This is a genomic window from Peterkaempfera griseoplana (assembly GCF_001418575.1).
Lineage (GTDB): Bacteria > Actinomycetota > Actinomycetes > Streptomycetales > Streptomycetaceae > Peterkaempfera > Peterkaempfera griseoplana.
Genome location: NZ_LIQR01000090.1, coordinates 1 through 47,967, shown reverse-complemented (window position 1 = coordinate 47,967; position 47,967 = coordinate 1). Strand labels below are relative to the sequence as shown.

Sequence of the window (47,967 nt, the reverse complement as noted above, 5' to 3'; positions counted from 1 at the left end):
CCCCCGTGCCCCCGTGCCCCGGCGGTCCGTGCGGTCCGGCGCACCGTCCGGCCCCGCTGAAGTCGGCCGGCCGTCAGCCGGCTGCGCGGGGTGGCCCTGCGCTGCCTGCCGGGTGAGGCGGCGCATGATGGGGAGCGCAGCCGGTTTTGGGAGCGGACGAGGAGACCTCGATGAACGACCCCGGATCCGTCGCCGCCGACTCGCCGCAGGGCACACCCACCCTGGAGTTCGACGGGACGACCCCGTACGAGGACTATGTGCACGCCGACGTCCTCACCCACCTCCAGCAGCCGCTCTCGGACGACCCCGGGGAGATGGCGTTCCTGGTCACCACCCAGGTGATGGAGCTCTGGTTCGCCCTGCTCGTCCACGAGTGGCGTACCGCCCGCGACGCCCTCGGCCGGGGCGACGTCGACGACGCCATGGACGCACTGCACCGCAGCATCGCCGCCCACCGGGCGCTCAACGAGTCCTGGCAGCCGATCGCCGCCCTCACCCCGGTGCAGTTCAACGCCTACCGCGGTGCACTCGGTGAGGCCTCCGGCTTCCAGTCCGCGGTCTACCGGCGGATGGAGTTCCTGCTCGGGGACAAGTCACCGTCGCTGCTGCAGCCGCACCGCGGCCACCCCCGGGTGCACGCCGAACTGGAGGCCGCCCTGGCCGAGCCCTGCCTGTACGACGCGGTGCTGGGGCATCTGTGGCGGGAGGGACTGCCCGTGCCGCAGGAGGTGCTGCAGCGGGACGTCAGGGAGCTCTACACGGCCCACCCGGGGGTGGAGGAGGTCTGGCGGCAGATCTACGCCGGGCCGCAGCACAGCCCTCTGGTGGCGTTGGGCGAGGCGCTCACCGACATCGGCGAGCTGGTGTGGCGGTGGCGGAGCGACCATCTGCTGGCCACCCGCCGGGCCATGGGGTCCAGGGCCGGCAGCGGGGGGTCACCGGGGGTGGCCTGGCTGGAGAAGCGTGCGGCACGCGCGGTCTTCCCCGAGCTGTGGACGGCGCGCAGCCATGTCTGACCCGGCGCGGCGAGCGCACCGCACCCCGGCCGAGCTGGGCTTCGACCCCTGGTCACCCGCGTTTGTGGCGCACCCCTACGACGTCTACGCCCGGCTGCGCGACCATGCGCCGGTGGCCTGGTACGAACCAAGCAACCAGTGGCTGGTCTCCCGGCACGCGGACGTCGGCGCGCTGCTGCGCGACCGCCGGCTGGGCCGCAGTTATCTGCACCGCTTCAGCCACGAGGAGTTCGGCCGCACCCCGCCGCCGCCCGAGCACGAGCCCTTCCACACCCTCAACGGCCATGGCCTGCTCGACCTGGAGGCCCCCGACCACACCCGGATCCGCCGGCTGGTGTCCAAGGCCTTCACCCCGCGGATGGTGGAGTCGCTGCGCCCGGCGGTCCGCAGGATCGCCACCGGGCTGGTCGGCGGGCTGGTCGCGGACGGCGGCGGCGATCTGGTGGCGGGGGTGGCCGAGCCGCTGCCGGTGGCTGTGATCGCGGAGATGCTGGGCATCCCCGAGGGCGACCGGCCGCTGCTGAGGCCCTGGTCGGCCGCCATCGTGGGGATGTTCGAGCTCAATCCCACGCCGGAGGCGGCGGACCGGGCGGTCCGCGCCAGCATCGAGTTCTCCGGCTATCTGCGTGCGCTGATCGCGGAGCGCCGCAGGGCACCGGGTGACGACCTGGTCTCCGCGCTGATCGCAGCCCATGACGAGGGCGACCGGCTCAGTGAGCAGGAGATGGTCTCCACCTGTGTGCTGCTGCTCAACGCCGGCCATGAGGCCACGGTGAACACCACGGCCAACGGCTGGTGGGCACTGCTGCGCAACCCGGACCAGCTGGCGGCGCTGCGGGCCGATCCCGAGGCGCTGCTGCCGACGGCGGTGGAGGAACTGCTGCGCTACGACACCCCGTTGCAGATGTTCGAGCGCTGGGTGCTGGACGACATCGAGATCGCCGGGGTGACCGTGCCGCGGGGCGCGGAGGTGGCTCTGCTGTTCGGCTCCGCCAACCGGGATCCGGCCCGTTTCGCCGAGCCGGACCGGTTGGACCTGGCCCGTACCGACAACCCGCACATCACCTTCGGCGCGGGCATCCACTTCTGTCTGGGTGCGCCGTTGGCCCGGCTGGAGCTGGCGGAGTCGTTCGGTGCGGTGCTGCGGGCCGCGCCGGGGCTGCGGTTGGTGGCGGAGCCCGGGTGGCAGCCGGGCTATGTGATCCGGGGTCTGTCGGAGCTGCTGGTCGAGGTGTGACCCCGGCCGGCGCAGCGGTCCGGCCGGGGCAGGGCCGGTCGGGTCATGGGCCGCGCCGGGTCAGGGCCGCGCCGGGACGGTGAGGCGCCAGGCGGCGGGCCGGACGGTCCAGGTGCGGGTGCGGACCGGCCCGGCGAGCTCGCTGTCGGCCTCGTAGCTGAAGCCGCGGCCGGCCACGGTGAGGGTGTGCGCCCTCACCCGCAGGGTGTCGCCGTCCGCCGACGGGGGGCGGACCAGGACCTCCACGGCACCCTCGGCGGCGTCCTCGGCCGCACCGGTGCCGGCGCCCGTGCCGTCGAGGGTGGTGAGCCGGGCCGCCACCAGCCAGACGGGGTGGTCGATGTCGGCCAGCAGGGTGCCGTCGACCTCCACCCTGAGCCGCTGGCCGGAGGCGTCGGCCAGGCCGGAGGCGCCGGGTCGGACGGCCCGGGCCAGGATGCGGGCGGTACGGCCGAGGCCGGCCGGGGTCAGCAGTGACCACCATGGGCCGGCTGGGTAGCCCGAGCCGGGATGGGTCCCCTGCTCGGATGCAGGGGATTTCGCTGAGGGCGAACACGGCGTCGTATCGGCGCCCGCGGCGGGTCCGTGCGCTGCGGTGGCGGCGGGCGCGCCCCCGTTCGGGCCGTGTGCTTCCGTACGCGCGCCGGCGCCCGGGGCGGTGGTCTGCGCGGAGCCGTGGTGCGGGTCGAGGCGGGCCGGTGCGCGCCCCGGAATGCACAGCCCGCCGAGCACCACTCCGCCGCTGTCGTCCACCAGCAGATCCATGCTCCGCTCATGTCCGCCGAGCACCGCGCGGGCTGCCGCCACAGGCTCGGTGGGAATGCCCAAAGCCCTGGCCAGGGCCACTGTGGCGGTCCCGCCGACAGGTATCAGGCCCACCGGGTCGGCGGCCAGTTCACGCTGCCGGTGCAGGGTCTGCACCACCCGCTGCAGAGCCCGGTCGTCACCGATCACCACCGGTCGTTTCCGGCCTCTGTGGGACAGCACCCGGTCGAGTTCCGCGGTGTTCTCCGGCACCGCCACCTTGACCGCGGCGCCACCGCACAGCACGTCCTTGGCGATCCGTACGGACTCCCCGTCCACCCGTCGGGCCGTGGGGGCGATGACAACCAGCAGCGGCTGTCCCGCCGTGCGCTCGGACGACACCAGCGGTCCTTCCTCAGGTAATCTCTCGGTGCAAGAGCCCCTTGCGCTGTTGCGCCAGGGGCTTCGTCTATCTCGGGGCCGAATCCGGCGGCCTTCCGCCGCCAGGATGCCCCGCCCGGAAGGGGTGTACGCCTGTGCCCGCACTCGTGCTCGTCGGCGCTCAGTGGGGTGACGAGGGCAAGGGAAAGGCCACCGACCTCCTCGGCGGTTCGGTCGACTACGTGGTCCGCTACCAGGGTGGCAACAACGCCGGTCACACAGTGGTCGTCGGTGATCAGAAGTATGCGCTTCACCTGCTCCCTTCCGGCATCCTCAGCCCCAACTGCACCCCGGTCATCGGCAACGGTGTGGTCATCGACCCCGGGGTGCTGCTCTCCGAGCTGTCGGGCCTGCAGGAGCGGGGCATCGACACCTCCAAGCTGCTGATCTCGGGCAACGCCCATCTGATCACGCCGTACCACCGGACCCTCGACAAGGTCTCGGAGCGGTTCCTCGGCAAGCGACGGATCGGCACCACCGGCCGCGGTATCGGCCCGGCCTACGCCGACAAGATCAACCGGGTGGGTATCCGGGTCCAGGACCTCTTCGACGAGTCCATCCTCCGGCAGAAGGTGGAGGCGGCCCTCGACGACAAGAACCAGATCCTGGTCAAGCTCTACAACCGCCGCGCCATGCCGGCCGACCTGGTGGTGCAGGAGTACCTCGGCTACGCCGAGAAGATCCGGCCCTTCCTCGCCGACACCACCCTGGTCCTCAACCAGGCGCTGGACGCCGGCAAGGTGGTGCTGCTGGAGGGCGGCCAGGGCACCCTGCTGGACGTGGACCACGGCACGTACCCCTTCGTCACCTCGTCCAACCCGACCTCCGGTGGCGCCTGCACCGGCTCGGGCATCGGCCCCACCCGCATTGACCGGGTGATCGGCATCCTCAAGGCCTACACCACCCGCGTGGGCTCCGGTCCGTTCCCGACCGAGCTGTTCGACGCGGACGGCGAGGCGCTGCGCCGGATCGGCGGCGAGCGCGGTGTCACCACGGGCCGGGACCGCCGCTGCGGCTGGTTCGACGCGGTGATCGCGCGCTATGCGACCCGGGTCAACGGCCTCACCGACTTCTTCCTCACCAAGCTGGACGTGCTCACCGGCTGGGAGCAGATCCCGGTCTGCGTGGCCTATGAGATCGACGGGCGCCGCGTCGAGGAACTGCCCTACAACCAGTCGGACTTCCACCACGCCAAGCCGGTCTACGAGATGCTGCCGGGCTGGTCGGAGGACATCACCAAGGCGAAGACCTTCTCGGACCTGCCGAAGAACGCGCAGGCCTATGTGAAGGCGCTGGAGGAGATGTCCGGAGCCCCGATCTCCGCCGTGGGCGTGGGTCCGGGCCGCACCGAGACCATCGAGATCAACTCCTTCCTCTGAGCAGGACACCGCCGGGGACCCTGGCCTCTTTGAACTAGAACATAACTCTGTTGCCTCTAGTTCAAAGCAGGGCTAGGGTCCCTCGGTATGCCCGCCACGACACCGGTGCCCACCGTCCTGCACGGCCGGTACGTCCGCCTGGAGCCGCTCACCCTGGACCATGTCCCCGACCTCTTCGCCGCCGGCGGAGCGGACGACGAGGTGTGGCGCTGGATCTCCGTGGAGACCCCCAGGACCCAGTCCGACCTGCGGGATCTCGCCCGCAAGGTGCTCGACGACGGCTCCCATGTCGCCTTCGTGGTGATCGGCCTCGCCGACGGGCGCGCGATCGGCTGGACCACCTACCTCGACATCAGCGAGCAGGACGAGCGGCTGGAGATCGGCTGGACCTGGTACGGCCGCACCCACTGGGGCACCGCCGTCAACACCGAGTGCAAACTGCTGCTGCTCACCCATGCCTTCGAGGACCTCGGTTTCGGACGGGTGCAGTGGAAGACCCACCACCGCAATGAGCGCTCCCAGCGGGCCATCGCCCGCCTGGGCGCCGTCCGCGAGGGCGTGCTCCGCCGGCACCGCCGCCACAACGACGGCAGCTGGCGGGACAGCGTCTACTACTCGATGCTCGCCGACGAGTGGCCCGCCGCCAGGACCCGCCTCGCCGAGCGGCTGGCCGTGACCGGCTGACAGGGTGTCGTCCTGGGGGCCCAGTCGCAGACAGGGTGCAGCTGCCGCCGGGCCCCCGCGCTTCCTAGGGTGAGCAGCATGAGCATCGCTGCCGATCCCACCGCCGGGCAGGCCGTCAAGGCCGCGGACCGCGCACACGTCTTCCACTCGTGGTCCGCGCAGGGCCTGATCGACCCCCTCGCCGTGGCCGGTGCGGAGGGCTCGTACTTCTGGGACTACGACGGGCGGAGGTACCTGGACTTCTCCTCCCAGCTGGTCAACACCAACATCGGCCACCAGCACCCCAAGGTCGTCGCCGCCATCCAGCAGCAGGCGGCGAGGCTCTGCACCTTCGCCCCCGCCTTCGCCATCGACGTGCGCAGCGAGGCGGCCCGGCTGATCGCCGAGCTGACCCCGGGGGACCTGGACAAGATCTTCTTCACCAACGGCGGCGCCGAGGCCAACGAGAACGCGGTCCGGATGGCCCGGCTGCACACCGGACGGCAGAAGGTCCTCGCCACCTACCGCTCCTACCACGGCGCCACCGCCAACGCGATCGCCCTCACCGGAGACCCCCGGCGCTGGCCCAACGAGACCGGCACCTCCGGCGTGGTGCACTTCTGGGGCCCCTACGCCTACCGCTCCAGCTTCCACGCGGACAGTGAGGCCCAGGAGTGCGAGCGGGCGCTGGCCCACCTGGAGCAGGTGATCGCCTTCGAGGGTCCGCAGACGGTGGCCGCGATCGTCCTGGAGACGGTGGTGGGCACCGCGGGCATCCTGGTCCCGCCGGCCGGGTACCTGGCCGGGGTCCGGGAGATCTGCGACCGCCACGGCATCGTCTTCGTCCTGGACGAGGTGATGGCGGGGTTCGGCCGCACCGGCAAGTGGTTCGCGGCCGACCACTGGGACGTCACCCCCGACCTGCTCACCTTCGCCAAGGGCGTCAACTCCGGCTATGTGCCGCTGGGTGGCGTCGCCATCTCCGAGCGGATCGCCGCGACCTTCGCCGAGCGCCCCTACCCGGGCGGCCTCACCTACTCCGGCCACCCGCTGGCCTGCGCCTCCGCCGTCGCCACCATCAACGCCATGCGGGAGGAGGGGATCGTGGAGCACGCCCGCGAGATCGGCGAGCGGGTGCTGGGCCCCGGCCTGCGGGAACTGGCCGAGCGCCACCCGGTCATCGGCGAGGTCCGCGGGATGGGCGTCTTCTGGGCCCTGGAACTGGTCCGCGACCGGGAGACCAGGGAGCCGCTGGTCCCGTACAACGCCGCCGGTCCGGCCAACCAGCCGATGGCGGAACTCGCCGCCGCCTGCAAGCAGCGCGGCCTCTGGCCCTTCGTCAACATGAACCGGCTGCACGTGGTGCCGCCGTGCACCGTCTCCGAGGCCGAGGCCAAGGAGGGTCTCGCGATCCTGGACGAGGCGCTCAACGTCGCGGACGCGCACACCGGCTGACCCGGCCGTCCTCCTCGAAACCCCACGGCACCCTGTCCTGCCCGTCGCGTACGGTGTAGGGCAGGCAGGCCGTCGAGGAGGAGTGCCCACATGCCCGCACCGAGCGGACACACCGCAGTGCGGCGCAGCAGCCTCCGGGAGCAGGTCGCCAACGCCCTGCGTGAGGAGATGATGGCCGGCCGGCTCCAGGCCGGCACGCACTTCACGGTCAAGGAGATCGCCGACCTCTACGGAGTCTCGGCGACCCCCGCACGTGAGGCACTGGTCGATCTCACCGCGCAGGGCCTGCTGCGGATGGAGCACCACCGGGGATTCACCGTCCCCACCCTGACCTGGCAGGACTTCATCGACATCGTCGAGGCCCGCACCCTGCTGATGGACAACGTCTTCCGGCACCTCGGTCGCCGTCCCAACGGCGTCGACTGGGCGCGGCTGCCGACGGTGCAGCGCCGTGCCGAGGCGGCGAGCCGGGCGGCGCGGGCCGGACAGCTGGACGTTCTGGTCGGCTGCGACCGCCGCTTCTGGAACGAGGCCTGCGGGCTGCTGGGCAATCCGCGGATCGCCGACTACCTGGACTGGCTGCGGGTGCAGTCCTGGATGTTCGTGGCGCCCCATCTGCGCGGCCGCTCCGACCTGTCCGGCCTGTGCTGGGACGGCCACCTCGACCTGGTCGAACGGATCGCCCGGCGGGACCGCACGGGGGCCCACCGGGCGGTGCTGGACTACAACCGGTCGCTGGTGGCGATGATGGCCCGGGTGAGCGGCAACCGGCTCGACGAGGCGGCCCGGCTGCTGATGCTGCTCGGCGAGCCGATGCCCGGCGACGACGCCGCGCCCGGCCGGTAGGGTGAGCGTTCCGTGCCGGGACGCGCTACGGAGCGCCACCCGCACGCGACCGCGCCCACCCCCCGACCCCCGCGCCAGCAAGCGCACAGGAGTGCCCGTGGCCTGCGACATCTGGCTCGTTCCGCTCGTGGATGTGCTCTGCCATGCTCCGGAGAACCCCTTCCGGGACGATCTCGACGTCTACAACGCCGCACTGCTCTCGCACGGACTGCCCGAGGTCCCGGTCTACCGCTACATGCCGGGGCTGAGCGGGGACGTGGAGCCGGTGGCCGCCTTCGACTACGACTCGCTGCACTTTCTGCGCCGCGCCTATCTGCTGCAGCTCACCGGGTTCGATGTGACGCCGGTGGACGCGCTGGGCAGTGACTACGAGCAGCTGCTGGAGATGTTCGAGTCCACCGCGGAGCAGTCGCACCTGGTGTGGCACTTCGACCACGCCGGGGCCTATGTGCCGGTGGACTTCCAGACACCGCTGGTGGACGATGCGCTGCTGGACGCTGGCGGCCCGCTGGGGTCGGCGCACGGCCTGCTGCGCGAACTGGAGGCGGTGGCACCGGTGCTGGGCATCGACCCGGCCGCCCCACCCCGGCCCACCAAGCCGCTGGGCCCCACCGAGCTGGAGCAGCCGTTCAGCCCGCCCCTGGACGACCTCGGCCCGTACGCCAGGGAGCGCCACGCCTGGGCGGGGCTGCATGCGGCGGCGATCCGCAGCCTGGGTCAGGGCTCGATGATCGTCTTCGCCTGACCGGTACAGCCGTGCGGCGGGTCCGCCGCCGTCCTCCGAGGACGCGTACCCGCCGGCGCCCGCAAAGGGACCGCCGGGCCCCGTACACGCGTCGGTGGCCGGGGAGCGGCCACCGCCGCTCCCCGGCCCCCGGCCCCTCGCGGACTCAGCGCAGCGGCCCCTCCGGCGGGCGCTGGCGGGGCATGGTGGGCCGGCTGCCCGGCGACGGCAGCACCCTGACCTGGGCACCGGCGCCGCCCTCGCTGCGGCCGCCCCAGACGCCGGGCGCCTGGGTGGGCAGCTGGGTCATGGTCGCGCGGAACTCCATCATCCATTCGGCGGTCTCACTGCGGACCAGGTCCGAGAGGTCCTCGCAGAACCGCCGCAGCACGCCCAGGCAGCGCTCCGCGGCCTCCCCGGCGGTGCCCTCCGTGGGGCCGAGCACCTCCCGTACGCACTCCGACGCCCAGTCGAACTGGAACGCCTCCAGCCGGCGCTGCATCGCCTGCGCGGTGCTGATGTCGCGCATCCAGCCGGAGGTGAGGCCGAAGACCCGGTCGGCGGCGAGGGAGGCGCCGGCCAGGACCAGCAGCAGATAGCCCCAGCGGGAGGCGCCGGTCCAGCTCCCGGTCAGGTCGACCAGGGGCAGGACCCCGCCGCCCACCGTCAGCAGCGCGGCGAGGATCCGCAGCGCACGGGCGGAGCGGCGCTTCCAGGCCCGGTCGCGCAGATACCAGTCGATGGCCTCGACGGCGCGCTCCTCGGACCAGCGGTACAGCTCCTCCAGCCGCTCCGCCGGCTCGCCCCAGTCCCCCAGAGGGAACTGACGCGCGCTCAGATCGGTGCGGCGGGGTTGCGCCATGTCCGCGGCGGTGGTCGCCATGGACTGGTCCTCCTCGCCTGGTTCCTTGCCCCAGGGGTTCTCCTCGGGCTGCATTTCCGGCTGGCTCACCTGTGGGACTCCCTGTGCGGGCCGTACCGGCCGGGTGCCGGCAGCTCTCCAAGAGGACTTCTTACCGCCAAATGGCTGATCGTGGGGACTCTTCCGTCATGATCCGTTTTGCCGCGCGACCCCGGACACCGAGGTGGGAGCAGTTGCGAGGTGATGAGGATTTCACCCGGGAGAGTGGGTGTCCCGTGGTGGCGAAATATGACGCAATCGACAAATCGCCAACTTCCCGGGCGGGGCGACCCGGCGCCGGCGCGGCCCACGACCGGCCAGGCACTACCCTTGCCAGGCGTGAAGGTCCTTGTCATCGGCGGCGGCGCCCGCGAACACGCCCTGTGCCGCTCCCTGTCCCTCGACCCCGACGTCACCGAGCTGCACTGCGCCCCCGGCAACGCCGGCATCGCGCAGGTGGCCCGGCTGCACCCGGTCGACCAGCTGGACGGCCACGCGGTGGCCGACCTGGCCTCCTCGCTCGGCGTCGACCTGGTGGTCGTCGGCCCGGAGGCGCCGCTGGTGGCCGGAGTCGCGGACGCCGTGCGCGCCCGGGCCATCCCGGTCTTCGGCCCGTCCGGCGAGGCCGCCCAGCTGGAGGGGTCCAAGGCCTTCGCCAAGGACGTCATGGCCGCGGCCGGTGTGCCCACCGCCCGCTCCTACGTCTGCACCACCGCGGAGGAGGCCGCCGCGGCGCTGGACGCCTTCGGCGCCCCCTACGTGGTCAAGGACGACGGCCTGGCCGCCGGCAAGGGCGTGGTCGTCACCGACGACCGGGAGGCCGCCCTGGCCCACGCGGCGTCCTGCGAGCGCGTGGTGATCGAGGAGTTCCTGGACGGCCCCGAGGTCTCGCTCTTCGCGATCACCGACGGGACCACCGTGGTCCCGCTGCAGCCCGCCCAGGACTTCAAGCGCGCCTACGACGGCGACGAGGGCCCCAACACCGGCGGCATGGGCGCCTACTCGCCGCTGCCCTGGGCCGACCCCAAGCTGGTGGAGGAGACGCTGGAGGCGGTCCTCCAGCCCACCGTGGACGAGCTGCACCGCCGGGGCACCCCGTTCTCCGGACTGCTCTACGCCGGGCTGGCGATCACCTCGCGCGGCGTGCGGGTGATCGAGTTCAACGCCCGCTTCGGGGACCCGGAGACCCAGGTGGTCCTGGGCCGCCTGAAGACCCCGCTGGCCGGAGTGCTGTACGCGGCCGCCACCGGCAGGCTCGGCGAGCTCGCCCCGCTGCGGTGGAGCGACGGCGCCGCGGTCACCGTGGTGATCGCCGCCGAGGGCTACCCGGCGGCGCCGCGGTCCGGCGACCCCATCGAGGGCCTCGCGGAGGCGGAGGCCGAGGACGGCTCCACCTATGTGCTGCACGCCGGGACCCGGCTCGGCGCCGCCGGCGAGGTGCTGTCGGCAGGCGGCCGGGTGCTCTCCGTCACCGGCGTCGGGCAGGACATCGCCGAGGCGCGCGACCGGGCGTACGACGCGGTCGGCAGGATCGCGCTGGCCGGTTCGCACCACCGCAGCGACATCGCGCTGAAGGCCGCAGGACCCGACCGGTCCTAGCCTCCGCGCCCGGCCCTCCCGCCGGCCCGCGGCACCAGGTTCGCGCCGTCCCCGCACGCCGGGGGCCGCCGCCCGAGTACGTCCCCCGTACGGGGCGTGCCCGGCGTGCGTGCGGACGCCGGGGCCGGGAGCCGAGGCCAGCCCGCCCTCACCGGGCGGCGGCCGGGAGCGCCGCACAGCCGAGACACCCGGGGCCGTGGGCCCGGTGACGTGCAGGGCCCAGGCCCTCACCTCACTGGGCTCACGGCCCCGCTCTGTTTTCCGGTCGGACGCTCCCGGGTGCGTCCGACGGCGAACGGAGCCGCCCGCACAGTCCTTCGGGTGATGCGAGGGGCATCCGGCTGACGGGGGACCGGTGGCGGCCTTATGGTGCCCAGAACCGCGCTGCGGGTCGCTGCCCGGGAGGAAGCCCCGTCGGGTGGCGGGGATCGCACGGGGGGATGCTGCGGTTCGGGAACACCCGCCTCTTTCGGGGGAAGGAGACGGATGCCGGAACGGCGGCCCGAGCACAGACGTCAGATGTGACGGAGGCACCGCGGAGAGCGCCCGGCCGGCGCTCGGGCGACGGCGCTTCCCCACCGTTCCACGTACCAGGTGTCATCGGGAACTGCGAACTCTTGAACTTTTGAACTCTTCGGACCGGGCCGCGGGCCTCCGCCGGAGCAACCGGCGGCAGGACAGCGCGGCGGCAGGGGGTGTGGCGGAAGGTGGCAGGTGTCGACGGGGCACGTGCACGTGCCCATGCGGTACTGCGGATACGCGGCCTGGCCGTGGCGGCCGCCGCACTCCCCGCGGCCGTCGCCGTCGTCCTGCTGGCCGGGCGGACCACCGGCCGGATCGGCGCCCCCGGCTCCCCCGACGCCGCAGCCTGGGACGCGGCCCGCTGGGCCGTCTGCGCGGTGGCCGCCCTCTGCCTGCTGGTCGCCGGAGCCGTGGCCGTGGTCTTCGCCCGCGCCAGGCCGCTGCGCACCCCGGCGGTCACGGTCGGGGAGCAGGACGCCCCCGAGCTCTACCGGCTGATCCGCGACCTCGCCGCCCGGATGGAGGTCCCGGCGCCGTCCGCGGTCGCGCTCACGCCCGACTGCGACAGCTGGCTGGAGGACGCCGAACCTCCCCGCGGCAGCCCCCGGCCGGGGCGTCTGCCGGGCCGCCGGCCGGAGCCGCCCGCGCCGGTCCTGGTGGTGGGCTCGCCCTTCCTCTGGTGGATGCGGGTCTGCGAGCTGCGCGCCCTGCTGGCCCCCGTGGTGGCCGGGACGGCCGCCTCCGCGGATCCCGAGATCGCCGCCGCCCGGCGCTTCGTCCGCGGCCTGGACGCCGCCGGGGCCGCGGTGCACCGCGGCCGGACCGCCTCGACGCCCGCCGGGCGGTGGCTGCGCCGCCCCGCCCTGGCGGTGCTCGACCGCATCACCCGCGCCCTGCTGGGCGCCTGCCGCGGCCATGCCGCCGAACTGGAGCGGGCCGTCGCCGGCTGGGCCTCGCAGCAGGCGCAGACCGTGGACCACGGGTTGCGCATCGCGGCCCAGGAGCAGGTCGGCCTGGTCTACGCGGGCTGGGACCGGCTGCTCACCCGGGTGGCACTGCCGGCCTGGCGGATCCGCCGTCTCCCCGCCCACCTCAACGCCGGGGTGGTCTCCGCGCTCACCGAGCTCTCCCGCCGGGACCGGCTGGCCGAGGGCTTCGAGCAGCGGCTCGGCGACCGGCCCGCCTGCGATCTGCTGGAGGAGCCGGGGGCGGTGGACGAGGCCACCTCGCTGCTCGCCGCCCGGGTCTTCCACGGCCTTCCCGGTGACGCCGCGAGCGGCGGCCGGGGCTGGCGCCGGGTCGGCTGGGAGGAGTACGCGGGCGCCGTGGTGGACCGCATCTGGCGCACCCAGGCCGCCGCGCTGTACGCCGCCGTGGACCGTCTCCGCCCCGAGGGCCCCGGGCGCCGGACGCTTCCGGGCCGCGGCCACGACGGCCCCACCGTCGCCCGGGTCCTGGAGCGGCTGCGGGCGGGGGACGGCGACCGGCTCGCGGCGGTCCTCGACGACTGGGCCGGGGAGGACCGCGCGGAGGACGACCGGGCCGGGCCCTCCGGCGGCGCGGACGCCCGTGCGGCGGACGGGGACGCGGAGGACGCCGCCCCGGTCGTCCGGTTGGCGCCGCCGCGCACCGGGCGGGATCTGCTGGTGGACCATCTCAGTGCGATGGTCTGCTGCGCCGCCGTGGACACCGCAGGCGCCGCACCCGGCCTGGACTGGCTCGACGGCCCCGCGCTGCTGGTCGACGGGGTCCGCCGCAGCGGCCTCTCCACCGTGGTCGCGGGCGCCGTGGAGCACGGCGACGACGGGCCGCTGCGGGACTGGCTGGAGGCCGTCGGCGTACGGCTGGAGAAGCCCGTCAGACTGCCCTGAACGGGGCGGGCGGAGGGTCTCCCCGGCCCCCTCGCCCAAAAGGCACGTGCAAGCGTCATATTCGTCAGTACGCGGGGTGACGAAACGGTGGCTTGATGTGATGTGCTAGACGCACGCCGGGCGCGGGTGGCCGGATGGCCGCCGCACTCGCACACGTCCGCGCCGGGGCCAGGAGGGACGAGTGGGGACCGATCAGATCCGCCGCTGGGAGTCGGGAGCACTCGCACACGGGGTGACCGACCCCTTCGGGCAGGGCCCGCTGCCGTGGCTCCGCGGAGCCGACACCTATGTCGAGGGCACCGGACCGGACGCCACCGGAACCGTGGTGCCGTGGTACGTCGATCTGGGCGCCCCCGGACAGCAGCTGCTGCCCGGGGCCCGGCGGGCGCCGGACGGATCCGGTTCGGTCGGCGCCCCGCGCAACTCCGACGACGTCGACTGCCAGATCAAAGGTTTCGCCTCCGCCGGCGTGGTGCGCCCCGGCGGCGCGGTGGACCTCCGGGTGAGCGTGGACCCGCCCCGGGAGTTCACCGTGGACGTCTACCGGATCGGCCACTACGGCGGCGCGGGCGCCCACCACATGACCGCCGGCCCCGGGGTGTCCGGGCTGCGCCAGCCGCCCCCGCTGGTGGCCGGCCGCACCGTCTCCTGCCACCACTGGTGGCTCTCCTGGCGGCTGCACATCCCCGCGCACTGGCAGCCGGGTGCGTATGTCGCGGTCCTCACCACCGTGGACAACCGCCACCGCAGCCACATCCCCTTCACGGTGCGCGACGACCGTCCGGCCGATCTGCTGCTGCTCCTCCCGGACGTCACCTGGCAGGCCTACAACCTCTTCCCCGAGGACGGCCGCACCGGTGCCAGCCTCTACCACGCCTGGGACGAGACCGGCCGGCTGCTCGGCGAGCCGGAGGCCGCGGTGACCGTCTCCTTCGACCGCCCCTACGCGGGTGCCGGGCTGCCCCTGCACGTGGGGCACGCCTACGACTTCGTCCGCTGGGCCGAGCGGTACGGCTACGACCTCGCCTATGCCACCGCCACCGACCTGCACGCCGGGGCCGTGGACCCGACCCGCTACCGGGCGCTGATCTTCCCCGGTCATGACGAGTACTGGTCGGCGCCGATGCGCCGGTTGGCCGAGCGGGCCAGGGCCGCCGGCACCTCACTGGTCTTCCTCTCCGCCAACACCATGTACTGGCGGGTGGAGCTGGCCCCCTCGCCGGCCGGCGAGCCCGACCGGCTGGTCAGCTGCCGCAAACGCCGCCGTCCCGGTCCGGGAGTGCCGTTCCAGGGCCCGGCCGGGGCCCGTACGGCGCTCTGGCGGGACGCGGGGGAGCCGGAGCAGCACCTGCTGGGGATCCAGTACGCGGGCCGGGTGCCCGAGCCGGTGCCGCTGGTAGTCCGCAACGCCGACCACTGGCTCTGGGAGGGCACCGGTCTGCGTGAGGAGGAGCAGGTGCCCGGCCTGGTGGCGGGGGAGGCCGACCACTACTTCCCGAGGGTCGCGCTCCCCGACAGCACCGAGCGGATCCTGTTGGCGCACTCCCCCTACCGGGACGCCGCCGGGGTCCGCCGCCACCACGAGACGTCCCTCTACCGTGCGCCCAGCGGGGCCTGGGTCTTCGCCTCCGGCACCTTCGCCTGGTCGCCGGCGCTGGACCGCCCGGGCCACACCGACGAGCGCATCCAGCGGGCCACGGCCAATCTGCTGGACCGTATCTGCAAACGGGTCTGATCCGACCGGGGCCGTCCAGGTGCGTCCTGCGGCGTGGATGCCGACGGCCCCAAGCCGTGATGGTATTTGTCCTACTGTGGGCCCGGTGTCACGTTCGCCGGATTTCCTGGCGGCCCACGGCAGGTGCTCGCGGACGGAGAGGGACCGGAGATGTCCGGCGGTGGCCAGCAGATGGCGGTGCCCGGCAGCGGCGCCCGGGACGGGGGCGACCCCGGGGGGCCGCGGCGGTGGCGATGGGCGTCGGAGCACCAGCTGGCAGCCGGACTGCTGATCGGCACACTGCTGCTGGCAAGCGGCGCGGTGGCGGCCTGGCTCACCATCAGCGACCCGGGCCCCACGGTGCTGACGGCCAGGGTGGAGCGCCGGGCGCTGGACGGTTCGGTGACCGCCCCCGGCATGGTGGCGGCCGGTCAGACCGTGCAGGTGACACCGCTCACCCAGGACCGCAGCGACACCGTACGGGCCGTGGTGACCGGCCTGCCGGTGCGCGCCGGTGAACTGGTCGCCGCCGGCCGGGTGCTGGTGGAGATCTCCGGCCGCCCGGTGTTCGCCCTGCCGGGTGGCCTGCCGGCGTACCGCGACCTCAAGCCCGGCGCCCACGGCAGGGACGTCAGCCAGTTGCAGAAGGCGCTGCGCGGCCTGGGCTTCGCGACCGGCGGCGACAAGGACGCCACCTTCGGCGCCGGAACGGCCGCCGCACTGGCCGCTCTCTACAGCTCTCGCGGGTACACCCCGCTGCCCGCCCAGCCGGACGGCGCCATGCTGCGGGAAGCGGCCGAGGACGCGGTGGCGTCGGCCCGCCGGGCATGGCAGGACGACCGCGAGACGCTGCAGGCCGCCCGGGCCCGGGTCGCGGCGGCGAAGGCGGCGGCGGACGGGGGTTCCGGCTCGAAGCTGGAGCGGGCCGCCGCGGAGCAGGCGGTGCAGGCGGCGCGGCGGCAGGTGGCCCGCAGCGGCGACGACCTGACCGCCGCCCGCAGGCGGCTGGCGGCGGCGAGGACCGCGGACGGGCCGATGCTGCCCGTCGCCGAGGTGCTCTATCTGAGGGGTTTCCCGGCCACGGTGGACTCGGTGGCGGCATCGGTGGGAGCCGTGGTGACCCGCAGCGCGATGACCGTCTCGGGAGACGGGCTGGTGATCCGCAGCGGGCTGCCCGGCTATGCGCGCGGTCTGGTGCAGCCCGGCCAGACGGTGCGGATCGTCTCGGAGACCGGGCGGGTCAGCACCAGCGGCACGGTGGCCTCGGTCGCGGACGCCCCCTCGGCGGTACAGCCGGTGGGTACGGCGGCCGGCGCCACCGCCTCCGGTGACGCTGCGCCCGGGGGCACGGTGACGGCCGGCGGCTCCGGCTACCCCATGGTGGTCCGCCCCGACCACGAGCTGGACCCGGGACTGACGGCACGGGCCGTCCTGGTGACCGTCCAGACCCAGCCGTCACGGGGCCGGGTGCTGGCCGTGCCCACCGCCGCGCTCAGCACCGGCCGGGACGGCGGCACCGCAGTCGTGGTCTACCGGGGCGGCGCCCGTCACCGTACGGAGGTGCTCACCGGCGCGGCGGGCGGCGGCTGGACCGAGATCCGGCCGCTGGACGACGACGCCGTGAGGGAGGGCGACCAGGTGGTGATCGACGGCAGCCGCGGGTCCGGAGGGAACGGCAGCCTGCCGTCCCCGGCGGACTCAGGCCCGGTGCCGGCGGCCCGTCCGGCCGCCCCTCCCGTCACTCCCGGGACGGTCCGCAGCCGACCGGCTCGGGCCGCCGGCCATGGCGCGTGAAAGACTCGCGGTGGCAGCCCCCCGACCACAAGGACAGGACCGTTGAGCGGATTCGTCGTGAAGCCCGATCCGGTGCAGGTGCCCGGACTGGACCACATCCACACCGGGAAGGTGCGCGACCTCTACCGGAACGCCGCCGGAGACCTGGTGATGGTCGCCAGCGACCGGACGTCCGCCTACGACTGGGTGCTCCCCAACGAGATCCCCGACAAGGGCCGGATCCTCACCCGGCTCTCGCTCTGGTGGTTCGACCTGCTGGCCGACCTGGTGCCCAACCATGTCATCTCCACCGACGTCCCGGAGGGCGCCCCGGCGGACTGGGCGGGCCGCACCCTGGTCTGCCGCAGCCTGGAGATGCTCCCGGTGGAGTGCGTGGCCCGCGGCTACCTCACCGGATCCGGTCTGGCCGAGTACGACCGGGACCGCACCGTCTGCGGACTCGCGCTGCCCGAGGGACTGGTGGACGGCTCGGAGCTGCCCGCGCCGATCTTCACCCCGGCGACCAAGGCGGAGGTCGGCGAGCACGACGAGAACGTCTCCTACGAGGAGGTCGCCCGGCGGATCGGCGCCGAGACGGCCGCCCAGCTGCGGCAGACCACGCTGGCCGTCTACAGCCGGGCCAGGGATGTCGCGCGGTCGCGGGGGATCATCCTGGCGGACACCAAGTTCGAGTTCGGCCTGGACCCGGAGGCCGACAAGGAGAACCCGCGGCTGGTCATCGCCGACGAGGTGCTGACCCCCGACTCCTCCCGTTTCTGGCCGGCCGACAGCTGGCAGCCCGGCCGCCCGCAGGAGTCCTTCGACAAGCAGTTCATCCGCGACTGGCTCTCCTCCCCGGCGTCCGGCTGGGACCGCACGGGTGAGCTGCCCCCGCCGCCGCTGCCGGACGAGATCGTCGAGCGCAGCCGGGGCAAGTACATCGAGGCGTACGAGCGGCTCACCGGGACCCCCTGGTCCTGACCCTGCCGATGCCGATGCCGGGGCTCACGGCTCCGCGGGACCCGCTGCGGCGGCCCGCGGGGCCGTCGCGGTGTCCACGGCACCGAACCGGACGCCCTTGGCCTCCCTGCCGACCGCGGTCAGCAGGATCACCACCACCAGGGTGGGCAGCACCGTCACCATGATGGCGGCGGGGTAGCCGTGGTCCGCCGCCAACGCCTCCTGGACGGGCAGGTTCAGAGCGGCGATCAGATTGCCCAGCTGATAGGTGACGCCCGGGTAGAAGCCGCGGATCGCATCCGGGCTCAGCTCGTTGAGGTGGGCCGGGATCACGCCCCAGGCGCCCTGCACACAGAGCTGCATCAGGAACGAACTGGCCATCAGCAGGCCCAGGGTGGTGGAGAGGGCGAAGAACGGCACCACGGGGAGCCCGAGGCCGGCTGCCAGCATGATGGTGCGCCGCCGGCCCAGCCGCTCCGACCAGGCGCCCAGCAGCATGCCGCCGATCATGGCGCCGATGTTGTAGACGACGGCCACCGCGATCGCCGTGTGCGGGGAGAAGCCCAGACCTTTCTTGAGGAAGGTGGGGTAGACGTCCTGGGTGCCGTGGGACATCCAGTTGAAGGCGGTCATCAGGGCCACCAGGTAGCAGAACCGGCGCAGCACCGCGGGGTTGCGGAACACCTGGCGGGCGGGGGTGCGGCCCCGGCGTACGGCGTTGCTCCAGACCTCGCTCTCGGCGACCCGGCTGCGCACCCAGAGGGCCACCAGGGCGGGCAGCAGGCTGAAGGCGAAGAGTCCGCGCCAGCCGAAGACCGGCTCGATCACCAGGAAGGCGACGGCGGCGAGCAGATAACCCAGGGAGTAGCCGCCCTGGAGGACCCCGGACCAGAAGCCGCGCTTCTCCGGGGGGATCTTCTCCATGGCGAGGGCGGCGCCCAGGCCCCATTCGCCGCCCATGCCGATGCCGTAGAGCAGCCGCAGCACCAGCAGCACCGTGTAGTCGGGGGCGAAGGCGCAGGCGAAACCGACCAGGGAGTAGAAGAGGACGTCGGCCATCAGGGGGATGCGGCGTCCCCGGCGGTCGGCCCAGAGGCCGAAGAGGAAGGCGCCGACCGGGCGCATGGCCAGGGTGGCGGTGGTGAGGAAGGCCATGTCGGTGAGGGACACCTGGAACTCGTCCGCGATCTCGCTGTAGACGAGCACCACGAGGAAGTAGTCGAAGGCGTCCATCGCCCACCCGAGATAGGCGGCGACAAAGGCGTTGCGCTGGTCCCTGGTGAGCCCCCGGGCCTGGTCAAGCAGCCTGCTCGGCGTCATGCAGGGTGTTCTGCCCGGCTGACACGTACATGAAAACGACGGAGGCCCACTCTTTCGAGTGGGCCTCCATACCTGGAGCGGACGACGAGATTCGAACTCGCGACCCTCACCTTGGCAAGGTGATGCTCTACCAACTGAGCCACGTCCGCATGATCTTTATGGTATCACCCCTGGTGAGAGGGGTGATGCATTTGTCCTGCTCAGAGCGGACGACGAGATTCGAACTCGCGACCCTCACCTTGGCAAGGTGATGCTCTACCAACTGAGCCACGTCCGCCTGGCACCTCTGGTGCCTGCCTCCACCACCCTGTCGGGCCGTGGCGACGAGAAGTACTCTACCCCATCCAACGGGGTGGTCGCCGCGACCCCCGGCGCCACGACCGGCACGGGGCCGGTCGTGACGCCCGAACGGGCCAGCGGCTCAGCTCGCCTCGGCGAACTTCTCGTACACGTGCTTGGGGATCCGGCCGCGCGCCGGCAGGTCCATTCCGTGCGACTGGGCCCAGGCGCGCACCGCAGCGGGGTCCGGCGCGAGCGCGGTGCGCCGGAACGACTTGCCGGAACGGCTCTGCCTGCGGCCGGCCGTCACATAGGGCGCGAGGACCTCCCGAAGCTTCTCGGCGTTGTCGGTCGACAGGTCGATCTCGTACGACTTGCCGTCGATGCCGAAGTGGACGGTTTCCTCCGCCGCACCGCCATCCAGGTCGTCGGAGAGCGTGACCACTACACGCTGTGCCATGGGTGTCAATCCTCTCGGGCAATGCGGCCGCCGACGGCGGCCCGGGAGGGCGCCGAGCGACCCGGTGTGCACCGATTGCCGCGCGGCCCGTCGGAAGGGTGCGACGATCCGCAGGGTGTGAACCACCTGCCGCAACCGGTGTCCTTATTCTGCACCAAAACCACGGGAGAATTGAAGCCTTCACTTTTTGCTGACGGATTATCCGGGCCGGTTCCGTGACCCATCGGATACCGGTCCGATACCGGCGGCCGATACCGCTGGTCGATACGGCGGCCGATCTGCCCGGAGTGCCGGTAATGACGGCGTTCCAGATCGCCTTCACCGATCGGGCGGCGGTGGGGCTGAAACCGGCGAAAGAGGTGAATTTCGTGGGATGCGCCAGCGCTCGGCGGGTGGCGCGCGCCGACGGGTAAGGGGCGGTGGTCTACGCGCGTCGCAGCGTCCCGGGCCGTCGGGAGGCCCGAAAGGCCGGTTATTCTGGGGTTCCCGCCCACACGCACCAACATCGGGAGTGCCAGTGGCACGCGTCGTCGTCGACGTCATGCTCAAGCCGGAGATCCTCGACCCCCAGGGCCAGGCGGTGCAGCGTGCACTGCCGCGTCTGGGATTTGCCGGGATCTCCGACGTCCGTCAGGGAAAGCGCTTCGAACTCGAGCTGGACGGCCCGGCAGACGAGGCCACCCTGGCCCGTATCCGGGAAGCAGCCGAGACCTTCCTCGCCAACACCGTGATCGAGGACTTCACCGTGCGAGTCGAGGAGGAGGCAAAGTGACCGTCCGCGTCGGCGTCGTCACTTTTCCCGGTTCCCTCGACGACCGCGACGCCCAGCGCGCGGTCCGCCTGGCCGGCGCCGAGCCGGTCGCCCTCTGGCACCGCGACAAGGACATCCACCAGGTGGACGCGGTCGTGCTGCCCGGCGGCTTCTCCTACGGCGACTACCTGCGCTGCGGAGCCATCTCGCGCTTCTCTCCGGTGATGGACACCGTCATCGCGCAGGCCAGGGACGGGATGCCGGTGCTCGGCATCTGCAACGGCTTCCAGGTGCTCTGCGAGTCGCATCTGCTGCCCGGTGCGCTCACCCGCAACGACAGCCTGCACTTCGTCTGCCGCGACCAGAAGCTGCGCATCGAGAACGCCGGCACCGCCTGGACCTCCGACTACGCCCAGGACCAGGAGATCACCGTCCCGCTGAAGAACGGCGAGGGCCGTTTCGTCGCGGACGAGCACACCCTGGACGCCCTGGAGGCCGAGGGCCGGGTCGTGGCCCGCTACCTGGACGTCAACCCCAACGGGTCGTACCGCGACATCGCCGGCATCAGCAACGCGGCCGGCAATGTGGTCGGCCTGATGCCGCACCCCGAGCACGCCGTGGAACCGCTCACCGGCCCCGGCACCGAGGGTCTCGGGTTCTTCACCTCGATCCTGAGGAAGCTGGTCAACGCCTGATGTCGCAGAAGCACCTCGACACCGTCTCGCACGCCGCCGAGACCCCCGACGCAGAGCAGCCGTGGGCCGAGCTGGGCCTCAAGCAGGACGAGTACCAGCGCATCCGGGACATCCTCGGCCGCCGCCCCACCGGCGCCGAGCTGGCGATGTACTCCGTCATGTGGTCCGAGCACTGCTCCTACAAGTCCAGCAAGGTCCACCTCAAGCAGTTCGGCGAGAAGGCCCCGGCCTCCGACGCCATGCTGGTGGGCATCGGTGAGAACGCCGGCGTCGTCGACGTCGGCCAGGGCTACGCGGTCACCTTCAAGGTGGAGTCGCACAACCACCCCTCCTACATCGAGCCCTACCAGGGTGCCGCCACCGGCATCGGCGGCATCGTCCGCGACATCCTGGCCATGGGAGCCCGCCCGGTCGCGGTGATGGACCCGCTGCGGTTCGGCGCCGCCGACCACCCGGACACCAAGCGGGTGCTGCCCGGTGTGGTCGCCGGCATCGGCGGCTACGGCAACTGCCTGGGCCTGCCCAACATCGGCGGCGAGATCGTCTTCGACCCCTGCTACCAGGGCAACCCGCTGGTCAACGCCCTCTGCGTGGGCGTGATGAAGCACGAGGACATTCACCTCGCCAAGGCCTCCGGCGCCGGCAACCAGGTCATCCTCTACGGTGCCCGCACCGGCGGCGACGGCATCGGCGGCGTCTCCGTGCTCGCCTCCGAGACCTTCTCCGACAGCGGCCCGGCCAAGCGCCCCGCGGTGCAGGTCGGCGACCCCTTCCAGGAGAAGCTGCTCATCGAGTGCACCCTTGAGGTCTTCGCCGAGAAGCTGGTCGTCGGCATCCAGGACCTCGGCGGCGCCGGCCTCTCCTGCGCCACCAGCGAGCTGGCCTCGGCCGGCTCCGGCGGTATGCGGGTCGAGCTGGACCGGGTGCCGCTGCGTGATGCGACGCTCTCGCCCGAGGAGATCCTCATGAGCGAGTCGCAGGAGCGCATGTGCGCCATCGTCGAGCCCGGCAAGGTCGCCCGCTTCCTGGAGATCTGCGAGAAGTGGGATGTCATCGCCACCGTGATCGGCGAGGTCACCGACGGCGAGCGGCTGGAGATCTTCTGGCACGGCGAGCAGGTGGTGGACGTACCGCCGCGCACCGTCGCGCACGAGGGCCCGACCTATCAGCGCCCCTACGCCCGCCCCGACTGGCAGGACGAGCTCCAGGCCGACGCCCCCACCGCCGAGCGCCTCAAGCGCCCGGTCAGCGGTGACGAGCTGAAGGCCGCGCTGCTCACGCTGGCCGCGCACCCCAACCAGGCCGACAAGTCCTGGGTCACCTCGCAGTACGACCGCTATGTGCTCGGCAACACGGTGCTTGCCCAGCCCGAGGACTCCGGCATGATCCGCATCGACGAGGAGACCAACCTCGGCGTCGCGATCGCCACCGACGGCAACGGCCGCTACGCCAAGCTGGACCCGTACACCGGTGCCCAGCTGGCACTGGCCGAGGCCTACCGCAATGTCGCCGCCACGGGCGCCAAGCCGCTGGCCGTCACCGACTGCCTCAACTTCGGCTCGCCCGAGGACCCCGCCGTCATGTGGCAGTTCGCCGAGGCCTGCCGTGGCCTGGCCGACGCCTGCCAGGTGCTGGGCACCCCGGTCACCGGTGGCAATGTCTCCCTTTACAACCAGACCGGCGAGACCGCCATCCACCCCACCCCGGTGGTGGGTGTGCTCGGCGTCATCGACGACGTCAACCGGCGTACGCCGATGGCCTTCGCCGAGGAGGGGCAGCTGATCTACCTCCTCGGTGACACCGAGGACGAGCTCGGCGGCTCCGCCTGGGCCCAGGTCGCCCACGACCACCTGGGCGGCCTGCCGCCCAAGGTGGACCTGGAGCGCGAGCGGCTGCTGGGCGAGATCCTGATCGCGGCCTCCCGTGACGGCATGATCGACGCGGCCCACGACCTCTCCGACGGCGGTCTGGCGCAGGCCCTGGTGGAGAGCTGCCTCAAGGGTGGTCGCGGCGCCCGCATCGTGGTGCCGCAGGGAACCGACCCCTTTGTGCTGCTCTTCTCGGAGTCGGCCGGCCGGGCGATCGTCGCGGTGCCGCGCAGTGAGGAACTGCGTTTCACCGACATGTGCGGCGCCCGGGGCCTGCCCGCCGCCCGCATCGGTGTGGTGGACGGGGACTCGATCGAGATCCAGGGCCACTTCTCCGTGGCGCTCGACGAGCTGCGCACCGCCCACCTGGAGACCTTCCCGGCGCTGCTGGGCTGAGTCCTCCCGGTCCGGCGGCACCGGGATCCGCCGCCATCGAGTGCCCCCGGGCGGTTCGCCGTCCGGGGGCACTGTGCCGCCTGCCCCCGCCTCACCGGCGCTGCGCACTCCGGGTCCGCGGCAGGGCACCCCAGCGGCTGCTCGGTGCCCGTCCCGCACGGCAGCCGCCGCCGCGGATCGTGCGTACGCCCAGGTCCTGCTGGCTAGGCTCGGCGCATGCCGCAGCCGCGTACCGCCAAGGCCACCCGCCGCCCCCGCCGCTATGACCCCGCGAAGGTCCGTGAGGCTCTGGTCTCGCAGACCGATGCGATCCACGAGGCCGTCCACAGCCTGTGTGCACACCCCCGGGCTGAGGCGCTGCTGGCGGCGCCCACCCGGCTGGGCGAGTGGACCGTCGCCGACCTGGTGGTCCATCTGTGCTGGGTGATGGGCTGGGCGCCGGCCCATCTCCACGATCCGGTGCCGGAGGGTGAGCCCCTGACGCTGACCGGTTGGGCGCTGGCCACCCGGACCGCTGCCGCCGGTATCGACGAGGCGGCCCGGCAGCGGCCCGCCGAGTCGCCGGCCGCGCTGGCCGAGCGGTTCGACCGGGAGCGGGACGCCCTGCACCGGATGCTGACCGGGCCCGAGGCCGCGGACCCGGAGCGCCGCGTGGTGGTGCGGTTCGGAACGATCGGACTTGCGGACTTCCTGGTGACCCGGCTGCTGGAGACCGTGGTCCATGCGGACGACCTCGCCGACGCGGTGGAGCGCGCCGCCCGTGCACAGGGTGTGGACGGACCAGTGCACGCACCGGATGCGTTCCGCCACGACCGGCAGGCGCTGGCCGCCGCGGCCAGGCTGCTCGCCGACACCCTGGCCGAGGCGGCCCCCGGTGGTGCGGTGGAACTGCGGGTGCCGCCGTACGCGGTGGTGCAGTGCGTGGCGGGCCCCCGGCACACCCGGGGCACTCCGCCCAACGTGGTGGAGACCGATCCGCTGACCTGGATCCGCCTGGCCACCGGCCGGACCTCCTGGGCCGACGCGGTGGAGTCGGCCGCGGTCTCGGCGAGCGGGGAGCGCAGCGATCTCTCGGCCGTCCTGCCGGTGATGGGCTGACTTCGGTTCGGGCCGCACCCTCATGGGTCGACCGCCCCGGGACGAGCCAGCCGTACGGTGTCCAGCAGCAGCCCGTGGGCGAGGGCGGAGAGCCCCTCAGGCCGGTCGTCGAGCGCTCGGCGGAGCAGTTCCCTCACCCGGTCGGCCTCGGCCGGGCAGAGGGCCGCCGCAGCGCCCAGTGAAGGCGCCGCAAGCGCCTGCCGCGTCTGCTCGGCGACCTCCCGTACGGAGCGTGCCGCGCCGGCCCAGACCTGCTGCAGAGCGGTCCGGCCGCGGGGCGGGGCCGGCTGCCCGCTGCCGCCGCTCATCCGACCCCTCCGGCCGGTGCGTGCAACCCCGTGGCAGGTGCGCGGCGCCCTCCGACGGGGGCGTGCCGCGCGGCGGCCGGGGTGCGGCGCCGGGGCGGACGCCTGTGGGGGAGCCGGTCGAGTGCGGTCCGGTGGGAGAGCGCCGCCTCCAGCCGATCGGCGCAGGCCTCGGCGGCCGCGGAGGCGTGCCGCAGCCGCTCGGCCGCCGCCGGTGCCTCCCGGGCGCGCCGGCGCAGGCGCCGTCGGAACTCCCCGGCCGGATCCGGCCGCTGCGGGATGTCGGTGGCCGGGTGGGGCCGGTGGAGGGTGTCCGCGGCGCGACGCAGGCAGACCGCGCAGCCGTCCGTCTCCTCGGCCAGCAGTCGCAGCCGCACGGCCAGCAGGCGCAGGCCGTGCACCGTGTCGCCGTCGGGTGCCGGCGTGGTCGGTGGCGCTGCCGCTCCCCGGCATGCCGCCCGCGCTCCGGCAGCGGGCGCAGTCGAGGCAGCCGCCGCTGTGGACGGTGTCGCCGTCATGATTCCTCCCCGTTCGTGGTGCGGGGAGATCAGGGCGCCCTGGTGCGCCATCACCCTGCGCACCGGTCAGTCCGAGGCCACCGTAGGCGAGCCGGTGCCGCCGCGGACAGGGGCCGGAGTGGACACCACTCGTACGAGCGAGTTCCCCCGTGATCGGATTGACGGCCGTGCCCGAGAGCGACCCGGTGTGACCAGGGTCATGCCCTGAGGGGCCCGCCGATCTGCCGTCTACGCGCGTCAATGACGAGGTGGCCCGTCCCCCGTTCGGTCGGACCGCGCCCACTGCCCTAGACTCGAAGACGTGCCACGTGGTGACGGACGACTCAACCACGATCTTCTTCCCGGCGAGAAGGGCCCCCAAGACGCCTGCGGCGTCTTCGGAGTCTGGGCCCCGGGCGAGGAGGTCGCCAAACTCACCTACTTCGGGCTGTATGCCTTGCAGCACCGCGGACAGGAGTCCGCGGGCATCGCAGTGAGCAACGGCTCCCAGATCCTGGTCTTCAAGGACATGGGACTTGTGTCCCAGGTCTTCGACGAGACCTCCCTCGGTTCCCTCAACGGCCATATCGCCGTGGGTCACGCCCGCTACTCCACCACCGGTTCGTCGGTGTGGGAGAACGCGCAGCCGACCTTCCGGGCGACCGCGAGCGGCTCCCTGGCCCTCGGCCACAACGGCAACCTGGTGAACACCGCCGAGCTTGCCCGGATGGTCGCCGAGCTGCCCGGCGAGGAGCATGTCTCGCGCTCCGGGCGCAGCGCGGCCACCAATGACACCGACCTGGTGACGGCGCTGCTGGCCGGGCATCCGGACCTCTCCATCGAGGAGACGGCCCGCCGGGTGCTCCCGTCCGTCAAGGGCGCCTTCTCGCTGGTCTTCATGGACGAGCACACCCTCTACGCCGCCCGCGACCCGCAGGGCATCCGCCCGCTGGTGCTGGGCCGGCTGGAGCGCGGCTGGGTGGTCGCCTCGGAGACCGCCGCCCTGGACATCGTCGGCGCCAGCTACATCCGTGAGGTGGAGCCCGGCGAGCTGATCGCGGTGGACGAGAACGGCATGCGGGCGTCCCGCTTCGCCGAGGCCAGGCCCAAGGGCTGCGTCTTCGAGTACGTCTACCTGGCCCGCCCGGACACCACCATCGCCGGCCGCAATGTGCACCTCTCCCGGGTGGAGATGGGCCGCAGGCTGGCCGCCGAGGCCCCGGCCGAGGCGGACATGGTGATAGCGACGCCGGAGTCCGGCACCCCCGCCGCCATCGGCTACGCCGAGGCCAGCGGCATCCCCTACGGCTCCGGCCTGGTGAAGAACGCCTATGTGGGCCGCACCTTCATCCAGCCCAGCCAGACCATCCGGCAGCTGGGCATCCGCCTGAAGCTCAACCCGCTCAAGGAGGTCATCGCCGGGAAGCGGCTGGTGGTCGTGGACGACTCCATCGTCCGCGGCAACACCCAGCGGGCCCTGGTGCGGATGCTCCGCGAGGCCGGTGCCGCCGAGGTCCACATCCGGATCTCGTCGCCGCCGATCAAGTGGCCCTGCTTCTTCGGCATCGACTTCGCCACCCGGGCGGAGCTGATCGCCAACGGCCTGACGGTCGAGGAGATCGGCAAGTCGCTGGGGGCCGACTCGCTGGCCTTCATCTCGATAGAGGGCATGGTCGAGGCCACCACCCAGCCCAAGGACCGGCTCTGCCGGGCCTGCTTCGACGGTGAGTACCCGATGGAGCTGCCCGACCCGGAGCTGCTGGGCAAGCACCTCCTGGAGGCCGAGATCGCCTCCGGCCGGCAGCAGTCCGCCGCCCGCGGCAAGGCCGCGGCCCAGCTGACCGATCTGGACGGCGTGCAGACCCTGCTGGGCGGCGGCGGAGCCGCCGACGCACTGCGCCGCCCGTAGCAGCCGCCGACGGGCCCGTACCGACCGTGTACGGGCCCGCGGCCGCCGCATTCCGCACACGCACCACTCCCCCGACCCGAGAGGGCCGCTCCCGTGACCGAACAGACCTCCTCCGCGACCGCCCAGGGCGCCACCTACGCGGCGGCAGGCGTCGACATCGAGGCCGGCGACCGCGCCGTCGAGCTGATGAAGCAGTGGGTCGGAAAGGCCACCCGACCCGAGGTGGTCGGCTCCATCGGCGGCTTCGCCGGGCTCTTCGACGCCTCGGCCCTCAAGCGGTACCAGCGGCCGATGCTGGCGACCTCCACCGACGGCGTGGGCACCAAGGTGGCCATCGCCCAGGCCATGGACCGTCACGACACCATCGGTCGCGACCTGGTCGGCATGGTGGTGGACGACCTGGTGGTCTGCGGCGCCGAGCCGCTCTTCATGACCGACTACATCGCCACCGGCAAGGTCCACCCCGAGCGCATCGCGGCCATCGTCAAGGGCATCGCCGAGGGCTGTGTGCTGGCCGGCTGCGCGCTGGTCGGCGGGGAGACCGCCGAGCACCCGGGGCTGCTGTCGCCGGACGAGTACGACGTGGCCGGGGCCGGCACCGGGGTGGTGGAGGCGGACGCACTGCTGGGCGCCGACCGGGTCAGGGCCGGCGACGTGGTGATCGCCATGGCCGCCTCCGGGCTGCACTCCAACGGCTACTCGCTGGTGCGTCACGTCCTGCTGGAGCGGGCCGGCTGGCAGCTCGACCGGGAGGTGCCGGAGTTCGGCCGCACCCTGGGCGAGGAGCTGCTGGAGCCCACCCGGATCTACTCACTGGACTGCCTGGCACTTGCCCGCTCCGCCGAGATCCACGCCTTCTCGCACGTCACCGGCGGTGGCCTGGCCGCCAACCTGGCCCGGGTGATCCCGGACCACCTGCACGCCCGGCTGGACCGCGGCACCTGGACCCCACTGCCGGTCTTCCAGACCGTCGCCGAGGTGGGCAAGGTGGCCCTGCCGGAGGTCGAGAAGACCCTCAACATGGGTGTCGGAATGGTCGCCGTGGTCCCGCCGGAGTCGGTCGACGTGGTGCTCTCGGTGCTGGCCGACCGCGATGTGGAGGCATGGCTGCTGGGCGACGTGGTGGACCGCGCCGCCGAGCACCAGGCCGGGGCGACGCTCTACAACGCCTATCCCACGGCGGGCTGAGCCGCCCGCAGACGCCAAGGTCCGGACCGGGGTGTGAGATCCCGGTCCGGTCCTGAGGCGGTGACGAGGAGGCTAGGCGCCCCGGCGGGAACGGGACTCGTCCTCGCCGTCGTCCTCGTCGGCGTAGTAGTCCGCATACGCCGCGTAAGGGTCGTCCTCGTCGTCATCGTCCTCGAACGGCTCGCCGTTGACCGGCACCGGCTCGTTCGACGGTACGCCCAGCTCCTGGGACAGACGGGAAGCGTCGAAGCCGCCGCTGTTGTACTTCAGCTGGCGGGCGACCTTCGTCTGCTTGGCCTTGGCCCGGCCGCGCCCCATGGGTCGACCCCCTCAACGACGGGGCACACGGCCCCGAGTCTGACACGCGTTCATGTTCGGCAACGGCCTCTCCAACCGAGAGGACCGCTCCTTAGAGCAACAACGGTACCTGCTTCCGTCGCCGGGCGGTACGTCGCCCGTGCGACGTGGCGCACTCTACCGCGCTTCGCGGCCGCGTCGTTCCTGGTCACGAGGGTAGCCGACAGCCGCCGCGCAGGTGTCGGAGGAGCCGTCCGGCGGCCCTCCGGACACTGATTATCCCCCGCCAGAGGGCCTTGCATCCCCCGTACGGAGCCATCGACTGAGAATCCGGTTCTTCTTTGGCGCCCGGGGACGCACGACGGTCACCGGTGCGGCGCCCCGGGAGGCGCCGCACCGGTGACCGATCTCACACCGCCGACGGCGGCGGAAGGGCTATCGGCGGGTGCGTCCGTCCGGCAGCAGGATGGTGCGCAGCCGGCCGACCTCCGACATCCGGCGCTCGGCGAGCCGGTCCGCGGCCACCGCCGGGGGAACGCCGTCCGAGGTCGCCAGCGCGAAGATCTCCAGGGTGGTGTCGTAGATCCGGGCGGCCTTGGTACGGGCCCGCTCGAAGGAGAACCCGTCGATCTCGTCGGCGACCTGGATCACCCCGCCGGCGTTCACCACGTAGTCCGGCGCGTAGAGGATGCCCCGGTCGGCGAGGTCCTTCTCCACACCCGGATGGGCGAGCTGGTTGTTGGCCGCGCCGCAGACCACCGAGGCGGTGAGGACGGGGACGCTGGCGTCGTTGAGGGCCCCGCCGAGGGCGCAGGGCGCGTACACGTCGAGGTCGGCCCGGATGAGCGCCTCCACGTCCGCGACCACGTGCACCTGGGGGTGCTCGGCGCGGACCCGGGCCAGTGAGGCCTGGTCGATGTCGGTGACCAGTACCGTCGCGCCGTCCTCCACCAGGTGCCGCACCAGGTGGTGGCCGACCTTGCCGACGCCGGCGACCCCGACCCGGCGGCCGGTCAGCGAGGGGGAGCCCCAGCGGTGCTGCGCGCTGGCACGCATGCCCTGGAAGACGCCGTAGGCGGTGAGCACCGAGGAGTCCCCGGCGCCCCCGTGCTCCGGGGAGCGGCCGGTGACCCAGTCGCACTCCCGGGCGATCACGTCCATGTCGGCGACATAGGTGCCGACGTCGCAGGCGGTGATGTAGCGACCGCGCAGCGACTGCACGAAGCGGCCGTAGGCGCGCAGCAGCGCCTCCGTCTTGACCTCGGCGGGGTCGCCGATGATCACGGCCTTGCCGCCGCCGTGGTCCAGGCCTGCAAGCGCGTTCTTGTACGACATGCCGCGCGAGAGGTTGAGCGCGTCCTGCACGGCCTCCTCCTCGGAGGCGTACGGGTAGAAGCGCGTTCCGCCGAGCGCGGGGCCCAGGGCGGTGGAGTGGATGGCGATGACGGCCTTGAGGCCGGAGTGCCGGTCGTGGCACAGGACGATCTGCTCGTGCCCGTCTCCGGGCGCTCCCTCGGACTCGGTTCCGAAGATGCGGCTGAGCACCCCTGCTCGGGTGGGCGGGGCTGACTCGGTGTGTACGTCGGTCACTGTGGTGACTCCCGTGTGTACGGCCCGCTGCTGTGGGTGCGGGCTCCTGACCGAAGCGTAGGTCCTTGCGCTCGGGCGCGGGTATGCGGCGGGCTGGATGTCACCCTGGTGGTTGCCGAAGCGGTCCCGGGCCACGGCCCGGTGCGCTCCGGTGCCTCGGCGCCCGTCCCGCCGGGGAGCCTCCCAAAGCACCCCCGGCCCCGCGCGCCGCGTGCGACGATGCCTAGCGTGACCGCCGTGCGCACCTCGGTACTCCCGCCGTATGCCGCCTACTTGCGCGTGTACGAGCCGCTGGCCGCCTTCCCGGAGCCGGAGAGGGCCCAGTGGCAGACGTATGCGGTGGAGCACGGGCCCGCCGACGGGTCGCCCGGGGCCGCCCCCTCGGCGCTGGCCGAGCGCCGGCGCAGCCTGGCGGAGCTGGTCACGGTGACCCCCAAGGCGCTGCCCGAGCGGGAGAGCCGGGACGCCCTGGTGCGGGTCGCGGACGGCGTCGTCTACATCTGCCCCTCACGGATCCGGCTGCGCAGCTGGCTGGCGCTGGAGGAACTCAAGGAGGAGCTCCCGGCGCCGCTGCTGGACGCGGTGCTGCCGCCCGCGGTGCGGGAGCAGGCCGAGGCGGACTGGAACCGCTGGCGGGGCGACCACCCGGACACCCGGCCGTGGATCCTCACCCGTACCTGGCATGTGCCGGTGCGCTGGTTCCTGCTCTTCTCCGAGGAGGAGCGCCACTTCTCGCCGTCGCTGCCCGCGCTGCCCGCCGGGGAGGGCGACGGCGGCGGCGGGCGCCCGGCGGCTCCGGCCTCGCTCTTCTATCTGACGCCCATGGCGCAGGCCCGGCGGCGGCTGGCCCGCGGCTACCGGGTGCTGCGGGAGAACCTGGATGAGGGGCCGCTGGTCTCCGGGGTGGAGCAGGTGGGCCGCTGGCTGGAGGAGTTCCACCCGAGGTCGCTGGTGGAGCTGGACTACGGCGGCCTGGTGCACGCGATCCCGGAGGCGCGGCTGGCGGACGACCGCTCGGCGGCCGAGGTGGCCGAGGGGATCGCGGCGCTGCGGGCAGGGGACGGCGACCGGGCCGGGCAGGCGTATCGGACGGTGACCGAGCGGTGGCGCCTGGTACAGGAACTGCTGTACGCGAACTGAGCCTGGTCGGAGCGGGTGGCGGCTTTCCGCCAACGCCGTATTGCGCCATGCCCGAACGGGGGACTCGTCGGACATGCGTGGCATCCTGCGTATCGGCGGAACGTGATGCTACTCACCGTTGACGCCAAGTAGTCCCTATGTGTCAAAATAGGACAACCAGACCAGCTGTCTGCGGGTGTGCCCACTTTTGGGTGGATCCACGGGAGGATGTGGTCTTTGCGGCAGGCTGTCCGTCTGCCTGTGCCATGACCGATCGTCACTCCCGGGTGACTGTCCGCTATGGCATGGTCCATCGCGATCCGTCGACCTTGGCCCCCTGAGGTGCCAATTCCGGCGGTTTGGCCGACCGGGCTGGACGGATGGTGTAGTTGTAGTCCCGAGGACAAGCCGTTCGTCCTATTACCGACTCGGCCCGTGTATGCCATTTCGGGCATCGCGGGTCAAGGTGCAGAATTTGAAGGAAAGAACCGTGTTGGTTCGGTTCTCCCGAGGAGGCCGCTCATGACCGCTCGCACCCCTGACGCCGAGCCGCTGCTGACGCCGGCTGAGGTCGCCACCATGTTCCGCGTGGACCCCAAGACGGTCACGCGCTGGGCCAAGGCAGGCAAGCTGACGTCGATTCGCACGCTCGGCGGGCACCGCCGCTATCGAGAGGCGGAGGTTCGCGCCCTGCTTGCGGGGATCCCGCAGCAGCGCAGCGAGGCCTGACGCCTCGACGGCGGCCCTTCCAGGGTCTCCGGCGGGTGTACGCCAGCGAAGCGTCCACCTCCGGGACCGGGAGCTCAGGGTCCCCAGCAGTACCGCTCAAGAGGTCGTATCGGACTCCGCCGGGTCCGATGCGGCCTCTCTGCATATCCGGTCGGTGCGCCCGGATCCGCTGTGCAATTTCATATGTTAAATCGAGGGTCCTCCGGGGAGGCCCCGCAGACACCCGTCTCAGCGGAACTTCAGTGACACCTGTCACATCGACGGGCCTCTTGCGCGGTTCAGCGGCTTGCGATATTGGTCCAGACCTTCATGAGGTCACCTCCCCGAGGCCCGCCCGACAGTACACCGCGCCGGAGCCCCGTCGTACCCGTCGAACGGCGGGTACGACCCGCAGCGGAGGCCGGCCTGTGCGGGGGCGGGCGGGGACGCGGCGCCGAAGAGGGCACGGCAAAGGCGAGGGGCCCGGAGTCTGTGACTCCGGGCCCCTCGCCCACTGCGATCCCGACGGGACTTGAACCCGCGACCTCCACCTTGACAGGGTGGCGAGCTAACCAACTGCTCCACGGGACCAGGATCGATCGTCGCTGCTCGCGCGGCGACAACACTGATGTTACTGCATGCGGAGCCCCAGGTCGAACTGCCTCCCGGGGCTCCGCGACGGCTCAGGCGGCGGCCGCCCGGTCCATGGCCTTGAGGATCCGCTTCTCCGAGATCGGCGTCGGCGTGCCGAGGGTCTGGGCGAAGAAGCTCACCCGCAGCTCCTCCAGCATCCACCGGATCTGCCGCACCTCCTCCGAGGGACGCACGCCCGCGGGCAGCGAAGCCAGCAGCTCCGCGTACTCCTGCTGGAGCTGCTCCACCCGCCGCAGATGCTGCAGATCGCGCTGGGGGTGCTCGGGCAGGGACTCCAGACGGCGCTCCGCGGCCAGCAGATAGCGCCTGAGGTCGGGCAGCCTCGCCCAGCCGGTCCCGGTGACGAAACCGGGATGCACCAGCGCTGCCAGCTGGGCCCTGACGTCCGACACGGCCGGCAGCAGCACCGGACTGGAGATCGCCTTCAGACGGTTGGCCGCCCGCTGGAAGGCGATCAGCGCCGAGGCCGTCTTCAGGGTGGTGTCCGCGGCGGTGTCGTACAGCTCCGCCCGTACCTGGTCGCGAAGCTTGCCGAAGCCCTCCTCGTCCCAGGCCGGGCCGCCGGCGTCCGCCGTCAGCTTGTCGGTCGCGCAGCAGACGATGTCCTCGAAGAGGGCGCCGATGCTGCCGTGGGGGTTGTTGGAGAGCGCCAGCTTGGCCTGGTTGCCCAGCCGGCCCTGGATCGACTTCACCGGGGAGGGGGTGGTCAGCACCAGCAGCCGCCGGGTGCCCGCCCACATGGCGTGCTGCTGCTCCTCGGGGGTGTCGAACAGCCGGACCGCGACCGAGCCGCCCTCGTCCGCCAGCGCCGGATAGGCCCGGATGGAGTGGCCGCGGCTGCGCCGCTCGAAGGTGCGGGGCAGGACCGGGGTGCCGGACGGCCAGGCGGTGAGGCCCTGCTGCTCCAGGCCCTCGTCGGAGGCGGCCGACGACAGGGTGGCCTTGAGCTTGGGTTTCAGCCGCAGCCGCAGCTCCTCCAGGTCCTTGGACTCGGCCAGCCGTCGGCGGCGCTCGTCCACAACCCGGAAGGTGATCTGCAGATGGTCCGGGACCGGGGTCTGTCCCCAGGCCTCCGGCGGGACGGTCACCCCGGTCATCCGCCGCAGCTCCCGCTCCAGCGCAGGCAGCAGCGCCTCCTGGCGCGGGGTCAGCTTCTGCAGCACCGCCTTGGCGAAGTTGGGCGCGGGGACGAAGTTGCGGCGGACCGCCTTGGGCAGTGACCGGATCAGCGCGGTGACCAGCTCCTCCCGGAGCCCCGGGATCTGCCAGTCGAAGCCCTCGGAGGAGACCTGGTTGAGCACCGGCAGCGGGATGTGCACCGTGACGCCGTCAGCGTCGCTGCCCGGCTCGAACTGGTACGTCAGCCGGAAGCGCAGCTTCCCCTGGTACCAGTGGTCGGGGTAGTCCTCCTCGGTGACACCGCCCGCGGACTGGTTGATCAGCATCGACTTCTCGAAGTTCAGCAGGTCCGGCTGCTCGCGCCGGGTCTGCTTCCACCAGGAGTCGAAGTGCCGGGCGGAGACCACATCCTCCGGCAGCCGGTGGTCGTAGAAGTCGAACAGGGTCTCGTCGTCGACCAGGATGTCGCGGCGCCTGGCCCGGTTCTCCAGCTCCTCCACCTCCGACAGCAGCCGGCGGTTGGCGGAGAAGAACTGATGGTGGGTCTCCCAGTCGCCCTCCACCAGGGCGTTGCGGATGAACAGCTCCCGGCAGAGCTCCGGGTCGATCCGTCCGTAGTTGACCTTGCGCTGGGCCACGATCGGGATGCCGTAGAGGGTCACCTTCTCGTAGGCCAGGACCGCTCCGGCCTTCTTCTCCCAGTGCGGCTCGCTGTAGGTGCGCTTGATCAGATGGCCGGCGAGCGGCTCCACCCACTCGGGCTCGATCTTCGCGTTGATCCGCGCCCACAGCCGGGAGGTCTCCACCAGCTCGGCGGACATCACCCAGCGGGGCGGCTTCTTGAAGAGACCCGACCCGGGGAAGACCGCGAAGCGCGCCCCGCGGGCGCCCACGTACTCCCGCTTCTCCACGTCCATCAGGCCGATGTGGGAGAGCAGCCCGGCCAGCAGCGAGGTGTGGATGCGCTGGGCGTCGGGCTCGGCCCCGGGAACCGGCTCGGTGATGTGGACGCCCAGCTGCTTGGCCACCGTGCGCAGCTGGGTGTAGATGTCCTGCCACTCCCGTATGCGCAGGTAGTTGAGGTAGTCCGTGCGGCACATCCGGCGGAAGGCGGAGGAGGAGAGCTCCTTCTGCTGCTCCCGGACGTAGCGCCACAGATTGAGGTACGCCAGGAAGTCCGAGGTCTCGTCGGCGAAGCGGCGGTGCTTCTCGTCGGCCGCCTGCCGCTTCTCGCTGGGCCGCTCGCGGGGGTCCTGGATGGAGAGCGCCGCGGCGATCACCATCACCTCGCGAACGCAGCCGTTGCGGTCGGCCTCCAGCACCATCCGGGCCAGCCGGGGGTCCACCGGCAGCTGGGCGAGCTTGCGGCCGAGCTGGGTGAGGCGCTTACGGGGGTCCTTCTGCGCCGGGTCGAGGGCGCCCAGCTCATGCAGCAGGTTGACGCCGTCGCGGATGTTGCGGGAGTCCGGCGGGTCGATGAAGGGGAAGGCGGCGATGTCGCCGAGGCCCGCCGCGGTCATCTGCAGGATGACGGAGGCCAGGTTGGTGCGCAGGATCTCCGCGTCGGTGAACTCGGGGCGGGAGAGGAAGTCCTCCTCCGAGTACAGCCGGATGCAGATGCCGTCGGAGGTGCGGCCGCAGCGGCCCTTGCGCTGGTTGGCGCTGGCCTGGCTGATCGCCTCGATCGGCAGTCGCTGCACCTTGGTGCGGTGGCTGTAGCGGGAGATGCGGGCGGTGCCCGGATCGATGACGTACTTGATGCCGGGGACGGTGAGCGAGGTCTCCGCGACATTGGTGGCCAGGACGATGCGGCGGCCCCGGTGCTGCTGGAAGACCCGGTGCTGCTCGGCGGAGGAGAGCCTGGCGTACAGCGGCAGAACCTCGGTGTCCCGCAGCCCCAGTTTGCCCAGGGCGTCGGCGGTGTCGCGGATCTCCCGCTCACCGGAGAGGAAGACCAGGATGTCGCCGGGGCCCTCGGCCTGCAGCTCCGTCGCGGCGTCGCAGATCGCCTGCACCTGGTCGCGGTCGCGCTCCACCTCCTCCGCTCCGTCGCCCTCCTCCACGATCGGGCGGTAGCGGACCTCCACGGGGTAGGTCCGCCCGGAGACCTCGATGATCGGGGCGTCGCCGAAGTGGCGGGAGAACCGCTCCGGGTCGATGGTGGCGGAGGTGATCACGACCTTGAGGTCGGGGCGGCGCGGCAGCAGCTGCTTGAGGTAGCCCAGGATGAAGTCGATGTTGAGGCTGCGCTCATGGGCCTCGTCGATGATCAGGGTGTCGTACTGGCGCAGCTCGCGGTCGGTCTGGATCTCGGCCAGCAGGATGCCGTCGGTCATCAGCTTGACCAGGGTGTCCTGGCCGACCTGGTCGGTGAAGCGGACCTTCCAGCCGACCGCCTCGCCCAGCGGGGTGTTCAGCTCCTCGGCGACCCGGTCGGCGACGGTGCGGGCGGCGATCCGGCGCGGCTGGGTGTGGCCCACCAGGCCCTTGATCCCCCGGCCCAGCTCCAGGCAGATCTTGGGGATCTGGGTGGTCTTGCCGGAGCCCGTCTCACCGGCGACGATCACCACCTGGTGGTCCCGGATGGCCGCCGCGATGTCGTCCTTCTTCCGGGCGACCGGCAGCTCCTCGGGATAGCTGATCGCCGGTACGGCGGCCCGGCGCTGCTCCAGCCGCAACTCGGCCTTGTCGATCTCGGCTGCGATCTCCTCGGCGATGCTGCTGCGGGCCTCCGGGCTGCGCACCCGGCGGGCGCCGTCCAGCCGCCGTTCGAGCCGCCGCTGGTCGCGCAGCATCAGCTCGGGCAGCCGGGCCTGAAGGTCGGCGAACGGAGAACTCACTGAGGGCATCCCCATACAGTCGCAAGAAACGGCGGACGGTCGCACGCGGGTTTTCGCCGCGCAGCGTGGCCGCGGTCGGCTGCCGGTGTGCGGCAGCCGACCGGCCGGCTGACGCGGGGGCCGGCCCCGGCGCCGGAGGACGCGTGGCCCGGATGCCCGGTGCGGCCGGCTGCCCCCATCGGCCCTCGGTCCCGAAACGGGCCCGGAGACCGAGGATAGCTCCGAGCGGGACGGTTCCAGATTCCCGACCCGCCTGGACCATCCCCGGTCGCGGCTCCCGGCCATGGCGCGGAGGCTGAGGTCATGCCGTCAGGCCCTGGCGGCCCGACGCGTCCGACAGGAGCAGCCCGGTGGTGACCACCCAGCGCACGATCGTCCTCGGCAACCCGTCCGCGTCGCGGCGGCGGCGCTCGGCCGCGGCTGCGGCTGCCCTGCTGGCGGCGGCGGTCGCCGCGGTCGCGGTGGCGGCCTGCAGCAATTCCCCGTCCAAGGGGGGCGCCGCCGCGCCGACCCCTGGGGCGGAGATCTCCAGGATCGCCGGGTCGGCTGCGGCGGTCGCCTCGGCGCATGCCGCCTCGGCGGCGGCCAAGGCGTCGGAGGCGGCCGGTGCGATCGCCTCCCAGGCGCAGGCGCAGGCCTCCGTCGTCCAGTCCGCGGCGGCGTCCTTCGCCTCGGTGCACTCCTCCGTGCTGGCCTCGGTGTCGGCGGGAGCGGCGTCCCTGGAGGCGCGGGCCCGGGCCTTCGAGGCGTCGGTGGAGGCCAGGGTGAAGTCAGGCCGGGCGTCGGCCTCGGCCGCCCTCAAGCCGGTCACCGGGAGCGGCAACGCGGTCGCCGACGTACGGCTCACCGGGGTGCCCACCGCCGCCACCGGCGGTCGTCCGGGGGCCTCGGTGGCGATCACCAACCACGGCCGGGACACCGCCTCGTACGCCGTCCAGGTCGACTTCGTCGACGCCTCAGGCAAGACGGTGGAGTCGGCGGTGGTCGGAGCCCAGGACCTGGCCGCCGGTGCCACCGTGACCAAGCTGGCCTTCGCCGCCCACCCGGCCACCGGAGCGACCACGCCCAAGATCGCCAAGGCACAGCGCTACTGAGCGCCCCGCGGGCCGCCGCCGGGCCGGGCGGTGGGCCCGGCCCGGCGGCGGCCCCAGAGGGTGAGCTCGGTCGGACGGTGAGCTCGGTCGGACGGTGAGCTCGGTCAGACGGTGAGCTCGGCGGGCACCGCGGCCAGCGCCTCCTGGACGGCCGCCACCAGCCGGCGGGCGGACTCAGCCGTCAGTTCCAGGGCGACCCGGGCCGAGGGACCCTTGCTGGGATCGGCGAAGTCGATGTTGAGGGTGTGCTCGGCCATCGCGTGCACGGGGTGGTCGAAGTACACCGTCACGTCCGAGACGTGGAACCAGGCACCGCCCGGCCCCTTGGCGCTGCCGTCGACGCTGTCCTTGACCGTGGTGTAGGTGCACATCGTCAGGCCCCCAGGTGCTTGCTGAAGAAGGCGGAGATCCGCTCCCAGCCGTCGTTGGCGGCGGCCACGTTGTACGAGGGGCGGTCGACGGCGAAGAAGGCGTGCCCGGCGCCCTCGTAGCTGTGGAACTCGAACTCCTTGCCGTTCGCGGTCAGGGTCTGCTCCAGCTCCGCGACCTGCTCGGGACCGGGGAACTTGTCCTCGGCGCCGAACAGCCCCAGCAGCGGTGCGCGCAGCTCCGGCAGCCGGTCCACCAGGTTGGTGACCTTCAGCGGGAAGCCCTCGGGCGGGTTGCCGGTGACGAAGGCGCCGTAGCAGTCCACCGCGGCGTCCACATCGAGGCTGCAGGCGGCCAGCACCGTCTGCCGTCCGCCGGAGCAGTAGCCGATCACGCCGACCCTGCCGTTGGAGCCGTCCAGTGCCCGCAGGGCCGCTGCGGCACCCGCCACGTCGCCCACCAGCCGGTCGTCCGGCACTCCACCGGCGGCGCGGGCCACCGCGGCGGCGTCGTCGGGGGCCGCGCCCGGGGCCTCCCGGCTGTACAGGTTGGGGCAGATCGCGTCATAGCCGAGCTCGGCGAACCGGCGGACGATCTCCTTGGTGGCCCGGTCGTAGCCGGGCATGTGGTGGATGACGACCACGCCGCCGCGCCGCTGCTCGCCCTGCGGGCGGGCCAGGTAGGCCTCGATCTCGTCGCCCTGGTGCCCGGCGATCCGGACGGTCACCGCGCTGAGGCTGTCGCTCATGGGAACACCCGCTTCGGTCATAAGTGTGGACTGATAAGCCTATCCTGATGTTCGGGCTCCACGGAGGCGGCACGTATCGCGGAGGGCCCGCCAGGGGTCGCCGGTACGCGGTCCTCCCCAGTCCGGCCGGAGGAGGACACCGCTCACACGCTCTCCGCGGCAGGCCGGCCCGCGCCCGGCGCCCGCCTCCGGCGGCGGAGCCGGTCAGGGGCACCGTACTGCGGGAAGTCGCCGCTGCGACAAGATTTCTGACGGTACGTCCGGAGCAGACTCCTCCGGTTCCATACCGGGAACGTCCGTTCACCGTCTGTTCACCGCGAACCGGCCGGCGCGCAGTGTCCCGTGAGAACACTCCCTGCGTGAGACGCATATTCTCAGTGGCCCTCGCGGTCCTGTTGGCCGGCGGCATCATGGCCGCCGTCCTGGTGGACCGGGACAAGGGGCAGAGCACGGCGACGACGACCGTGCGAGGGGTCATCGGGTCGGAGAAGGCGGACTTCTTCGCAGACCCCGACGTGGTGCGGGCGTTCGCCGACCACGGACTGACGGTCCGGACCGAGACGTCCGGTTCATGGGCGATGGACAGCCTGGACACCAGCGGCTACGACTTCGCCTTCCCCAGCAGCAGCGCACCCGCAGACGCACTCCGCAGCAGGTCGAAGGACCCCGGCGGACCGCTGCGGCCCTTCTACTCACCCCTGGTGGTGGCCGCTCACCGGGACGCCGCCGAGGTACTGGCCGCCAACGGCCTGGCCACCCTGCAGAGCGGGCAGCCCGGCATCCTGCGCATGGACGCCTATCTGAAGGCGATGCAGAAGAACACCACCTGGCAGCAGCTGAGGGGCTCCGCAGCCCACAGCGAGCTGACCGGCACCCTCTTCGTCACCAGCACCGACCCGCTCTCCTCCAACTCCGGGGCGCTCTACCTGGCCGCCGCCTCCTACGTGGCCAACGGTGGTGCGGTGGTCGCCGACAGCCACGGGGTGGCGGCCACCGCGCCCCTGCTGCACAAGCTGATCGCCGTCCAGGGCGCCCAGCAGTCCAGCAGCGACGCGCCCTTCCGCGACTTCCTCAGCGGGGTCGGCAATCCGCTGGTGCTGGTCTACGAGTCCCAGGTGGCGTCGCTGCTGGTCCGGCACCAGGCCGGGGAACTCGGCGACCTGGTGCTGCTCTACCCGGACACCACGGTCTCCAGCGACCACACCCTGGTGCCGTTCACCGGGAACGGCAGGCGCGTCGGCGAACTGCTGCGCGACGACCCCCGGCTGCGGCAGCTGGCGGTGCGGTACGGGTTCCGGCCGCAGGGTGACACCAAGGAGTTCAACGCGGCGGCCGCGCCGTACACCGCGTACCTCAACCAGAAGCTGACCGGTGTCCGGCAGGCGCCCGTGCCCACCTCCGCGGTGATGCACGAGATCGCGCGCCGGGCCCGCGACGAGAAGTAGGAGCCGGCATGACCACCCCTGACGACTCACCGCTGGTCCTCACCCCGCCGGAGCCGGTCGCACCGGTCCCCAAGGAACGGGCATCCGGCCTGGTGCCGCTGGCCGACGGCGTACGTGCCGACATGGAACGCCGCGCCGCCGCCTATGTGGACGGCCTCGCCGGCCTGGACGCCCGCAGCCCCGAGTTCGCCTCCCGGCTGGGCGAGATCGCCTCCCTGGGCAGCGCCGACATCCGCGCCGCCGCCCAGCAGTCCAACCGGATGCTGGAGCGCACCGTGCGCTCCCTCTCCGGCGGACCCGGGTCCGACGCCGGCTCCCGGGTGTCCGCGGGTCTGGTCGAACTGCGCCGTACCGTCGAGGACCTCGACCCCGCGGACAGCCCCGGCCGAGGCGCCCGCCGGCTGCTCTCCCGACTGCCCGGCGGCAACCGACTGCGCGACCACGTCGCCCGCTACGCCTCCGCACAGGCCACCCTGCAGCGGATCGTCGGCAGCCTGCGCAGCGGCCAGGACGAACTGCGCCGCGACAGCGCCGCCCTGCACACCGAGCGCACCCGCCTGTGGGAGGCCATGGGCAGACTCCAGGAGTACGCCGTCCTCACCGACGCCCTGGACACCGCCGTCGAGCGGCGCATCGCCGAGACCGAGGCCGGCGACCCGCAGCAGGCCGAGGCACTCCGCGCCGACCTGCTCTTCCCCGTCCGGCAGAAGCACCAGGACCTGCTGACCCAGCTCGCCGTCTGCGCCCAGGGCTACCTGGCGATGGACGTGGTGCGCCGCAACAACGACGAGCTGGTCAAGGGCGTCGACCGGGCCGCCACCACCACCGTGACCGCGCTGCGCATCGCGGTGATGCTCGCCTCGGCCCTGGACAACCAGCGCAAGGTCGTCGAACAGGTCAACGCGCTGCGCGGAACCACCGAGGACCTCATCCGGGGCAACGCGGAGATGCTCGCCGGCCAGAGCGGCGAGATCCAGCGGATCGCCGCCGACCCGGCGGTCGGGGTGGAGACCCTGCGCGGCGCCTTCCAGCAGATCTACCGGACGCTGGACGCCATCGACACCTACAAGGCCCAGGCCACCGAGACCATGGCGGCCACCGTCTCCACGCTCACCGCCGAACTCCAGGACGCAGGAGCCCGGCTGGAGCGCAGCCGGGCACTCACGGAACTGGAGGGCGGGGCCGGATGAGGACCGTACCGCGCATCGCGGCCGCCGCCGCGCTCGCCGGGCTGCTGCTCACCGGCTGCACGGGCGGCGGTTCCGGCGGCGGCTCCGGCGACGGCCAGGGCGGGCAGCGCACCGCCCGACCGCAGCCCGGGACGCTCCGGGTGCTCGCCGGCAGTGAACTCTCCGACCTGGAGCCGGTGCTGAAGGCCGCGGAGAAGGCCACCGGGGTGAAGGTGGTCCCCACCTACAGCGGCACCCTGGACGCCGTCCAGCAGATCGCCTCCGGGCAGGCCGACCGCAGCTACGACGCGGTGTGGCTGCCCTCCGACGACTATCTGCGGCTGCACCCCGAGGCTGCCCGGCGGATCGGCTCGGAGACGCCCGTGATGACCTCGCCGGTCGCCCTGGGGGTGCGCCCCGAGGCCGTCCGCAGGCTCGGCTGGGACCCCGGAAAGGTCACCTGGGCGCAGATCGGCCAGGCCGTCACCGAGGGCCGGCTGACCTACGGAATGACCGACCCGGCCCGCTCCAACTCCGGCTACTCCGCACTGGTGGGCCTCGCCTCCGCGCTCTCCGGGGCGCAGTCCGCGCTCACCGAGCAGGACGTCCGGCACGCGGCGCCCGCCCTGAAGCGGTTCTTCGCCGGCCAGAAGCTGACCTCCGGCTCCTCGGGCTGGCTGGCCCAGGCCTACGCCCGGCAGGGCTCGGTGGACGCGCTGATCAACTACGAGTCGGTGCTGCTGTCGCTCAACCGCGACAGCCACACCGACCTCACGGTGATCCGCCCGGTCGACGGGGTGGTCACCGCCGACTATCCGCTGACCCTGCTGGCCTCCGCCGGCACCGACCAGCGGACCGCGTACACCGCACTCACCCGCTATCTGCGCAGCCCCGGGGCACAGCAGGCGATCACCCGGCAGACCCTGCGCCGCCCCGTGGTCGCCTCGGTCGCACCCGACCCGCGACTGCCCGCCGGGCGCCGCCGCGAACTGCCCTTCCCCGGCAGCCGCGCCGTCGCGGACGGACTGCTGGACAGCTACGAGAACCAGCTGCGCCGCCCCTCGCGCACGGTGTACGTGCTGGACACCTCCGGTTCCATGGACGGCAGCCGGCTGAGCCGGCTCAAGACCGCCCTCGCGGGTCTGACCGGCACCGACGCCGCGCCGGGCGAACGCTTCAGGGACCGGGAGGAGGTCACGCTGATGCCCTTCGCCGACACCGTGAAGGGCGTGCTGGGCCACACCGTGGAGGAGGGCCGGCGGCAGCAGGCGCTGGACGCCATCCGCGCCGACGCCGACGCCCTGCGGGCCGACGGCGGCACCGCGATCTACAGCAGCCTCCAGGAGGCCTACCGGTATCTGGGGCAGCGCGCCGATGAGGCCGGCGGCGACCGGTTCACCTCCATCGTGCTCATGACCGACGGTGAGAACACCGCGGGAGAGAGCGCCGACGACTTCAACGCCTTCTACGCGGCCCTCCCCGCGGACCAGCGGTCCGTCCCGGTCTTCCCGATCCTCTTCGGCGACTCCGACCGGGCCGAGCTGCAGCACATCGCCGACCTCACCGGCGGCCGGCTGTTCGACGCGGTGGGCAGCTCGCTGAGCGGTGCCTTCGAGGAGATCCGTGGTTACCAGTAGAAACTCCCGGCGGGGCCCGGCGGCCTATCTGGAGTCCCGCAAGAACCTCACCGGCTGCACCCTCGCCATCGGGGGACTGGTGCTGTACTTCACCGGCGTGACCGGCTCCCTGTGGCCGCTCGTCGTTGCCGGGCTCTACGGCGTCGGCGCACTGCTGGCCCCACCCGAGCGGCCGCCGGCGCCGGACTTCCCCGCACCCGAGGAGCAGCTCTCCGCGCTCCGCGGCGACCTGGCCGCGCTCCGCGCCTACCTGGTCGAAGCCCAGCTGGAGAGCCGCTTCTCCGGCCTGCTGGAGCGGCTGGCCGCACTGCTGGACCCGGAACGCGGCGGCGACGTCCTGGCCGGCGACCCGGAGGCGCTGCACGCCCTCTCCCGGACCATCCGGCAGGACGTGCCCGAGGCGGTCGACGCCTGTCTGCGAGCCCGTTGGTGGAACCGCCTCACCCCCGGCGCCGAGGCACCCGAGCGGCAGCTGGACCGGCAGGCGGCGCTGCTCACCGAGGAGGCCGACCGCCTGGTCGCCACCCTGCGTGAGGCGGAGGAGCGCCGGCAGCACATCCACACCCGCTATCTGGAGCAGCGCCGCCCCTGGGCCGGGGACGACCGTCCCGACCTGTCCCTGCCGTAGCGCGACGACAGGATTCACCGTCAGAAGGACTGCTTACCGGTGCAGTTGGTTCACTGGAGTGCATGACGCCCACACGGTTCGAGTCCGTCACCCCCGACCCGATCGCCTACCTCGACCGGCTCGCCGCGAGCGACCTCGGCCGCGCCTACAAGGAACGTATGCTCGCCGAGCTCGGCGTCCGTCCGGGCCACACGGTGGTCGACCTCGGCTGCGGACCCGGCACCGACCTCGGTGCGCTCGCCGAGGCCGCCACCGCGACCGGCAGGGTGATCGGTGTCGACCGCGACCAGGCCGCCGTCGACACGGCGAGGACCCGCAGCGCGGACCGGCCCACCGTCACCGTCCGACTCGGCGACGTCCACGACCTGCCGCTGGCCGACGGCACGGCCGAGCGCGCCCGCACCGACCGGGTGCTGCAGCATGTCGCCGACCCCGCCCGGGCGCTCCGCGAGGCCCGCCGGGTGCTGCGGCCCGGCGGCCGGCTCGTCATGGGAGAGCCCGACTGGCAGACCCTGACCGTCGACCACCCGGACGGCGACCTGTCGCTGGCCTACACCGGATACGTCACCGGCCGGGTGGTGCGCAACGCACGTATCGGCAGCCGGCTCCCCCGGCTGGCGGAGGAGGCCGGGTTCGACGTCACCGCCGTCGTGCCGGTCACGCCGGTGTTCCGGGACGCCCGGGCCGCGGACGCGATCCTCGGACTGGAGCGCACCACCCGGCGGGCCGTCGCCGACGGCCACTTCACCGAGGAGGCGGCGCGGCGCTGGCTGGACCACCTCGCCGTCGGGCCCTTCCTCGCATCGGTGGTCTTCTATGTCGTCGTGGCGGAGGTGCGCCCGCAGCCGGCCCCGCAGTGACCGCTTACGGCCCCGGGCCGCCGCCGCCCGGAGCCGTAAGCGGCTGTATGGCCCACGTCACATCCCTCCCGTGTCACGAACGGACCGGCAGCTTCCATCTGGTGGTCGTCAACGAACGGCGGAGGAGGCGGAACGATGAGCGCAGACCAGAATGCGGCGGCCGTGCACCGGGTGGTGGTCCTGGGGGCCGGTTACGCGGGTATGGCCGCGGCGGTCCAGCTCGCGGCCCGGGTCGGGCACCGCGGGGACGTCCAGGTGGTGCTGGTGAATCCACAGGAGCGGTTCACCGAGCGGCTGCGGATGCACATGGCGGCGACCGGGCAGCCGCTCCGGGAACTGAACATCCCGGACCTGCTGGAGGGCACCGGCGCGCAGTTCGTACGCGGCTGGGTGACGGCGGTGGACGTGGACGCCAGGACCGTCCGGGTCGACGACGACCGGGTCCTGGGCTACGACACCCTGGTGTACGGGCTGGGTTCGGTGGCGGACCCGGCGGCGGTGCCGGGCGTGGCGGAGCACGCGTACACCCTGGACAGCGCCCAGGACGCGGAGCTGCTGGCCGGCCGGCTGGCGGGGCTCGGCAGCGGCACCGTGGTGGTCGCCGGTACCGGGCTCACCGGGGTCGAGTCGGCCGCGGAGATCGCCGAACGCCACCCGGAACTGGACGTCGTCCTGCTGGGCCGGGGCGAGCCCGGTGCGGCGATGCACCCCGGGGCCCGGGCGTATCTGCGGTCCGCGCTGGAGCGTCTGGGGGTCCGGGTGCGCAGCGGGGCCGAGGTGGCGGCGGTGCTGCCCGGCGCGGTCGAGCTGACGGGCGGGGAGCGGATCGCCGCGGACGCGGTGCTCTGGACCGGCGGCACCCGGGTCTCGCCGCTGGCGGCCGCCGCCGGACTGGCCGTCGACGAGCGGGGCCGGGTCGTCACCGGCGCCACGCTGCGGTCGGTGTCGCACCCGGAGGTGTACGCCGTGGGCGACGCCGCCGCGATCCGCCAGGGCTACGGCGTCATGCACGGGACCTGCCAGGGCGGGATGCCGACCGGGGTGCACGCCGCGGTGTCCATCGTCCGTACGCTGGACGGCAAGCAGCCCAGGCCTTTCCGCTTCGGCTACTACCACACCCCGGTGAGCCTGGGCCGGCACGACGCCGTGGTGCAGTTCACCCGCCCCGACGACAGCCCGCGGCGCCTTTTCCTGACCGGCCGTCCGGCGGTGCGGTACAAGGAGACGGTGACCGCTTCCCCCTGGCCCACCTACGGGCGTATGCGGAGGATGCCCGCCTCGGGCGCGTTCTGGCCCCGCGGCGGCCGCTTCACCAGGGTCCGGGAGGCGGGGTGACCCGGCAGCAGCTCCTGGACCAGCAGGTCTTCGACCAACATCGCGGCCTGCTGTTCTCGGTGGCGTACCGTCTCCTCGGCACCGCCGCCGATGCCGAGGACGTGGTCCAGGACGCCTGGATCAAGTGGTCGGCGGCCCCCCGGTCGCAGGTGGACGACCCCAGGGCCTACCTGGCGCGGATCGTCTCCAACCTGGCGCTGGAACGGTTGCGCTCCACCCGGCACAGGCGCGAGGTCTATGTGGGGCCCTGGCTTCCGGAGCCCGTCCTCACCTGCCGCGACACCGCGGAGGCCGTCACCGACGCCGAGTCGGTGTCGATGGCGATGCTGGTGGTGCTGGAGACGCTGAGCCCGCTGGAGCGGGCGGTCTTCGTGCTGAGGGAGGTCTTCGACTTCAGCCATGCCGAGATCGCGGCGGCGGTGGAGCGCTCGGAGACCGCGGTACGGCAGGCTGCGCACCGCGCCCGCGAGCACGTACGGGCCCGGCGGCCGCGCTTCACGGCGGACGGCGCCCGGCAGCGCGCGGCCACCGAGCGGTTCTTCGCCGCGGCGACCGGCGGTGACGTCAACGCCCTGATGGAGCTGCTGTCCCCGGACGTCACCCTGTGGACCGACGGCGGCGGCAAGGTCCGCCAGGCGCTGCGCCCGGTGGTGGGTGCGTCCACGGTGGCGGCCTGGTTCGCCGCCATGGGCACCGTCACCTACCAGGGTGTGGAGCCCGCCGACATGAGGGCGGAACTCGTGGAGATCAACGGCGGTCCCGGGCTGCTGTTCAGCGGACCGGGACGGGTGGTCGCCACGGTCACCTTCGACGTCGGCGCCGACGGCCGTATCGCCGCCATCCACAATGTGGCCAATCCCGACAAACTCCATGCCGTCGCCGCCGGCATCCGGCATGACCTTCGACGGTGATCCCGGAGGGGATCCGGGGCGCCCGGGGTTCGGCCCGTCAGGGGTGACGGGGAAGCGGCCCGTGGGGGTCGGGGATCGCCAAGTCGCGTTCTGATAAAGGAAGTTCGCGTGGACACGATTTCTCCACGAAACCCTCCGCGAACGTCCGTTCGCATGCCATCATCGCGACGAGCAGACGACGATCACCGCCGGCGCACCACGCGAGCCACCCAGTCGCACGGTGCGCCAGGGCACAAGGAAGGACGACTCCCCGGATGGGCAGACCCGTTCCCCCGCACCTCCGCGCCAGGACACTGCACCGACTGCTGGGCCCCGCCACCGCGGTCGCCGCAGGAGCCGCCCTTGTCGCCGGTGCCGTACAGACGCCGCCCCCGACCGGGGGCGCCGCCCCGGCCGCCGCCCCGGTCGCGGCGGTGAGCTGCGCCGCAGGGGTGTGGAAGGCCGACTACTACGCCAACACCACCCTCACCGGCACCCCCCGCAAGTCGCTGTGCGACAGCTCCATCAACGAGAACTGGGGCAACGGTCACCCGGCCGGGATCTCCCTGCCCAACGACCACTTCGGTGTGCGCTGGACGATGCGCCGCAACTTCGGCGGCGGCGGCCCGTTCCTGCTGCGGACCGCGGGCCAGGACGGCGTCCGCGTCTGGGTCGACAGCAAGGGCTACGTCAACCTCTGGCACAACTACGCCTCCACCCAGCGCGCCACGGTCAAGCTGGCCATGCCCGCGGGGACGCACACCGTCCGGGTCGACTACGCCGCCGTCACCGGCGCTGCCAACGTCGCCGTCAGCCTCGCCCCGACCACCCCGGACAAGGTCGCGCCCCTCGCC

Annotated in this window: 41 protein-coding genes and 3 tRNA genes; 30 read left to right on the top strand and 14 right to left on the bottom strand. The window is 72.7% G+C overall.

What is annotated here, in order from left to right; translation table 11 throughout:
- Window positions 1–170: 170 nt before the first annotated feature.
- Together AOK09_RS07450 and AOK09_RS07445 are read left to right on the top strand one after the other, a co-directional pair.
- Window positions 171–1,016 carry a tryptophan 2,3-dioxygenase gene (locus tag AOK09_RS07450; RefSeq protein WP_055586323.1) on the top strand — a complete coding sequence of 282 codons (846 nt, stop codon included), beginning with the start codon at window positions 171–173 and terminating at the stop codon, window positions 1,014–1,016.
- Window positions 1,009–2,253: a cytochrome P450 gene (locus AOK09_RS07445; protein ID WP_055586322.1), complete on the top strand. Its 1,245-nt coding sequence runs from the start codon at window positions 1,009–1,011 to the stop codon at window positions 2,251–2,253. The genes AOK09_RS07450 and AOK09_RS07445 overlap by 8 nt, the downstream gene beginning before the upstream one ends.
- 60 nt (window positions 2,254–2,313) lie before the next feature.
- Here AOK09_RS07445 and AOK09_RS07440 read toward each other — a convergent pair whose 3' ends face one another.
- Window positions 2,314–3,399 (bottom strand): diacylglycerol kinase family protein, encoded by a 1,086-nt coding sequence (locus AOK09_RS07440; RefSeq protein ID WP_055586321.1) that lies wholly within the window; start codon window positions 3,397–3,399, stop codon window positions 2,314–2,316.
- Between the two features lie 134 nt (window positions 3,400–3,533).
- Between AOK09_RS07440 and AOK09_RS07435 the strand changes: the two genes are divergently transcribed.
- From AOK09_RS07435 to AOK09_RS07415, 5 genes are all read left to right on the top strand, one after another.
- Window positions 3,534–4,817, top strand: a complete 1,284-nt coding sequence (locus AOK09_RS07435) for an adenylosuccinate synthase (RefSeq protein WP_055586320.1) — start codon at window positions 3,534–3,536, stop codon at window positions 4,815–4,817.
- An 87-nt stretch (window positions 4,818–4,904) separates the two neighbouring features.
- Window positions 4,905–5,501, top strand: a complete 597-nt coding sequence (locus AOK09_RS07430) for a GNAT family N-acetyltransferase (RefSeq protein WP_055586319.1) — start codon at window positions 4,905–4,907, stop codon at window positions 5,499–5,501.
- A gap of 78 nt (window positions 5,502–5,579) precedes the next feature.
- Window positions 5,580–6,935 carry an aspartate aminotransferase family protein gene (locus AOK09_RS07425; RefSeq protein WP_055586318.1) on the top strand — a complete coding sequence of 452 codons (1,356 nt, stop codon included), beginning with the start codon at window positions 5,580–5,582 and terminating at the stop codon, window positions 6,933–6,935.
- Between the two features lie 90 nt (window positions 6,936–7,025).
- The gene (locus AOK09_RS07420) at window positions 7,026–7,781 is read left to right on the top strand and encodes a GntR family transcriptional regulator (protein WP_063795871.1); all 756 of its coding nucleotides are present in this window, start codon (window positions 7,026–7,028) and stop codon (window positions 7,779–7,781) included.
- 97 nt (window positions 7,782–7,878) lie between these two features.
- A complete protein-coding gene (locus tag AOK09_RS07415; RefSeq protein WP_055586317.1) occupies window positions 7,879–8,526 on the top strand; it encodes a hypothetical protein in 648 nt (215 codons plus the stop codon).
- Between the two features lie 145 nt (window positions 8,527–8,671).
- Here AOK09_RS07415 and AOK09_RS07410 read toward each other — a convergent pair whose 3' ends face one another.
- Complete coding sequence (locus tag AOK09_RS07410) at window positions 8,672–9,457, bottom strand: SLATT domain-containing protein (protein WP_055586316.1); 786 nt, start codon at window positions 9,455–9,457, stop codon at window positions 8,672–8,674.
- A 288-nt stretch (window positions 9,458–9,745) separates the two neighbouring features.
- Here AOK09_RS07410 and purD point away from each other — a divergent pair, with 288 nt between their 5' ends.
- From purD to AOK09_RS07385, 5 genes are all read left to right on the top strand, one after another.
- Window positions 9,746–11,005, top strand: coding sequence for a phosphoribosylamine--glycine ligase (gene purD, locus AOK09_RS07405; protein WP_055586315.1), 1,260 nt, complete (start codon window positions 9,746–9,748; stop codon window positions 11,003–11,005).
- Between the two features lie 707 nt (window positions 11,006–11,712).
- Window positions 11,713–13,398, top strand: coding sequence for a hypothetical protein (locus tag AOK09_RS07400; protein ID WP_055586325.1), 1,686 nt, complete (start codon window positions 11,713–11,715; stop codon window positions 13,396–13,398).
- Between the two features lie 181 nt (window positions 13,399–13,579).
- Window positions 13,580–15,133: a N,N-dimethylformamidase beta subunit family domain-containing protein gene (locus AOK09_RS07395; RefSeq protein WP_055586314.1), complete on the top strand. Its 1,554-nt coding sequence runs from the start codon at window positions 13,580–13,582 to the stop codon at window positions 15,131–15,133.
- A gap of 150 nt (window positions 15,134–15,283) precedes the next feature.
- Window positions 15,284–16,906 carry an efflux RND transporter periplasmic adaptor subunit gene (locus AOK09_RS07390; RefSeq protein WP_055586313.1) on the top strand — a complete coding sequence of 541 codons (1,623 nt, stop codon included), beginning with the start codon at window positions 15,284–15,286 and terminating at the stop codon, window positions 16,904–16,906.
- A 42-nt stretch (window positions 16,907–16,948) separates the two neighbouring features.
- Complete coding sequence (locus AOK09_RS07385) at window positions 16,949–17,866, top strand: phosphoribosylaminoimidazolesuccinocarboxamide synthase (protein ID WP_055586312.1); 918 nt, start codon at window positions 16,949–16,951, stop codon at window positions 17,864–17,866.
- A 24-nt stretch (window positions 17,867–17,890) separates the two neighbouring features.
- On the opposite strand, the gene AOK09_RS07380 is transcribed toward AOK09_RS07385, so the two are convergent.
- The 4 genes from AOK09_RS07380 to AOK09_RS07365 form a co-directional block, all read right to left on the bottom strand.
- Window positions 17,891–19,165, bottom strand: coding sequence for an MFS transporter (locus AOK09_RS07380; protein ID WP_055586311.1), 1,275 nt, complete (start codon window positions 19,163–19,165; stop codon window positions 17,891–17,893).
- Between the two features lie 73 nt (window positions 19,166–19,238).
- Window positions 19,239–19,314 (bottom strand) — tRNA-Gly (locus AOK09_RS07375).
- A 55-nt stretch (window positions 19,315–19,369) separates the two neighbouring features.
- A tRNA-Gly gene (locus AOK09_RS07370) sits at window positions 19,370–19,442 on the bottom strand.
- A gap of 144 nt (window positions 19,443–19,586) precedes the next feature.
- Window positions 19,587–19,904 carry a histone-like nucleoid-structuring protein Lsr2 gene (locus AOK09_RS07365; RefSeq protein WP_055586310.1) on the bottom strand — a complete coding sequence of 106 codons (318 nt, stop codon included), beginning with the start codon at window positions 19,902–19,904 and terminating at the stop codon, window positions 19,587–19,589.
- A gap of 215 nt (window positions 19,905–20,119) precedes the next feature.
- On the opposite strand from AOK09_RS07365, the gene AOK09_RS39985 reads away from it, so the two are divergent.
- The 5 genes from AOK09_RS39985 (at window position 20,120) to AOK09_RS07345 (ending at window position 24,712) form a co-directional block, all read left to right on the top strand.
- Window positions 20,120–20,317 carry a hypothetical protein gene (locus AOK09_RS39985; RefSeq protein WP_157875820.1) on the top strand — a complete coding sequence of 66 codons (198 nt, stop codon included), beginning with the start codon at window positions 20,120–20,122 and terminating at the stop codon, window positions 20,315–20,317.
- A 104-nt stretch (window positions 20,318–20,421) separates the two neighbouring features.
- Window positions 20,422–20,676 carry a phosphoribosylformylglycinamidine synthase subunit PurS gene (purS, locus tag AOK09_RS07360; RefSeq protein WP_055586309.1) on the top strand — a complete coding sequence of 85 codons (255 nt, stop codon included), beginning with the start codon at window positions 20,422–20,424 and terminating at the stop codon, window positions 20,674–20,676.
- Window positions 20,673–21,350 carry a phosphoribosylformylglycinamidine synthase subunit PurQ gene (purQ, locus tag AOK09_RS07355; RefSeq protein ID WP_055586308.1) on the top strand — a complete coding sequence of 226 codons (678 nt, stop codon included), beginning with the start codon at window positions 20,673–20,675 and terminating at the stop codon, window positions 21,348–21,350. Before purS ends, purQ begins: the two co-directional genes overlap by 4 nt.
- On the top strand, window positions 21,350–23,614 hold the full coding sequence (gene purL, locus AOK09_RS07350; protein ID WP_055586307.1) for a phosphoribosylformylglycinamidine synthase subunit PurL: 2,265 nt from the start codon (window positions 21,350–21,352) through the stop codon (window positions 23,612–23,614). The genes purQ and purL overlap by 1 nt, the downstream gene beginning before the upstream one ends.
- A 216-nt stretch (window positions 23,615–23,830) precedes the next feature.
- Window positions 23,831–24,712 (top strand): sterol carrier family protein, encoded by an 882-nt coding sequence (locus AOK09_RS07345; RefSeq protein ID WP_055586306.1) that lies wholly within the window; start codon window positions 23,831–23,833, stop codon window positions 24,710–24,712.
- Between the two features lie 20 nt (window positions 24,713–24,732).
- Here the strand turns inward: AOK09_RS07345 and AOK09_RS07340 are convergent, their stop codons facing one another.
- Both AOK09_RS07340 and AOK09_RS07335 read right to left on the bottom strand, forming a co-directional pair.
- Window positions 24,733–25,020: a hypothetical protein gene (locus AOK09_RS07340; protein ID WP_055586305.1), complete on the bottom strand. Its 288-nt coding sequence runs from the start codon at window positions 25,018–25,020 to the stop codon at window positions 24,733–24,735.
- Complete coding sequence (locus AOK09_RS07335; protein ID WP_055586304.1) at window positions 25,017–25,418, bottom strand: hypothetical protein; 402 nt, start codon at window positions 25,416–25,418, stop codon at window positions 25,017–25,019. The genes AOK09_RS07340 and AOK09_RS07335 overlap by 4 nt, the downstream gene beginning before the upstream one ends.
- 418 nt (window positions 25,419–25,836) lie before the next feature.
- Between AOK09_RS07335 and purF the strand changes: the two genes are divergently transcribed.
- A complete protein-coding gene (gene purF / locus AOK09_RS07330; RefSeq protein ID WP_055586303.1) occupies window positions 25,837–27,423 on the top strand; it encodes an amidophosphoribosyltransferase in 1,587 nt (528 codons plus the stop codon).
- Between the two features lie 93 nt (window positions 27,424–27,516).
- Window positions 27,517–28,611 carry a phosphoribosylformylglycinamidine cyclo-ligase gene (gene purM / locus AOK09_RS07325; protein WP_055586302.1) on the top strand — a complete coding sequence of 365 codons (1,095 nt, stop codon included), beginning with the start codon at window positions 27,517–27,519 and terminating at the stop codon, window positions 28,609–28,611.
- Between the two features lie 72 nt (window positions 28,612–28,683).
- On the opposite strand, the gene AOK09_RS07320 is transcribed toward purM, so the two are convergent.
- Window positions 28,684–28,929 carry a DUF3073 domain-containing protein gene (locus AOK09_RS07320; protein ID WP_055586301.1) on the bottom strand — a complete coding sequence of 82 codons (246 nt, stop codon included), beginning with the start codon at window positions 28,927–28,929 and terminating at the stop codon, window positions 28,684–28,686.
- 414 nt (window positions 28,930–29,343) lie between these two features.
- Complete coding sequence (locus AOK09_RS07315) at window positions 29,344–30,498, bottom strand: Glu/Leu/Phe/Val dehydrogenase dimerization domain-containing protein (RefSeq protein WP_055586300.1); 1,155 nt, start codon at window positions 30,496–30,498, stop codon at window positions 29,344–29,346.
- Window positions 30,499–30,717: 219 nt separating this feature from the next.
- Here AOK09_RS07315 and AOK09_RS07310 point away from each other — a divergent pair, with 219 nt between their 5' ends.
- Window positions 30,718–31,638, top strand: coding sequence for a hypothetical protein (locus AOK09_RS07310; protein ID WP_055586299.1), 921 nt, complete (start codon window positions 30,718–30,720; stop codon window positions 31,636–31,638).
- A 501-nt stretch (window positions 31,639–32,139) separates the two neighbouring features.
- Window positions 32,140–32,346, top strand: a complete 207-nt coding sequence (bldC, locus tag AOK09_RS07305; RefSeq protein ID WP_003949541.1) for a developmental transcriptional regulator BldC — start codon at window positions 32,140–32,142, stop codon at window positions 32,344–32,346.
- A gap of 496 nt (window positions 32,347–32,842) precedes the next feature.
- Here bldC and AOK09_RS07300 read toward each other — a convergent pair.
- Together AOK09_RS07300 and hrpA are read right to left on the bottom strand one after the other, a co-directional pair.
- Window positions 32,843–32,916: transfer RNA gene (locus tag AOK09_RS07300), tRNA-Asp, on the bottom strand.
- 92 nt (window positions 32,917–33,008) lie between these two features.
- Window positions 33,009–36,947, bottom strand: coding sequence for an ATP-dependent RNA helicase HrpA (gene hrpA, locus AOK09_RS07295; RefSeq protein WP_055586298.1), 3,939 nt, complete (start codon window positions 36,945–36,947; stop codon window positions 33,009–33,011).
- Between the two features lie 341 nt (window positions 36,948–37,288).
- On the opposite strand from hrpA, the gene AOK09_RS07290 reads away from it, so the two are divergent.
- Window positions 37,289–38,032, top strand: coding sequence for a hypothetical protein (locus AOK09_RS07290; protein WP_055586297.1), 744 nt, complete (start codon window positions 37,289–37,291; stop codon window positions 38,030–38,032).
- A 104-nt stretch (window positions 38,033–38,136) separates the two neighbouring features.
- On the opposite strand, the gene AOK09_RS07285 is transcribed toward AOK09_RS07290, so the two are convergent.
- Both AOK09_RS07285 and AOK09_RS07280 read right to left on the bottom strand, forming a co-directional pair.
- Window positions 38,137–38,403, bottom strand: a complete 267-nt coding sequence (locus tag AOK09_RS07285; RefSeq protein WP_055586296.1) for a DUF6295 family protein — start codon at window positions 38,401–38,403, stop codon at window positions 38,137–38,139.
- A gap of 2 nt (window positions 38,404–38,405) precedes the next feature.
- Window positions 38,406–39,149 carry a dienelactone hydrolase family protein gene (locus AOK09_RS07280; RefSeq protein ID WP_055586295.1) on the bottom strand — a complete coding sequence of 248 codons (744 nt, stop codon included), beginning with the start codon at window positions 39,147–39,149 and terminating at the stop codon, window positions 38,406–38,408.
- Between the two features lie 410 nt (window positions 39,150–39,559).
- Here AOK09_RS07280 and AOK09_RS07275 point away from each other — a divergent pair, with 410 nt between their 5' ends.
- The 8 genes from AOK09_RS07275 to AOK09_RS07240 form a co-directional block, all read left to right on the top strand.
- Window positions 39,560–40,594, top strand: a complete 1,035-nt coding sequence (locus tag AOK09_RS07275) for a substrate-binding domain-containing protein (protein WP_055586324.1) — start codon at window positions 39,560–39,562, stop codon at window positions 40,592–40,594.
- Between the two features lie 8 nt (window positions 40,595–40,602).
- A complete protein-coding gene (locus tag AOK09_RS07270; protein WP_055586294.1) occupies window positions 40,603–41,784 on the top strand; it encodes a toxic anion resistance protein in 1,182 nt (393 codons plus the stop codon).
- Window positions 41,781–43,400: a substrate-binding and vWA domain-containing protein gene (locus AOK09_RS07265; RefSeq protein WP_055586293.1), complete on the top strand. Its 1,620-nt coding sequence runs from the start codon at window positions 41,781–41,783 to the stop codon at window positions 43,398–43,400. The genes AOK09_RS07270 and AOK09_RS07265 overlap by 4 nt, the downstream gene beginning before the upstream one ends.
- On the top strand, window positions 43,387–44,028 hold the full coding sequence (locus AOK09_RS07260; protein ID WP_055586292.1) for a hypothetical protein: 642 nt from the start codon (window positions 43,387–43,389) through the stop codon (window positions 44,026–44,028). Before AOK09_RS07265 ends, AOK09_RS07260 begins: the two co-directional genes overlap by 14 nt.
- A gap of 62 nt (window positions 44,029–44,090) precedes the next feature.
- On the top strand, window positions 44,091–44,888 hold the full coding sequence (locus tag AOK09_RS07255; protein WP_055586291.1) for a methyltransferase domain-containing protein: 798 nt from the start codon (window positions 44,091–44,093) through the stop codon (window positions 44,886–44,888).
- A gap of 135 nt (window positions 44,889–45,023) precedes the next feature.
- Window positions 45,024–46,223 (top strand): NAD(P)/FAD-dependent oxidoreductase, encoded by a 1,200-nt coding sequence (locus tag AOK09_RS07250; protein ID WP_055586290.1) that lies wholly within the window; start codon window positions 45,024–45,026, stop codon window positions 46,221–46,223.
- Window positions 46,220–47,134: an RNA polymerase sigma-70 factor gene (locus tag AOK09_RS07245; protein ID WP_055586289.1), complete on the top strand. Its 915-nt coding sequence runs from the start codon at window positions 46,220–46,222 to the stop codon at window positions 47,132–47,134. The genes AOK09_RS07250 and AOK09_RS07245 overlap by 4 nt, the downstream gene beginning before the upstream one ends.
- 254 nt (window positions 47,135–47,388) lie before the next feature.
- Window positions 47,389–47,967, top strand: a 579-nt coding sequence (locus AOK09_RS07240) for a PA14 domain-containing protein (protein ID WP_245687159.1), incomplete at its 3' end; no start/stop codon positions are given.

Excerpts from the sequence above, each read along its gene's own strand:
- AOK09_RS07450 (WP_055586323.1), top strand. The coding sequence starts at position 171 with ATGAACGACCCCGGATCCGTCGCCGCCGACTCGCCGCAGGGCACACCC.
- AOK09_RS07445 (WP_055586322.1), top strand. The coding sequence starts at position 1,009 with ATGTCTGACCCGGCGCGGCGAGCGCACCGCACCCCGGCCGAGCTGGGC.
- AOK09_RS07430 (WP_055586319.1), top strand. The coding sequence starts at position 4,905 with ATGCCCGCCACGACACCGGTGCCCACCGTCCTGCACGGCCGGTACGTC.
- AOK09_RS07425 (WP_055586318.1), top strand. The coding sequence starts at position 5,580 with ATGAGCATCGCTGCCGATCCCACCGCCGGGCAGGCCGTCAAGGCCGCG.
- AOK09_RS07420 (WP_063795871.1), top strand. The coding sequence starts at position 7,026 with ATGCCCGCACCGAGCGGACACACCGCAGTGCGGCGCAGCAGCCTCCGG.
- AOK09_RS07390 (WP_055586313.1), top strand. The coding sequence starts at position 15,284 with ATGTCCGGCGGTGGCCAGCAGATGGCGGTGCCCGGCAGCGGCGCCCGG.
- AOK09_RS07380 (WP_055586311.1), bottom strand. The coding sequence starts at position 19,165 with ATGACGCCGAGCAGGCTGCTTGACCAGGCCCGGGGGCTCACCAGGGAC.
- AOK09_RS07365 (WP_055586310.1), bottom strand. The coding sequence starts at position 19,904 with ATGGCACAGCGTGTAGTGGTCACGCTCTCCGACGACCTGGATGGCGGT.
- purL (WP_055586307.1), top strand. The coding sequence starts at position 21,350 with ATGTCGCAGAAGCACCTCGACACCGTCTCGCACGCCGCCGAGACCCCC.
- AOK09_RS07345 (WP_055586306.1), top strand. The coding sequence starts at position 23,831 with ATGCCGCAGCCGCGTACCGCCAAGGCCACCCGCCGCCCCCGCCGCTAT.
- AOK09_RS07340 (WP_055586305.1), bottom strand. The coding sequence starts at position 25,020 with ATGAGCGGCGGCAGCGGGCAGCCGGCCCCGCCCCGCGGCCGGACCGCT.
- AOK09_RS07320 (WP_055586301.1), bottom strand. The coding sequence starts at position 28,929 with ATGGGGCGCGGCCGGGCCAAGGCCAAGCAGACGAAGGTCGCCCGCCAG.
- AOK09_RS07310 (WP_055586299.1), top strand. The coding sequence starts at position 30,718 with ATGCCTAGCGTGACCGCCGTGCGCACCTCGGTACTCCCGCCGTATGCC.
- bldC (WP_003949541.1), top strand. The coding sequence starts at position 32,140 with ATGACCGCTCGCACCCCTGACGCCGAGCCGCTGCTGACGCCGGCTGAG.
- hrpA (WP_055586298.1), bottom strand. The coding sequence starts at position 36,947 with ATGCCCTCAGTGAGTTCTCCGTTCGCCGACCTTCAGGCCCGGCTGCCC.
- AOK09_RS07285 (WP_055586296.1), bottom strand. The coding sequence starts at position 38,403 with ATGTGCACCTACACCACGGTCAAGGACAGCGTCGACGGCAGCGCCAAG.
- AOK09_RS07280 (WP_055586295.1), bottom strand. The coding sequence starts at position 39,149 with ATGAGCGACAGCCTCAGCGCGGTGACCGTCCGGATCGCCGGGCACCAG.
- AOK09_RS07275 (WP_055586324.1), top strand. The coding sequence starts at position 39,560 with ATGGCCGCCGTCCTGGTGGACCGGGACAAGGGGCAGAGCACGGCGACG.
- AOK09_RS07270 (WP_055586294.1), top strand. The coding sequence starts at position 40,603 with ATGACCACCCCTGACGACTCACCGCTGGTCCTCACCCCGCCGGAGCCG.
- AOK09_RS07265 (WP_055586293.1), top strand. The coding sequence starts at position 41,781 with ATGAGGACCGTACCGCGCATCGCGGCCGCCGCCGCGCTCGCCGGGCTG.
- AOK09_RS07255 (WP_055586291.1), top strand. The coding sequence starts at position 44,091 with ATGACGCCCACACGGTTCGAGTCCGTCACCCCCGACCCGATCGCCTAC.
- AOK09_RS07250 (WP_055586290.1), top strand. The coding sequence starts at position 45,024 with ATGAGCGCAGACCAGAATGCGGCGGCCGTGCACCGGGTGGTGGTCCTG.